Origin of the sequence: Neobacillus niacini (assembly GCF_031456445.1) — a bacterium.
GTDB lineage: Bacteria > Bacillota > Bacilli > Bacillales > Cytobacillaceae > Neobacillus > Neobacillus niacini_I.
In genome coordinates this window covers 1-57007 of the sequence record NZ_JAVDUQ010000037.1, presented here as the reverse complement: position 1 = coordinate 57007, position 57007 = coordinate 1, and the positions used below count along the sequence as shown (strand labels likewise).

The window sequence follows — 57007 nt, the reverse complement described above, 5'->3', positions numbered from 1 at the left end:
ATCCATTTACCCTCCACTTTTACAGAATTATCTTCCAGTTCGAGCAATTTATCGTCCAGTTCGGGGGTTTTATCTTCCACTTTTGCCAATTTACCTTCCACTTCGAATTTACACCAAGCAAAATTCATGAAAAAGGTAACTTCAACCCCATTATCAGAAGAAAAAAGAGAGATTTACCGATTAAAGCTTCTAAAAATCCACCAAACTACTAGCCCCAATCCATTTACCCTCCACTTTTCTCGATTTATCTTCCAGTTTGAGCAATTTATCTTCCAGTTCGGGGGTTATATCTTCCACTTTTCCGACTTTACCCTCCACTTCGATTTCCACCAACCCCTGTTCTATTTACCCACGTTATCCGTATGATATTTATAAATATAACGATTTGGAGGCGGGAAATTGAAAGCAATTGTGTACACCAAGTACGGTCCCCCCGACGTTCTTCAACTGAAAGAGGTAGAAAAGCCTATTCCTAAAGAAAATGAAATTCTGGTAAAAATAAAAGCAACAACCGTCACTGTGGCAGATATACGGGCTCGGAGTTTTACCGTTCCTCCTGCTTTCTGGCTGCCTGCCCGAATAACACTTGGTTTCAAACAACCCAAAAAAGAGATATTAGGAATGGAGCTAGCCGGAGAAGTGGAGTCAGTCGGGAAAAGTGTCAAAAAGTTTAAGGAAGGAGATCAGGTTTTTGCCGCGACTCTTTCAGGTTTTGGCGCGTATGCCGAGTATAAGTGTCTGCCAGAAGATGGCCCTGTATCGATTAAACCTTCCAATATAACGTATGCAGAAGCCGCTGCCATTCCAATTGGAGCACGCACAGCACTGTATTTTCTTAGAAAAGCTAAAATTCAGAGCGGCCAAAAGGTTCTCGTTTATGGTGCTTCAGGAAGTGTTGGAAGTTATGCTGTTCAGCTTGCCAAGTATTTCGGGGCACACGTTACAGGGGTTTGCAGTACAACGAATTTGGAAATGGTAAAATCTCTGGGAGCCGACAAGGTAATGGACTACACTGCAGAAGATTTTTCTAATACAGATAAGACTTATGATGTAATTTTTGAAGCAGTAAATAAGAGTTCTTTTTCAGAATGTATCAAATGGTTAAAGAAGGATGGTACCTATATAAATATCACGGAACCCCTGCCAAGTGTTCGAATGCTATGGACGAAAATGACAAGCAGCAAGAATTTATTATTGAGTCGAAATTCACCAGAAACCCCCGAAGCACTAAACTTCCTGAAGGAACTTGTTGAGATGGGGAAGCTAAAAGTAGTCATTGACCGATCCTATGCGTTTGAAGAGATTGTGGAAGCTCATAGATATGTCGAAAAAGGACACAAAAAGGGAAATGTCGTCATACATGTGGAATAACTCTAACACATGTTGAGCAAGGTGCACGGAATCTCCATTTTGCACGATCTATGTTCCGTTTCCCCCTGTTTATGTTCCAAGTTCGGTATGATATGTTCCGTTTGGGTCAATATAAGTAAATAAAGCTAGGAGGGATTATTTTAATGACTTCTTCTGGAGTTCCAATCACATCGTCAGAATTAGCAAATTTATGGATGACGTATCAAGAAAAAACCATGATGATTCGAATGCTGGAGCATTTTATCGAACACGCTGATGATGAAGAAAAACAACTGTTACAGACTCATTATAATAATGCTTCTAAAGCCATAAATACCATTACGGGAATTTTCCAAACTGAGGGAGCCGTCATTCCGCTTGGTTTTACAGAAAATGATGTACATAAAGGTGTTCCCAAGCTGTTTGATTTCCTGTATGATATCATGTATTTGCATTTGATGACGAAAGTGGAAATGAGCCTTTTTTCACTTTATTGCGGAATGTCTTATCGGAAAGATATGAATGATTTTTTTATCAATTTGACAGCGGAAGCTCAAGAGATGAATAGCAAAGCAACTCAACTCCTGTTAGAAAAAGGGGTCTTGGTACGCCCGCCATTTGTATCCATGCCGACAGAGGTGCATTTTGTACAGGATAAAAAATATAGGGGAGCTTTCAATCCATTCCGTGAAACGAGATCGCTAAATACGATTGAAGTTTCGCTTATTCATCATGCCATTGAAACAAACCTTGTAGGGATGCAATTAATGATTGGATTTGCCCAAGTTGCTGATCATAAGGAAGTACAAGAATATCTTGCCAAGGGGATGAAATTGTCCAAAGAAATCGAAATCGATTTAGGTGAGTATTTACGTCAAAGTTACATTGAACCGCCAGCTACACACGCCGGGAAAGCAACTCCGTCAAAAATCGCACCATTTTCTGAAAAAATGATGTTATATAACACCGGTTTGTTAGCTACATTTGGGCTCGGAAGCAATGCATTAGGAGGCGCATTTAGTTTGCGAAATGACTTGCCGGCAAAGATGGCTCTTCTTGCAAAAGATATTTTCACTTTTGCTCAAGATGGAGGAAAGATCATGATTAAAAATGGCTGGATGGAAGAACCTCCACAAATGGAGGATCGAATTCAACTAACTAAATAATCTTTTTGAACAGATAATCATCCTAATATCTTTAAGGATGATTTTTTTTTGGTTTAATTTTCCTTAATGATCTGTTAAAATTTGGATGGAAAATAAAAAAACAAAGGGGGAGTATTTGTGAAGGTACTAAAAACAATGAAGCTTTCACTGGTGTTAGCGGTCATTTTGTCGATGTTTTCTGCATTTGTTTGGAACAACGAACCAGTCCAAGCCGCCATAACCAAAACGGCTACAGTTGCGGTGGACCAATTAAATGTGAGAAGCGGGGCGGGAATCAATTATAAAAAGGTTGGATCTTTGAATAAAGGCACAAAAGTGACTGTTTATGCTCAAAAATCAAGTGGCTGGTCGGAAATACGCTATAAAAGCAAAAAAGCCTATGTTGCAACCAAATATCTAAAATTTGGAGTTACGGTGAAGAAATACAAATATAAAAATATCAGCGACCTCAAGTATCCGCAGGTGACCGGGCTTAAAAGCAAAACAGCTGAAAAGAAAATAAACCAGGCCTTATTAACCTATGCAAAGAGCGCTTATAAGAATTACCTCAAGATGTTGGCAGATGAAAAGCAAATCAAACAAGACGAGCCAGATTTGTGCAAGGAATCTCCATACGCTTGTGATTATGGTTACGCCACTTCTTATAGTGTTAAATTCAATGATGGAAAGCACTTAAGTATTCTACTCTATGATTCTTTGTATCAAGGCGGTGCACATGGATTAGAAACGGCAACCTCCTATAATTTCACCATCAGTAATGGAAATCAAATCAAGCTTATGAACATCCTTACTTCAAAATCGAAAATCAGCAAAGTGCAAAAATACGCCTACAACTACATGATGAAGCATCAGGAGACTTTCTATATAACAAAACTTAGCGATGTTGTCATTAATAAAAATACCCAGTTTTATTATACCGATGGCGGGATTAAATTGGTCTTCCAAGAATACGAAGTAGGTCCATATGCCGTAGGTTTCCCAACTGTAAAAATACCGAGCTCGGTTTATAAGTAATTGCCAAAAAGGACCTTTCCGAGATCTTTGGAAGGTCCTTTTTCTATCCAGGGGATAATATTTTATGTGGATAGGTATATTCCTATTTCTCTTCAATTTCTCGATAAATCTCTTCAACTTCCTCTTTGCTGAAACTTCCCTTTTTTATTAAACGCTCTATCGATTTCTGTGAATCTCCCTCTTGAATCGCTTCTTTTAGAAGTTCCTTCATTACTTCTTTTCGCCATTATCTAAATTGCTCTTGTATTTCTTCCTTCACAATATCCATTTGTTTCAACTCCCCTCATATTCACATAAAAATTTCCCCAATTTTTGTCGAATTTCCAAACAATCGGAAATTGTCATGGTTTGTACATGGGATTTTGAAGGATTTGGTCATATGATAGAAACGAGATGGCAATAGGGGGGGAGTTCTAGTAGATGAATAGGGAAGAGCGATTAGAACGAATCACCCAATTGGTTTCTGAACGGGAAATCCATACGCAGGAGGAACTGCAAGAGCTGCTGATCGAGCAGGGATTGAATGTGACGCAGGCTACAATTTCGAGGGATATTCACAGTTTGAAGCTGGTGAAGGTACCTTCGAAGGGGGGCAAGCTTAAATATGGTTTTCAGGTGGACACCGAGCATCTAAGCTATGAAAAGCTCCGTCACAAATTAGTGGATGCCCTAGTTAGCCTGGAGGCTATTCAATGCTTTGTCATGGTGAAAACACTTCCCGGGCACGCCCATTCCTTCGGGGCATTGCTAGATTCAATGGAAATCCCGGGCAAGGCAGGCACCATTTGCGGAAACGATACATGCCTGATTATTTGCCGTTCTCCTGAAATGGCGAGCAAAATCAAACATCAATTGGAGGTCTACAGTGAATAAACTCGAGTGAAAGGAGCGAACGAAATGCCGGCTGTCGGAGTCATTTGTATGGACACATTAGCGGATTTACGCCAATTTGATCTTTTTAAGAAATTATCAGATAAAACCCTTAACCAATACCTGCCGCATTTTTATTTTCGCAGCTATAAGAAAAACCAATGTCTGTTTATGCAAGGAGACCCGCGCGATAAGATTTTCTTTTTGCTCAATGGCTATGTCATGTATGAACGGAGCAACGAGGAAGGGGATATGGTAAGCATTGACTTTATCAAAAAAAATCAAATGTTCCCCTACGTTGGATTATTTCAGGATGGTGTCTATCAGGATACCGCAACCGCGGCCACAGATGTTGATTTATATTTTATCCAAACCCATGTCCTGGAGGAGTGGATGAAAACTCATCCAAGGCAGCTGCTGAATGTCATTCACAAGTTGTCCGATATTCTCGACCTCTATCAAAATCGTGTACAAAAAATTATGACCCCCAATGCCCATGATCGGGTACTGCACTCCTTGCAGTTTTTGATGGAGGACCTCGGGGAAAAAAGCAAAGAGGGAATTGTCATTCCTTGCCCGCTTACCGCGGCCAATATTGCAAAAATCTCCGGAACCACAAGGGAAACGGTAAGTCTATTGATGAACCAATTGAAACGGGATCAAGTGATCTCGATAGACGCTAAGAAAATTACCTTCCTTCAACCTCAATATTTTCAGGAAACCTACCATTAACATAATTTTTAGAAAAATTAAGCAAAATTATTTATTTCCTTTCACCTTTTTCCTATACTAATAGTAAATGGAAGGGGGTGTCCTCGATTACCAAGGTTTCCTATCATATTCTCGGACCACTGGTTTTTGGAATCGGCCTGATTCTTGTAGTAAAAATGCCCGCAAGCGGCGAATTAGTGGGGGCTTCCTTCTTCGGTCTGCCCCCTGATGGGAATCAAATCATCCTAAGAATGGGCTCCGGACTGATGCAGATCACGGGAATTCTCCTCTTTTTAAAATGGTTCGGAGAACATGGGCGGGAAAAGCATGTCCGACTCTACAAAAAATATGAACCAATGATTCTCCTTTTTTTGGTCATTCTTACTCCGATCCTTTTAAATGCCACCATCAGTTCTACCGCCAAGGCCTATGTCTATGCGGGAAAAAGCGGAACCGAAGCAGTAGAATATTTGCCGACCGATCACCCATGCACAGTGAATCCAAAACAAAAGGCGATTCATTGCGTCATCACGTTAAAAAACTACAATCATTCTTCCCAGAAGGTAACCATGCAACTGAACTGGAAAACGCTTGACCGAAAAAGCTTGATGCCTGTTTTCTTGATTCAAAGACAGGAGAAAAAGACAGCGATCAAAATTCCGTTAAGCGATTCAGAACTGCGGAAACTTGCGTCCGCTCCTGAAGAGACACAGCCGGAAATTCTCATTCAATAACCCAATTGGGGTTATTTTTTTTGCCCAAAGCCAAACAACCTTATTTTTCAAAATCTTGCAACATTAGTTATGAATGAAATGTGAAATTCAGTCATTATTCATGGGATGGCCCCAAAATAAGCCGGAATTGGTGGAGATATACATAAATATGCAGGCGACTTTATCTCGTAGACAAATTTTCGTTAGGATTTTAACGGTTGAAATGTAAGGGTGCTAACAAAATCAAATAAATGCATCCCTTAAAATAAGGGTGTAGCAAGGAAAGCTTAGATAAAGGAGGAAGAAGAAATGAGCTTAGTAATCGAACTGAATTCTGAAAAAAGAAACCTGAGTCAACTTAAGCATCCCATTCATGTTACTTCCGAAATCGGTACACTAAGAACGGTGTTACTCAAGCGTCCCGGAGGAGAGGTGGAGAATTTAGTACCGGAATACCTGCAGCGTCTGCTGTTTGATGATATTCCCTATTTACCTATTATCCAGAGGGAACACGACTATTTTGCCGAAACATTAAAAAATAGAGGCATAGAAGTCCTATACCTCGAGAAATTAGCTGCCGAGGCATTAGCGAACCCCGAGCTAAAAAAACAATTTGTTAATGATATTTTAAGAGAAAGCCGGGCAAATGTCAATGGAGCGGCAAACGTTTTAAGAGAATACTTGTTATCGTTCCCGACGGCAGAAATGGTCAACAAAATCATGAGCGGAATACTTAAAAATGAAATTGAAGCCAGCAAAAAGACTCACTTATATGAATTTATGGATGATCACTATCCATTCTACCTGGATCCAATGCCGAACCTCTATTTCACCCGCGACCCTGCGGCATGCATTGGCAACGGTTTATCCATTAACAGCATGCGCGAACCGGCCCGCTGCCGCGAGTCGTTATTCATGCAATATATCATTCAGCATCATCCACGCTTTGCCGGTCATGATATTCCGGTTTGGCTCGATCGTGACTATGAATTTCCGATTGAAGGCGGAGACGAGCTTGTCCTAAGTGACGAAGTGATCGCGATTGGGGTGTCGGCCCGCACATCTGCCAAAGCCATTGAACGGTTGGCCTTGAATTTGTTCAACCGGAACAGCTCGTTTAAAAAGGTGCTTGCCGTTGAAATTCCAAAATGCCGCGCATTCATGCATCTTGATACGGTCTTTACGATGGTAGACTACGATAAATTTACCATCCATCCTGCCATCCAAGGCCCTCAAGGAAATATGAATGTTTACATCCTTGAAAAAGGGGAGGACGAGAAGCATGTCTCGATTTCCCATCGGACAAACCTTCAAGAGGCATTAAAAGAAGCGTTGCAATTGAGTGACCTGGTCTTAATTCCATGCGGCGGCGGTGATGAAATTGCCGCATCCCGCGAGCAGTGGAATGATGGTTCCAATACGTTGGCGATCGCCCCAGGCGTCGTGGTCACCTATGACCGAAACTATATTTCCAATGAATTGTTACGCCAGCACGGCATTGAGGTAGTCGAAATCTTAAGCTCAGAATTATCCCGCGGCCGTGGTGGCCCACGCTGCATGAGCATGCCGATCGTTCGTGAAGATATTTAAAAAAATAACCCTAAAAGGAGCGAAATAACATGTTAGCAACCATTCCATCATTACAAGGCAGAAGCTTTTTATCTGAAAAGGATTTTACAAAAGAAGAATTCCTATATTTTATCGAACTTGCTATGAAATTAAAGGATGAGAAAAAATATGGCATTCCGCATCGTCATTTGGCAGGCAAAAACATTGCCCTTCTTTTTGAAAAGCCATCCACTCGTACGCGCTGTGCCTTTACAGTAGCTTGTATCGATCTTGGCGCACATCCCGAGTATTTGGGAAAAGATGATATCCAATTAGGCAAAAAAGAATCGATTGAAGATACAGCGAATGTATTGGGACATATGTTTGACGGAATCGAATTCCGCGGTTTTGAGCACAAAAAAGTAGAAATGCTGGCAAAACATTCAGGTGTACCGGTTTGGAACGGTTTGACCGACCAATGGCATCCAACTCAAACATTGGCAGACTTTTTAACTGTAAAAGAAAACTTTGGTTATTTGCAAGGAATCAAATTCGTTTATGTGGGGGATGGCCGGAACAATGTGGCGAACAGCCTGCTTGTCGGCGGTGCACTCGTCGGGATGGACGTGCGGATTTGTTCTCCAGAATCACTGTTCCCGGCTGAAGAAGTCGTAGAAACAGCCCAATCTTTAGCAGCCCAATCAGGCGGTAAAGTAACCATCACCTCCAATGTAGAAGAAGGCGTTGCCGGCGCGGACGTTATTTATACAGATGTTTGGGTTTCCATGGGGGAAGAAGATAAATTTGCCGAAAGAATTGAACTGCTTTCTCCATACCAAGTAAACATGGATATGGTGAGAAAGACAGGCAATAAAAACATGATTTTCTTACACTGTCTGCCTGCTTTCCATGACCTTGAAACCAAGTACGGCAAAGACATCTATGAAAAATACGGCCTTGGTGAAATGGAAGTCACCGATGAAGTCTTCCGCAGTGCGCATTCAAAAGTGTTTGATCAAGCAGAAAACAGAATGCACACCATTAAAGCCGTCATGGCAGCAACACTTGGCAACATGAAATAATCACTTACTTGCTGGAGAAGGAGTTTTTCTCCCTTCTCCTTCTTTCCTTAAGGCTCTTTTCGTAACGTTGTTGTTTTTTATCCATTAGAGTGACCCTCCAATATTCTGCGAAAAGATGCCGGAAGTAATCGGTGGTTACGGATAGCAGCAATCGAAGCGAAAACAGTCTTTTAAAAAAGTTTGAGGAGTGGAGAAAAATGGCGGACGGAAAAAAACTTGGCTTGCTGTCGTTAATTGCGATTGTCATTGGCTCAATGATTGGCGGCGGTGCCTTTAACCTTGTATCGGATATGGCCGGCGGAGCTTCTGCCGGGGCAGTTGTGATTGGCTGGGTGATTACCGGAATTGGAATGATTGCACTTGCCTTTTGCTTTCAAAATCTTACGAACAAACGTCCCGATTTGGAGGGAGGAATCTTTAGTTATGCGAGAGCCGGCTTTGGCGATTATTGGGGATTCAACTCCGCATGGGGCTATTGGTTGTCAGCCTGGCTTGGCAACATTGCTTTCTTGACCTTGCTTTTCAGTGGAATCGGCTACTTTATTCCGATTTTTGACGGAGCCAATCTGGCTTCCATCATCGGTGCGTCGGTCCTGCTTTGGTTATTGCATTTCTTGATTTTAAGAGGGGTTCATTCCGCTGCGTTGGTGAACCTGGTGGTCACCATCGGCAAGCTCGTTCCAATTTTCTTATTTATTATTCTTGCAATCTTTGCCTTTAAAATTGATACCTTTTCCATTGACTTCTGGGGGAAAAATGGTTTCAGCTTTGCTGATTTGATGGGTCAAACCAAGAGCACTATGCTGGTAACGCTTTGGGTATTTATCGGGATTGAAGGAGCAGTCGTTCTCTCCAGCCGGGCAAAAAACATGAAGGATGTCGGGAAAGCAACCGTGATCGGCTTAATTTCCACGTTAATCATCTATATTTTGATTACGGTCTTATCTTTTGGGATCATGTCGCAATCCGAGCTTGCCGGGTTAAAGAGTCCTTCCATGGCTTATGTATTAAAAGAAGTTGTCGGCCCTTGGGGGGCGGCAGTTGTCAACTTGGGATTAATCGTTTCCTTATTAGGCGCCTTACTGGGCTGGACCCTGCTCGCGGCTGAACTTCCTTATTTGGCTGCCAAGGATGGTATTTTGCCAAAAATGTTTGCCAAAGAAAATAAAAATAAAGCGCCTGTTAATGCTTTAATTGTCACCAACGTACTGGTGCAAATTTTCTTGCTCACCTTATTAATTTCGGATAAACCATATAACTTTGCCTTCTCATTAGCGAGCTCTGCTATTTTAATTCCGTATTTGTTTTCGGCTCTGTACCAGGTGAAATACAGTCTTCAGCACAAGGAACGGAAGCAATTGGCGCTTGGGATTGTGGCAACGGTCTATTCGGTATGGCTTTTGTATGCAGCCGGCATCAGCTATCTGCTGCTAACGGCCGTACTGTACGCCCTTGGAATCTTCGTCTTCAGAATTGCCCAAAAAGAGCGCGGCGAAAATACCTTTAAGCCTTTTGAACGGATTTGGGCATTGATGTTTGATCTTTTAGCCGTACTGGCGATCATCATGCTAATCATTGGAAAAATCAGTTTCTAAAAAAGATTCCTGCACAAGAACTTCATAGTGGACGAACGGAAAGGTTCCGGTGCGGGAACGTGATCTTATTTTTGAAAACGTAAAGGAGGATTCACCCTATGTCTAAGAAAGTCGTGATTGCTTTAGGTGGGAACGCTATTCAGTCAGGAGATGCATCAGCAGCAGCTCAACAATTTGCACTCGAAACCACTGCCCGGCAGCTTGTGGATTTGATTGAACAAGGAATGGATATTATTATTTCACACGGAAACGGTCCGCAGGTCGGCAATATTCTACTACAGCAGACAGCCACCGATTCCGTAAAAAATCCAGCCATGCCGCTTGATACATGCGGTGCGATGAGCCAGGGAATGATTGGCTACTGGTTGGAAAACGCATTGGATAAAGTCCTTAAGGAGCGCGGCATTCATAAAAATGTGGTCACGGTAATCACGCGTGTTGTGGTTGATCCCTATGATCCTGCGTTCATCAACCCGACGAAGCCGATTGGACCTTTTTATAGTGAAGAGGAAGCCAGACGAATCATGGAGGAAACCAATGCTTGCTTGAAAGAGGATGCAGGGCGCGGCTGGAGACGAGTGGTCGCTTCACCGAAACCTGTCAGCATTATGGAGCATGAAGTGATTCAATCACTGGTAGAACAAGGAAACATCGTCATTTCAACAGGTGGCGGCGGAATTCCCGTGATGGAGACCGAAAACGGGATTGTCGGTGTGGAAGCGGTGATTGATAAAGACTTCGCTTCGGAAAAACTGGCTGAATTAATCGATGCCGATGCGCTTGTGGTTTTAACCGGGGTAGACAATGTCTATATTGACTTCAACCAACCAACCCAAAGGAAACTGGAGGAGGTAACGATTGCAGAGTTGAATGAATATACGGAAGCGGGGCAATTCGCAGCCGGAAGCATGCTTCCTAAAATAGAAGCAGCCATTCAATTTGCCAAAACCAACCCGGAACGGAAAACCGTCATTACCTCCTTGGAAAAAGCCTGCGACGCCATAAAAGGCAAAGCAGGAACCATTGTCTCCTTATATGGTTCTCCAGTCCTTGCTTAAAAAAAATCGGGTGGTGCCTGCTCACCACCCGATCTTTATCGAATCACACGAAAAGCTTCTCCGCCGCAAACAAGGCTTTCTCATCCTTCAAAATATCCCCAGGCCTACTCCCTTCGCCAAGGACATACCCGGCAAACTCCATACCCATAAAATCAAAGATATGCTTAAACTGCTGGATCATCGGCAATGCCTTCACATAAGGATGATCACCGCCGACAGCAACTACATAGGCTTTCTTCCCCGCCATTTGCTGCTTGAAGTCAGGATACTTCGCATCCCGCATCGAATGCGACCAGCGATCGATGAAGTTCTTCATCGTCCCGGACATACTGTACCAGTAAACCGGCGTAGCAAAAATTAACGTGTCATGCTGCAAAATCCGGTCGATCACAGAATGATAATCATCCGCCACATCCTTAAAGCCACCCTCCGCATGCCGTGCATCCTCAATCGGCAAAATCGAAAAATCACTTAAGTGTATTCTCTCAACATCCAACCCTCGAATCCCATGCTCCGTTAGGGTTTCCGTGTTTCCATTTGGACGGGTTCCCCCGTAAATAACCGCAATCGACATCCGTTCCATCTCCTTTATAAATGGATTTCCCCTTCATCATACCAAAAATCAACCGAAACCAACTGAACCGTGCTCATCCGACATAAATATACACAAAAATACCATTAACTCCAATTTTATCTTAAATGATATAATTTAGGAAAAAGACGAATCTTAAGAGGTTAAGCCCATGAGGAAATCAGGACAAATCACGCTCGTAAGTATTTCGCTAGTATTTACTGCTTTTCAAAAAATGTATGATCAACATAATTTTTTCACGATTGACTTTTTTATTTTTACCATTATTGCTTGGATCGTGGGCTATCAATATGACAAGGTCCACCATTTCGAAAAAAAAGTCCGAGCCAGTGAGCGCAGCTATAAAAAACTCATCGATTCCCTACCGGACCCCGTTTACATCCTAAAAGATTACAAATTTCTTTATGTCAATCACGCGGCTGTCAGCTTAACAGGGGCAAAAAACAAGGAGGAACTGATTGGTAGGCATATCCTGGATTTCCTCGTACCAGAATATCATGACCGTGCCCTTGAACGCTTCAAACAAATCAATAAAGAGAAACGGCCGGTGAACACCATCGAATACAAGGCAAAACGTCTTGATGGCTCGACCTTTTTCTTTGAGGTCTCTTCGATGTACATCGTTATTGGCGGGCAAGAAGCCGTGCTTTCGATTGGAAAGGACATCTCAGAACGCAAAGAACAAACAGAGCAGCTCCTGCAAAAATCAGAAAAGCTCGCCCTGCTCGGGCAGATGGCGGCAGGGATTGCCCACGAAATCCGCAACCCGCTCACATCGATCCGCGGCTTTATCCAGCTGTTCAAGTCAGGACAAAATTACCCGGAGTACTATGATATCGTCCTTTCAGAGCTCGACCGGATTAACAGCATCGTCAGTGAATTCCTCGTCCTTGCCAAGCCAACCGCTGCCGTTTTTATCGAAAAAGATGTGAAAAATTTAGTCAATGACGTCATCACCCTCTTTAATACCCAGTCGATTTTGAATAATGTCCAGATTTTTGTGGAGTTCGACAGTGATCTGCCTATGGTGATGTGTGAGGAGAATCAGCTGAAGCAAGTGTTTCTCAACCTCCTGAAGAATGCAATTGAGGCGATGCCAAAAGGCGGCAATATTGATGTGAAGGTGAAGCAAAAGGAAGAGGGCAAAATTTCCATTCAGATCATCGACCAGGGCATGGGGATTCCAGAAAACCGGATTTCAACGCTCGGTGAGCCGTTTTACACTACAAAGGAAAAAGGTACCGGCCTCGGCCTGATGACGTGTTATAAAATTATCGATAGCCATAACGGCGAAATTAAGATTACGAGTGTAGTAGAAGAGGGTACCACGGTCGAAATCACACTGCCGACGATCACGCAGTCGTTGTTGGGGGTGTCTTAGGGGGATCAGATACCTCGGTTTCTGGTAGATTGAATGAAAAGTGGTCGGTAAAAGGGCAAAAGTGGTGGGTAAGAAGGGAGAACCGGTGTGTAAACTCTCCAAAGTGGTGGGTAAAGAGCCAAAACCGATGGGTCAACGAAATGAGGTTGGAAAAGGGTACTGGTCTGGTGATTGGAACTTACTGAAAAAGGTAATTTTTCTTTTAAAAAGGTAATTTCCAGAGAAGGATACCTGGTTTTTAGTAGCTTAAATGAAAAGTGGTCGGTAAAAGGGCAAAAGTGGTGGGTAAAAAGGGAGAACCGGTGTGTAGACTCTCAAAAGTGGTGGGTAAGAAGGGAGAACCGGTGTGTAGACTCCCCAAAGTGGTGGGTAAAGAGCCAAAACCGGTGGGTAAACGAAATGAGGTAGGAAAAGGGGACTTGTCTAGGGATTGAAACTTACTGAAAATGGTAATTTTTCATTTGAAAAGGTAATATCCAGAGAAGGATACCTAGTTTTTAGTAGCTTAAATGAAAAGTGGAGGGTAAAAGGGGGGAGGTGGAAGGTAAACTCCCCAAAGTGGTCGGTAAAGTGTTAAAACTGGTGGGTAAACGAAATGGGTTCACAATGCCTGGATCAGGTCATTTTCCCTCCCGAGAACTCCGAAAACTAATGGCAATGTTAGCGATAGGTAGTAGTGCTTTAACTATATCCTTAACTATAGAATTACCGCAGGTTGTAGAATGGCTCTTCATTATTGTTGCTGTTGTTTTTAATATGTGGGGTGCAATTGGGTTGATCCAACACGTTAACATACAAAAACTAAGTAAGAATTGAGCATTTTAGGGAGTTTTTTATGTCAGTAATTCTTGTTATGTTGATCGTCTTTGGTTTACTTGTTTTAGCGGTTAAAGTATGGAAAAAAAGTAAAATCCTATCACTTGGATTAACAGCTCCTGTCTTTTTAGGTTTATTCTTTATTGGATACGTTGTTTATAACTCCTGGTATCAAACTACTCCTGAATCCCTTAAGGTGACTGTTCAAAAAGAAAAGCAACGATATACCCTTTCAGGAGTCTGGGTGAAACCACTAGATGCATATAGATTCGTCACTGATTATATTGTCATCTATGTCCCATATAATACAGAGGTGTCAAATGTAAAACGAAACAGGTATAAAAACTATAATGAAATGGATGATGAAGGATTGGAGGCAGCTGCTCGGTATTCCATAAAAGATGAAATTTCTTCAGATTTGCACCCGTACATATTTGATATTGAGGCAACTAAAGAGTTCACTGTTTCTTTCGACCTCTCAGAAAACTTAAACCCAAAAGATATGAAAGCTTATTATGTTCATATTCGAGAAGAACCAATGAGTTCATTGGAGTTTTGGTTTAAAAAAATCAGAATAAATTAAATTGCATTTTTTCCAACCGTTATTGTTCTAACCGAGCATTGTTGAAGAAGAAAAATAAGAAAAACGTATCCCAATCCTTATCCGATACTCGATTGATTTGAGAAAAAAATATCCTCTCTTTTAAACCTTCAAACTCTAAAACTTTTTGACCTATTTGTTGTGCTAACTTTTCAACAGTTGAAGCATTTGTCTCTTAAAAAACAATTGGAGCAAATGCTTATTTCAGCTTGTCAAAAACGCTGTTCAAATGTTTAGAAGAACATAAAAAAGAACCCAATTCTATTAAGGGGTTCTACTATTGCTAGTTAAAAATATTGAAGATAATCGGTAACGATAAAATACAAAGTTAATAGGATCAATATTAAATTGGATTTTAACACATCTATCAACTTTTCCCCCTTTTTTAAGCCATTTACAATCGATACAGTAATCGTCACGATTATAATGAATGTAACGATAGCATCTATTATGGTCCCAGATATTATTAAACACGATAAAACATCTCCAATTCTCGTAAACTAATTTTTCAATGGTCTTAACCATAGGAGCATCACTAAAATAAGGTTCTCGTTCAAGAAATTATTATATTATTTTCAATATTAATCAAGTAGTTCCTTCAAAAACTTTAAGAAAACTGCGTATGAAAAAGAATCCATATCATTCCCACAAACTGTTCAAGTTTTAAAACTCAATCTCAGACCTGAAGGTAGCTAGAGGTGGGGACCCAAAACTACGGCACCACCCAGACAAAGCAATAATAAACGAAGACAGCGAAAATCTCACGATTTTCATCAAAAAAGCCAGCCCCATTTAAATGGGGACTGGCTATTTAAATCAATAGAATCTCTTAAAACTAGCAAAATGTTCTTTGAAGTAAGAGTTGCTTAGGCTGGCGATCGTGATGCCGCGAGCCTCATCGGCGTGGATAAATTGGTTGTTGCCAATATAGAAGCCGACGTGGGAGATGCCGTTTTTATAGGTGTTTTCAAAGAAAACAAGATCGCCAGCTTTAGGCTTGTCCACATAGTAAGAGCGGTTGTAGTAGCCATCGGCTGAATAGCGACCGATATCAATGCCGGCTTGGTTCGCGACATGATAAATGAAGCCGCTGCAATCAAAGCCGGACGGTGTACTGCCGCCCCAGACGTACGGGATACCAATTAAGCTCTTCGCCGTATTAACAATTTGGGTGGAAACATCGTTACCGGAAGCTGGTGGCTGTGGTTGTGTCGACTCTGGTACAGACACAGAATTCGCCTTAATCTTCAGCTTTTTGCCCACATAAATCCGATCGGAAGTCATGTTATTCAGTGCTTTCAATTCTCCAATCGTCATCCCGGCCTTCATGGCGATTCCACTTAAAGTGTCACCGCTTTTAACGATATAATCAGTTGTATTGGCAGGCGGTGTCTGTGGTTTAGTAGTCTGCACAGGTGGCTTTGCTGCTTGAGCCGGTGGTTTAGCGGCAACCGGCGGTTTGCCGGTCACCTTCAGCCTTTGTCCAGCATAAATAAAATCTGATTTCAAACCATTTAGCGCTTTCAAATCAGCCATGTTCAATCCAAATTGCTTGGCAATCTTGCCTAGTGTATCACCGGCTTTGACGATGTAGGTGGTCACGTTTTTAGCAGGAGTCGTCGTTGTCGTCTTCGCAGTACCAGGAACCTTCAACTTCTGCCCAACCTTGATCCGGTCAGACTTCAATTGATTCAGTTTTTTTAAATCCGACACAGTCAACTTATATTTTATGGCAATTTTACTCAAACTGTCGCCTTTTGTAACGACATAGGTATTCGTCGTTGTTTTAGAAGAAGGGGATGGCTTCTTTACAACCGCTTCCTTCGTAAATGTCGTCCCCGACGTTCCTGTAACCTTTAGCACCTGACCAGGATAAATGATCGTGCGATTAAGCGTATTCCACAGCTTTAAATCGCCAACGCTTACATGATATTTGTTGGCAATCTTAATTAAGGAATCACCCTTTTGGACGGTATAGGTCTTGGCCGGTGAGGATGTCTTCGTGACGGTCGCCTTTTTTGCCTTTGTATCTGGGAGCTTGAGTTTCTGATTGATCTGAAGAAAATCTGATTTTAATCCATTCAATGCCATTAATGTATGAACACTGGTGTGATTTTTCGAGGCAATATGTGATAGGTTGTCACCCTTTTTGACCATATATGTACTGGCATGTGCCGTCCCTGCGTAAACAGCCGAAAGAACCGCTGCTGTCGAAACCGCACGGACTATCGTTTTCTTCATGGAGTCCATTCACCTCTCTATTTTTTCATTTTTTAAATATTTTATCATAGTTTGCCAGTCTTTCGGGGCACAAAATTGAAAAAGGTGACAAATGATCCAGTATTTTGTGGAAAAAGGGGGTTGTTAGCAGAGATTCATAGGGAAACTACGGTAAATATGGAAAAGACACTTCCGTCAAATGACAATTTCCATAAAATTCAGCCAAATTGCGACTGGTAATCTATTTACATTTTAAATGGTTAGCTATAAAATTAGGAATTAGGATGACGGTAGGAGGCGGAAGAAGGACGTGGAAGTCAAGGAGAAGAATAGTTACTCTGAGGAGCAACATGTGTTTTCAGAAATCATCAAGAAGGCTTATGAAAAAGGCCTACATGATAGAAATCTCACCGTACATAAGTTATTAGAAGATTTAGAGGCTGAACTGAAGAATATGATGGTAAGTTAAATAATGATAATAGGATCGTTTATAAACGACATCCTGTTATCTTTTTTTATTATTAAGGCATCAAAATCGAAAATCTACGAAATTCATCGATTGATGGGGGCTTAAGGAAGGTCTTTTCCGTGGGGAAAAGACCTTCTTAATTTGGAAATTTCCCGTTATCTTCCCGTGAAATATAGTAATAAATGCCTACCATCGTTGAAAATTCCTGCCAATTTCCTATTTCCTCTTCAATTTTCTTACAATAAGATGTTAAATAGGAATGTAAAAGTTTTGTAACATAGCGGGGAAGAATGTCAAAATAGGAGTTTTGGGGGAAACCTATTCGGCACGATTCGCCAACTTTGAAAAAACAGCTTATATTTCAAAATGAGATTCATCGATTGATGGGTATGCGGGAAAGATGATCCCTTCTGCTATCACTTTTTTTTTGCGAAAAAAAAACCGAATCATTACGATTCGCTCTCACTGTTCATCAAATAGTGTAATAAATATCCGCTCCAAACGTGAATCCCCTTTTCATTTGGGCCGCTTTCATCTGGAAGCAAGTAATCATTAAGTTCTTTTTTATGATAATCCGGCCAGGCGGACCAATGATCAAGGAAAGGAATCTCATTCTCTTTCGCGTAATTCTTTAATTCAGCCACTTGATTCGGATAAAAATTTGCTTGATAAATGGGATAGGATGGTTGGAGAACAAAGCTGGTGTCTCGATTCTCCTTTTTCACCTGTTCAATAAAATGTGTCACGTTGTCCAGCGTATCCTCAATCGCTACTACACCATTATCCTTTAATAAAAAGGGTTCGAGTACGATAAGATCGGGCTTTTTATTTGCAAGTTCCTTTAGATTATCTTGGCTGATATAGTCGGTAGAACTTCCTTTAAAGGGTAGAACACTCACTTTAATGTGTTCTCCAAAAGCTTCATCAAGCTTCTTTTTAACTTCTTGGTATGTACCTTTGGAATCAGCCTCAGAACCAATCAAGAATAGTTTAAAAGGTTTTTTCTGATCAAGGCGATGTTTGAATTGCTTAGCCGCCTGATCGGGCCAATTTTTTGTTAAATGATCAAAATCTTGAAGATTACTAGGCTCCGTTTTTTCATTTACAGCTAAAGCTTTTTTACTAGCAGCTTCTATTTTTTGTTGATAGTTTGAATAGCCAAAAAACAGCACAGCAACACAGATAATCCCTAATAGGATTGTTAAAAAATTCTTCATAAGAACGACTAACCTCCAAAGTTATTGCTCTACTATTATAACAGACGGAGAAAGAAGTAGTTTATTCCAATTTAAAAAAAGACCTACAAAAATTTACATTTAACTAGTAGAATAGGTTAGGGAATTGGAAGAAGTTTGGGAGAAATTGTCGAATCTAAAAAAAACAGGCAATATTTTATGATATAATATTGGATGTTTTGAATCCGAAATATAATCAGGAGGACCCCATGGAAGAAACAATCAGTTTACAGGAATTATTGCAAACACTCAAAAAACGGCTGAGATTAATCCTCTCGATTACCTTTATAGCTGTTTTAATTAGCGGTGTGGTTAGTTATTTCTTCTTAACACCCATCTATCAAGCTTCAACCCAGTTACTTGTCAATCAATCAAAAAATGAGCAGAATTTATATAATTATAATGAAGTTCAGACCAATCTTCAGTTAATTAACACCTACAATGTTATCATTAAAAGCCCGGCGATTCTTGAGCTGGTCATTAAAGATTTAAATCTTCATATGACAGTGAAGGAACTAAATGAAAAAATTACAGTGCAAAATGAAACAAACTCCCAGGTAGTCAATTTGTCCGTTCAAGATACAAATCCAGCTAAGGCTGTAAAGATTGCAAACAAAACAGCGGCTATTTTCCAAAAAGAAATTGTGAAAATTATGAGTGTAGATAATGTAAGTGTACTTGCGAAAGCAACGATTGCTGAAAATCCGGCCCCGATTAAACCGCGACCATTATTGAACATTGCCATCGCATTAGTAGTAGGGTTAATGGTTGGTGTAGGCATATCCTTCCTCTTAGAGTATTTTGACAATACAGTGAAAACCGAACAGGATATTGAAAAATTAGTTGGATTACCTGTGCTTGGAGTGATCACCACGATAGATGATTCACGTATGAAGGAATTGGCGAATAAGCGGTTCAACCGAAAAGCAAAAGTAAGAGGTGAGACCATTGGCTCTTAAAAAAGATAAAAAATCAAATAATAGAAGAAATTTAGTTGCAATGATTGATCCTAAATCAACGATTGCAGAACAATACCGTACGATTCGAACGAATATTCAATTTTCCTCTGTTGATCAGGAAGCAAGGACGTTAATGGTTACCTCTGCCGGACCTGGTGAGGGGAAATCGACAACGGTTGCGAATTTAGCCGTCGTTTTAGCCCAGCAGGGAAAAAAAGTGCTGCTAGTAGATGCTGATTTACGCAAACCAACGGTTCATTACACTTTTAATAAAACGAATACGTTTGGATTGACGAGTGTTCTTACCAAACAGGTGAAGTTAGAAGAAGCAGTGGTAGAGTCTGCTGAAAGAAATCTTTTCGTTTTATCCAGTGGGCCGATTCCTCCGAATCCGGCTGAATTACTCAGTTCTATGGCAATGGAGGTTTTCCTCGAAAACGCATTAGAAGAATATGAAATGGTCTTATTTGATGCTCCGCCAGTACTAGCGGTCACAGATGCCCAAATCCTTGCTAATAAATGTGATGGAACCATTTTGGTCGTATCGAGCGGAAAAACAGAAAAAGATAAATTAGAAAAAGCAAAAGAGTTGTTAGAGGCTGCCCAAAGTAAAATCGTAGGAGTCGTTTTGAACAACAAAAAGATAGATTCAAAATCGAATTATTACTATTATTATGGAACGAACTAATTTCAAAGATTAATTACTATTAAACTATAGGATGAAAGGGTGGTAGTCAAAATGATTGATATACACTGTCACATATTGCCAGGCATCGATGATGGCGCACAAAGCTTTGAAGATAGCATTGCAATGGCAAAGGAAGCTTCGAAAGAAGGGATTCATACAATCATTGCTACCCCCCATTTAAATAGCCAATATGATAATCGCAGACCACAAATTCTTACTAAGGTAGAAGAGCTTAACCGAGTTCTTCAAGAAAAAGAGATTGATGTTAAAATCCTGCCTGGACAAGAGCCAAGAATTTATGGTGAAATCCTCGAAGATTTTCAACAAAATCAAATTCAAACACTGAATGACAGCTCATATTTACTTATTGAGTTCCCATCCAACCATGTTCCAAGGTATACAGAGAGGCTTCTATTTGATGTACAAATACAAGGGTTAATACCGATCATCGTTCATCCGGAACGAAACTCGGAATTAATGGAACGCCCGGAATTGTTGTATCAGTTTGTTGAAAAAGGGGCACTTACACAGGTTACCGCTTCAAGTGTTGCCGGCTATTTTGGAAAAAAAATCAAGGAATTTTCCCATCAATTAATTGAGACAAATTTAACTCATTTCATTGCATCAGATGCTCATAACATCACAAGTCGTTCCTTTAAAATGCAGGAAGCGTTTGATTTGATTCAATCGAAATTTGGAATCGATTATGTTTACCTATTTAAAGAGAATGCTGAGCTAGTGGTTAATGGAGAAAATGTGATGAGGGAAGTTCCAGAGCCAATAAAAAAGAAGAAAAAGTTTATATTTTTTTAGCAGAAGGAACTGAATGGTTTTTACAATCTATTCAGGTAAAAGTACACCTGAACGGCGAGGCTTACCTGTCCGATATCCATGGAGGCACTCGATTACACTATGGAGTGTAATGTGAGGACGGGTTTGATGCCCAATACATAAAAGTAATAAATATCTAATGAAAGAACAGGTGTTACCACACATGCATTTCCATTAGGTATTTATTTTTTTGTGAACTCACTTAGAAAAAGGAACTAGAGAGATAAAAGGGGGAAGTAACCATTGTCCTATCGACAGAGATTGACCACACTTGCTTTATTGGATTCAGTGATTGTGTTAACAGCGATTTACATAAGCTATTTCACACTGGTTCCAGAAATCCCGATTTTTAAACTAGAAATGCTGCCGATAACCGCGATTACGTTGTTATGCAGTCATCATTTATTTGCATTCATTTATAAGCTTTATAATAAGGCCTGGCAATATGCCAGTGTTGGTGAACTGGTAGCGATTGTGAAGGCCGTGACCTTTTCCATAGCCGTTACAGCCATCATGCAAGAAATCGTATTCCATAATATTTATGTTCGAGCATTAATGATTACTTGGATGCTTCATGTAATCTTCATCGGTGGTTCACGGTTTTCATGGAGGATGTTCCGCGACAACATCATGAACAAACGGCAAAATATCAAAAAAACGCTCATCATTGGGGCAGGTTCTGCTGGAACAATGGTGGGGCGTCAATTACAACATAACCAGGATGTTGATTTAAAGCCGGTAGCGTTCATTGATGATGATCCAGCGAAATACAAGTTGGATATTCTTGGAATACCGGTTGTCGGAAATTCTGATTGTATTGTACAAGTAGTTCAAAAGTACCAAATTGAAAACATAGTTATTGCCATTCCCTCATTAAAACAGAAAGAGCTAACCCGGATTTTCGATGAATGTTCCAAAACTAAAGTAAAAACCCAAATTATTCCGAAGTTAGAGGATTTAATGGTAGGCAAAATTTCCGTTAATCAGTTCCGCGATGTTCAAGTGGAGGACTTACTTGGCAGAGAACCAGTCGAATTGGATATTGCTGGAATTTCAGAGAAGGTTGCCGGTAAAACCGTCCTTGTGACAGGTGCAGGTGGTTCGATTGGATCCGAAATCTGCAGACAAATCTGTAAATTCAGCCCTAGTAAAATTGTATTGGTTGGACATGGCGAAAACAGTATCTATCAAATTGATATGGAGCTTCGGAATAAATACCATAATCAAATAGAAATTGTTCCGGTAATTGGTGATATCCAAGATCGGACAAGAATCTTTGAGATTATGGAAGAGCATAAGCCATTTGTTGTTTACCATGCAGCAGCACATAAGCATGTACCGTTAATGGAATACAATCCAAGAGAAGCAGTTAAAAATAATATTTTTGGTACCAAAAATGTGGCAGAAGCGGCGGAAACATTTGGCGTTCATACATTTGTGATGATTTCTTCAGATAAAGCTGTAAACCCTCCAAATGTGATGGGGGCAACAAAACGTTTTGCGGAAATGATTATTCAGAGTCTAGCCCAACATAGTAATACGAAATTTGTTGCCGTTCGGTTTGGAAACGTACTTGGCAGCCGCGGCAGTGTGATTCCATTATTTAAAAGACAAATCCAAGCCGGGGGACCGGTAACCGTTACTCATCCGGATATGACCAGATACTTTATGACAATCCCCGAAGCGTCACGTCTAGTAATCCAAGCTGGATCATTAGCAAGAGGTGGAGAAGTATTTGTTCTTGATATGGGAGAGCCGGTTAAAATAGTTGATTTAGCTAAAAACTTAATAAAACTCTCCGGTTATCAAGAAGAGGAAATTGGAATTCACTTTACCGGGCTTCGTCCAGGAGAGAAGATGTACGAAGAACTTCTCAATAAAAATGAAGTACATCCAGAAAGTATCTTCCCGAAAATTCATATTGGAAAAGCACATGTATTGAATGGCGAAATACTTAGCGAATTAATCAATCAACTCTTAAATATGAGTGAAACGGAAATGCATGATACATTGATAGCTGTTGCTAACAATAGGTTTGAACATACACCAATTTTAACAGCTGTAAATTAATAAATAATTACAACTATTTATCGAAATCATTATCTTTTTTATGTCATACAAGGGTGGAATGAAAATGAAAAAAGTACGAAAAGCGATAATACCGGCAGCTGGACTAGGAACAAGATTTCTTCCAGCTACAAAGGCAATGCCAAAAGAAATGTTGCCAATTGTCGATAAACCGACCATCCAATACATCGTCGAGGAGGCCATTGCATCGGGAATCGAGGATATCATTATCGTTACGGGTAAAGGGAAACGTGCGATTGAAGATCATTTCGATTTTGCCCATGAACTCGAACAGAACTTATTAGAAAAAGGAAAAAACGATTTACTCGACAAGGTCCGTTATTCTACGAATTTAGCTGATATACATTATATTCGGCAAAAAGAGCCAAAAGGTTTAGGGCATGCAGTATGGTGTGCGAGAAATTTTATTGGCGATGAGCCATTTGCGGTTCTGCTTGGTGACGATATTGTCCAAAGCGATACTCCATGCTTAAAACAATTAATCAATATATATGAAGAAACTCGTTCATCTGTGATTGGAGTTCAAACGGTACCTGACGAAGAAACGCATCGTTACGGAATCATTGATCCATCGACTCAAGATGGACGACGTTATCAAGTTAATAACTTTGTAGAAAAGCCAAAATCGGGTACAGCTCCTTCAAATCTGGCTATTATGGGACGATATATTTTGACACCAGAAATTTTTATGTCTTTAGAGCAGCAGGAAACTGGGGCTGGTGGCGAGATTCAGTTGACAGATGCGATTCAGAAGTTGAATCAGTTTCAGCGTGTATTTGCATATGATTTTGAAGGTACAAGATATGATGTTTGGGAGAAACTAGGTTTTATAAAAACAACAATAGATTTTGCACTGAAGCAAACAGAATTAAAAAAGGACTTATTAGAGTATCTATCTTCTATCTTGAGTGAAGAACTCGTTAAATAAACACTATAAAATAATGGAGGTTATCACATGAGAACATCCGCTTTTTCTGAAAAAAGTAAAATGAACATTTCTTTTTCCCCACCGGACATTACAGATATTGAAATACAAGAAGTTGTTGATACACTTAAATCCGGCTGGATTACAACTGGTCCGAAAACAAAATTGCTAGAAAGTAAAATTGCAGCATACACGAATACATCTAAAGCTGTGTGTTTAAATTCCGCAACTGCAGGTATGGAGCTTACATTAAGGCTTTTAGGAGTAGGAGAAGGTGATGAGGTTATTACCTCAGCATATACCTATTCTGCATCAGCAAGTGTGATCGATCATGTTGGTGCAAAGATTGTTCTTGTAGATACCGCAAAAAATTCCTTTGAAATGGACTATAACCTTTTAGAAAAGGCTATAACAGCAAGAACAAAAGTTATTATTCCAGTCGATATAGCTGGGGTAATGTGTGATTATGATAAGATATTTGAAATCGTTGAAAGAAAAAGAGAAGTTTTTGATCCTACAAACGAAATACAAGAGGCATTTGGCAGAATAATAGTTTTGGCTGATGCGGCTCATTCTTTTGGTGCGACATATAAAGGGAAACATAGTGGTGAAGTGGCGGATTTTAGCAGTTTTTCATTTCATGCAGTGAAGAATTTTACAACTGGAGAGGGCGGAGCCGTTACCTGGAGACAAATCCCTGGGATTGATAATGAATACATTTATAAACAATATATGCTTCTATCACTCCATGGCCAATCAAAAGATGCGTTGGCAAAAACAAACCTTGGAGCATGGGAATACGATATTGTTTCTACTGCTTATAAATGTAATATGACGGATATTATGGCTTCGATAGGATTAGCTCAGATGAAAAGATATCCATTACTGTTGGAAAGAAGAAGACAAATTGTTAGAAAATATGAAGCTTCTTTACTAGAGTCAAATGTTGATACATTAAAACATTATGGTCAAGACTATTCCTCAAGCGGCCACTTATATCTTGTTAGACTATTAGGCAAAGATGAACAATCCCGGAATACTGTTATTGAAAAAATGGCAGAGAATAATATTGCAACTAATGTGCATTATAAACCATTGCCAATGCACACGGCATATAAAAATTTAGGATTTTCTATTAATGATTATCCAAATGCATATGAAATGTACAAAAATGAAATTACACTTCCGCTTCATACCGGTTTAACAGATGAACAAGTAGATTATATAGTTGAAACTTTTAATAGAATTATTAGTGAATAGACAAGGAGAAATTTAATTATGAAACAAAAGGTATTAATTTTAGGGGTTGCCTCTGTCCAAATGGATGCTATCTTAGAATTAAAAAAAATGGGCTATGAAACATATGCGTGTGCAATGGCAAATGATGGACCAGGTGCCGAGGTTGCAGATCATTTTGACCAAATCAATATTCTGGATAAAGAAGCCCTTATCAACCATATAGAGAAAAATGGAATTTCCTTGGTCTATTCTGTAGGTTCAGATTTAGCGATGCCTGTAGCAAGTTTTATAAGTGAACAACTGCAAATGCCTCACTTCGTTTCAGAAAAAACTGCACGTATTTGTAATAACAAAAATTTAATGAGAACAACTTTAGGAAATAACTTTAAAGGTAATGTTAAATTTCAAGTAATTTCCAGTGAGGTGGATAAACTTGATTTAAGTTTCCCTTTCATCGTAAAACCTGCTGATTCTCAGGGACAGCGGGGAGTAAAGTTAGTTAATTCACCAGACGAATATATAGAAAGCTACAAAGCTGCTAAAAAGTATTCCCGTTCAGGTTTAGTAATTATTGAACAATATATTTCCGGACCAGAATTATCTGTAAATGGGTATCTTATTGATGGTAAAGTGAAATTTTTAATTGCATCAGATCGTGATACTTGGCCTGGATATACGGGACTTATTCATAAACATATTGTGCCAACAGATAACCTTACTTCTGAGGCATCGAATATCTTAGTGGGTATAATCGAATCTGCTTGTAAGAAGATGGAAATCATGAATGGGCCTGTATATACGCAAATGAAGTTAGAAAAGGGGATTCCTTATATTATAGAAATAACTCCACGTTTGGACGGATGTCATATGTGGAGTATTTTACAGTATTACACGGGAGTAAATTTATTAAAGCTTACCTTTGAGCACTTATTAAATAATGATTGTTCGGAATTGAAAAAGCAGTATAAAGAATTTAGTGAAGGCTATGTTCTTGAATTTATTTGTCAAGAGCCTAACACAAACGCTGATTATTCGGCTTTCCAGGAAAAAATCAAAAATTCTTTAACCAGCTTTAATTACTATGAACAAGGTCAGATGATCCGTCCTGTAAATGGAATTTATGATAAAATCGGTTATTTCATTTATAACAACAAAAAGAACATAGATTCATTAAATAATGATAATTATATTTCAAATTCTAATCTAGTATAAATAAAGCCAGGAAAGAGGTTTTAAATGAAAATAGCTGTGACAGGTGGTACCGGTTTTTTAGGTAAATATGCTGTTGAATCTATTAAAGAAGAAGGGCATATCCCGGTTATACTTACCAGAAACCCAATTGACACAACAATTATTAGAGATGAATATCGCCAAACGGATTATACGAAATTAGATTTAATAGGTAAGTTACATGATATAGATGCAGTAGTGCATCTAGCTGCAAAGCGCGGCAGCCAAGGGTTAATTTCTGAATTTCATGATAATGAGGAAATGACACAAAACCTATATGAAGCTTGTTCTAAAAGAAATATTACCAATATCGTCTTTGCTTCTACCATATCTGTTTATTCGAACGAAAGTTTGCTTCCTTGGACTGAAGAACAAGTTCCTGAACCGAAACTTATGTATGGTGTCTGTAAATTGTCGTGTGAATATATAGGCAACATCTATACAGAAAAAAAAGGATTGCATATTAAAAACTTAAGGCTTGCACACCTATATGGCTTTAATGAAAAAAATAATTATATGATTAATCGCTTTTTTCGCCAGGCATTTCACCGTGAACAGCTGATTTTAAATGCCAAAAGTATTGCCAAAAGAGAATTCCTTTATGCGAAAGATGCGGCCAAAGCGATTATTCGTGCTTTAAAGCAAGAAACACTTTCTGGAACTTTTAATGTTGGCAGCGGGGAAGCTCTCACTAACTATGAAGTAGCAGATACAATTAATACGATATTTCATAATGAAGAAAACCTTTTGGTAAAAGATCCTAAAGCAGATGAAGGCATCCATTCTTCATTTATGGACAGCAGCAAGGCAAAAGATGTGTTGATGTTTAGTCCAGCTTATACATTTACTACTGCAGTAGATGAAATATACACATTAATGCGGGGGTTGGATGATGTACCGTTATGGTATTAAACGTTTGATCGATGTGACAGTATCGTTATTGGTATTGCCAATTTTCTTGATTATCATGATACCTGTTTCCATTTTGATTAAACTGGAAGATAAGGGTCCTATTTTTTATAATGCTCCAAGGGTTGGAAAAGATATGAGAGAGTTCCCAATGTATAAATTCCGCTCAATGAAGGTAAATGCACCGGACATACGAAATACAGACGGCAGTACCTTTAATTCGGAAAATGACCCAAGAGTAACTAAGATCGGAAGGATCTTAAGAAAGACAAGTATTGATGAAATTCCCCAGATACTTAATGTATTAACAGGGGATATGAGTTTGGTAGGACCAAGGCCAAGCCCGATGGGCAACAAGGATCGGTATCCAAAAGAGTACTTTAGAAAATTTGATGTCAGGCCGGGAATTACCGGATATAACCAGGCGGTATTAAGAAATAAATCGACAATGGAACAAAGAATTCAAAACGATTTATTCTATGTGGAGAATATTTCATTTTCATTGGATGTCAAAATAATATTTTTAACAGCTGCTTCTGTTGTGAAATCTAAAAATATTAATAGAAATGATAATGGAAATAAACAAAGGATGGGGCTATAGTGAATAACTGCTTAATATTATTGACCAACTATTATCCCTTTCATAAAGGTGAGGAGTATTTAGAGTCAGAAATCAAGTATTTAGCTGCAAATTTTAAGCATATTTATATTGTATCTACAATGGTTTCTAATGAAATGAAACAAACAAGAAGTGTTCCCGAAAATGTAACACTTTTACCTATAGGAATTAAACATTCTATTACGGGAAAGGTAAAAATGGTTTCCCGGCAATTCAAAACAATTTGGACAAACAATGATAAAAGAGTGATGCTGACGGAAGATTCTAAAGGAAAACCTCTCCCGACATTATATAGTTACTATTTTGAATCTCGTGCAATGGATGTCTATGACCGTGCAGAAAAGAAATTAAATGAGTTTGATTTTCAACAGTATGACTCAATTACATTGTACAGCTATTGGCTTTATATTACTGCAAGGGTAGCAGTAGAATTAAAAAATAAGTATTTTAAAGATAGAAAGCCATATACCATTTCTCGTGCACATCGATATGATTTATATGAGTATGCTGCACCGTTAAAGTATTTACCTGAACGGGAGTATTTGTTAGAATCTCTTGATTCCATCTACCCTTGTTCACAAGATGGAGTGGATTTTCTAAATCAAACCTATCCTCATTACAAGGACAAGATCAATGTTGAAAGGCTCGGAACGGTATCCTCAAATGTCCATAGCCATACAATAAATGATAAACTGTATATCGTAAGTTGTTCGGTAATGCGTAAGGTAAAACGTCTTGATTTACTAATCGATGCACTGGTTGAGTTAGAGAAAAAGAAAATTCCATATTTGTGGACCCATATTGGCGGGGGACCTGAATTTAAAAATATAGAGAAATTAGCTCAAAAAAAATTGAATATAGAACATGTTCAATTTACAGGGTTTATGAAAAATCAGGATGTTTTAAACTGGTATAAAGAGAACCCTGCAACTGTATTCGTTAATCTATCATCCTCAGAGGGTGTACCAGTAGCCATCATGGAGGCATCTTCCATGGGTCTTCCTGTTATTGCAACAGATGTTGGAGGCACTAGAGAGATCGTTGAAAATGAAAGTAATGGCTATTTGCTGGATAAAAACTGTACTGTAGAACAAATTGTTGATTGTTTTCTAAAGTTTTATAAAAGTAACGAAAATGATTATAACAAAATGTGCGAAAGTGCATTGAAAATATGGAATGAAAGAAGTAATGCGAAGATTCTTTATTCTAATTTTGCTGAAAAATTAGTTAAACAAAGTTTTAAACTTACTAAAGTTTAAAAATAAAATAATTGGAAAGGAGGATCCTATGTTATTTTCTATAATCATTCCAGTTTATAATGCAGAAAAATATTTAGCTAAATGTTTAGATAGTGTAAAAAATCAAACATATGGAGATTTAGAAATTATATTAGTCAATGATGGTTCAACTGATAGAAGCGGGTTGATTTGTGATGAATATTGTAGAAATGATGATCGCTTTATCGTTATTCACAAAGAAAATGGAGGCGTGTCATCTGCAAGAAATATGGGATTAAAAAAAGCTACTGGCCAGTATATCGGTTTTGTTGATCCAGATGATTGGATCGAGCCTAATATGTTTGAAAGGCTTTATCAATTGTTGGCTGATAACCAAGTAGACATATTAATATGTGGGTACTTTAAAGAAAGCTTTAATAGCACATTCCATAATAAAATAATGGAACAATCAATTATTAAATTGGATCGGAAAAAGGCATTAAATAGTATTCTTGATCCCAATGGGTTCAAAGGATTTACCTGTAATAAACTATTTTCTTCAGAATTAATTAGAAGGAACAATATTTCTTTTGATGAGGAAATACATTTTTGTGAAGATTTGTTATTTTGTTGTCAAGCATTCTTGATCTCAAAAAATATCATTTACGATACTACTCCTTATTATCATTATATCATTCATGATGGGAACGTCTCTCAATCGCAATTTAGTCTTAAAAAGATGACATCTCTAATTGCTTTAGAAAATACTATTAATATATTAGGCGAAGAAGATGGAATAACCTTAAACAAGTTTAAAAATTATTATGAGCATATGAATATCAGCTTATTAATGAATGGCATAAAGGAAAAGAAAATAAATAAGGACATTCGAGAAAAATTAAAGGGGAATTTGTTTCGTTATAAGGTTAAGGATTTGACCAATAACTTTGTAAAACTATCTTGTATTCTTTCCAGAATAAATATTAATTTATATTATGTTATTTGGAGAAATTTAAAAAGTATTTCTGCTAGATCCTAGTTAATTTACCGTTAATTAGTGTTTTTGTTTAATAAAAAATAAGGAAATGTTAATAAAGAGGCAACCTACGTGAATAATAAAATTAAAAAATTCATTAAAAATTTTACTTACACATTTAGTGCCAATGCTTTATCTATAATTATTTCCACAGTTTTAATTTTAATAGTGCCAAAATATATTAGTGTTACAAATTATGGTTATTGGCAGCTATACATTTTTTATTCATCATATATTTCATACATGTCTTTAGGGTTAACAGATGGGGCATATTTACGTTTTGGTGGATATGAATATAAAAAACTACCAAAACCAGCATTTGTATCTCAATATTGGTTTCTTGTTTTTTTTGACATTGTGGTTAATTTTTCTATCGCGCTATTTTATGGCTTACAATCAGATGATCCTAGCAAAACTATAGTGGTTATTTTTACTTGCCTAACTGGTATACTAGTTGTTCCAAGGTCTTTATTGACGTTTATGCTGCAAGCAACAAATCGTATTAAAGAATTTTCCATTATTACAATTTTAGAACGCATTATTTACTTTTTTCTGGTTATTGTGTTTTTAATATGTGGAGTAAGAAAATTTGAATTTCTTATTTTTGCAGATGTAATTGGGAAAATCTGTTCAGTTATATATTCATTTTTTGTATGTAAAGAATTAGTGTTAGGAAAATTTGAATCTTTAAAAGTTAGTTTAAAAGAAATCTTGGTGAATATTTCTGTTGGAAGTAAATTATTATTTGCAAACTTTGCAAGTATGCTTATCATAGGAATTGTACGATTTTGTATTGAAAGAAATTGGAGCATTAATACTTTTGGAAAAATATCTTTGGCTTTAAGCATTTCTAATATGTTAATGTTATTTATTAATGCAGTCGCAGTGATTTTGTTTCCAGCCTTACGCCGTACATCAGAAAAAAATTTTCCGGCAATTTATAGAATTATGAGATCCATAATTATGGTTCCCTTACTAGGACTTTTAACTTTTTATTTTCCAGCAAAGATACTACTTTCCGCATGGATTCCGCAATATACCGAAAGTTTAGTTTATATGGCATTATTATTCCCAATGTGTATTTATGAAAGTAAAGTACTTTTGTTGGTTAATACTTATTTAAAAACACTTCGTAAAGAGAAATTGATGCTAGTAATTAATTTAATAACGGTTGGGATAAGTTTAGTGACAACATCAATCATTGTTTTTATTTTTAACAACTTTAATTTAACAATTTTGTCTATTACATTTTTATTGGCACTTCGTTGTGTTGTTGCAGAATTAGCTCTGGCAAGGATACTAAAAATTCAAGTTAAGAAGGACATTATTCTAGAAATATCTATGACTGTAGTTTTTATAGTTGTTTCATGGAATTTAAATAATTCAATAGCAATGATTGTATACTTTATATCTTATTTGTTATATTTATTTATTAAGAAAAATGAAATCCTTTCCTTAATAAAAAATAGTAGGGTACTTCTAAAATCTAAATAACTTGATTCCCAAATTTAGAAGCGTATCATGAATTTTATTTTTGAGGGAAAGGGGAGCCAATTTTATGTCTTTCTTGGATCATAGATATAGTAAGAAAATTATAGTAAGAAACAGCATTCTTTTCATTTCAATTTCATTTTTTGTTATAGGACTGCTTTTTTCAAGTACAAACGTTCTTGTATGGTCATTATGTTTCATGCTTGCTCACAATCTTTGGTATGCTTGTGAGAAGTTTAGTGAGAGAATAATCTTTTTTGCATTTAATTGTACATTTTTTACCTTCCTGGTTGGAAGACTCGTTATTAAAACATTTACAGGTTATGTAGATCCTTGGAATAAAAGTCGGTATGGGTTGGACTTTCAGGGTGATAACATAATTTTAAGTATTTTTATTATTTTATTTTTAGGATTATTATTTCTTTATTTCGGGTATAGAGTTGTTAAAAATGAAAACTTTAATTTTAAAAAATCAAAGCTATACTCAATTAGACGAGTAGAATCTATCGCTTTTGTAAGTAAATACTTATTTTATTTAACTTATATTTTTAATGTTTTAATTCTTCGAGATAAAGCTAATTTTACAGATAATAATGGATATTATGAGTTATACGCTTCTTATACCTCTTCCTATCCAGGGTGGGTAGAAAAGCTTTCTCAAATGTGTCCAACAGCCTTGTTTATATATTTAGGTACACTTCCATCAAAACGAAAAAGTTTCTTCCCATTGGTACTCTATGTAATTTCGGGAGTTCTATCACTTATTGTTGGCCAAAGAAATAATTTTGTCCTTAATTTACTAATAGTTTTGGTCTATTTATGTCTTCGTAATATCACTGATAAAAAACAAAAGTGGTTTGGGAAAAAAGAAATTATTAGTTGTATAGTATCTTTTCCAGTCATTGTGGTTATATTAAATGCTGTTTCTCACATTCGTTTTGAATCATCATCTGCTCCAAAATCTTTTTTAGACGGGATAAGTGAGTTCTTTTATAATCAAGGTGTTAGTGTTAATCTAATTGGTTATGCTCAAACATTAGATCAACAATTTCCAGTTGGAAAAAACTATACATTTGGAAGAATTATTGATTTTTTAAACAATAACTCTATTACCCAATCAATATTTCATGTACCTAAATATAACCCTCAAACTTTAGAATCAGCCTTGTATGGAAATAACTTTGCGGATAGCGTTTCATATATCCTAAGTCCATCTAGGTATTTAAAAGGGTGGGGGTATGGTTCGAGTTATTTAGCTGAATTATTCCATGATGGTGGGTATGCAGGTGTTATTATAGGAAGTTTTATTTTAGGCATAATTCTTGCTTTAATGATAAGAGCCTTTAAACATAGTATATTAGGCATTTGGATGTGCTTATCTATGACAAGATTATTACTTTATGCACCACGTGATACTTCAACATCTTTTTTCGTGTCGACGTTTACTTTAATTAATATATTAACACTATTTATTATCTTTTTAATAGCTAGTTTACTTTGCAAATATAAATCTGAGAGAAGTCCATTATATACACTCGGTGAAATTAGGCAATAGGAGCTTCGATGAACAAATGTTTTAAGAAGTTTTTTCCTTAATCCATAAGTTTTACGTGATTTGACATATATAACATGCTAAATCGTTTTAACCGAATGAATAAAGAGAGAACATGTAATTAAACTTATGAAGAACTAATGACAAATTAAATAGTAAACGTAAAATAATCCTAATATCATTTGTAAAGTGGGGATTATTTGACGCAAACCTTTAAAACTAGCACAATATTTTAGACCCTCCTTTTCACTTTAATTTCGGAAAGATGTCTGAAGTATTGTGCTATTTTTTGTCATATTATATTGGTAGCCAAAGAGAACGGATCTATCTTGGAACTTTATACCGTAAATAAAACTGTTGTATCCCCTACTTGTATTAATAGACATAGATTCCTTTTAACAAGCGTACCATGACGTTATTACTAACAACCGTTAATGTCTTGAAATTAAAATGGTATTAATTGTCCATGTCCTAACAGAAATTTGGACAAAGAAAAGTACTTTTACATCCTCGTAAGCTTTTCCTTTATTCTAAATAATAACTTGATAGGTTTATTGGGTTTTAAATACAATTTAGAATCATTTTGACCAATGACAATATACTATTATCTTCCGAGTTTCGTCTGGTCATGAAAGCTTCCTCCAATCTCCACAGTGCACCTTTTAACTCGTGTTATCTCCCAGAAGACTAACCAACAATCAAGATGCTTATTATATTTCATATCTTTCCATGGGCACTTCAAGATAGTTCATCCTGAATGACTTCTTTATCAAGTTGTTTCCCACAGAGTCGAAGGAGATCATACGCAAGGCATGTATTTGCGCATTTAAATAGAGCCACTTCGGTTACGAAATCGAGAGCCACTCAATTTCCAGTTTGTGCACGTCTTGATTTGGAGTGAGAGGTATGATAGGCGTGTTGCCTTCTCGAAACACCTTGGTGTGCCGCCCTTCGAGCAAAATCATACCTCTGGAGGTCCCATGTGAAGACATTCCAAATTTTCCAATCTCATAGGGACAAGTGGATCACCTTTTGATGATCAGAGTGGCTCAAAGTGCAGTTTGCAAAAACAACGCATAACACTCTTTTGTTCTTTTAGAAAATCGCTAGTCTTTCAAATTTAATCCTTTAATGCTTTGCCATTCTAGCAACAAGGCCTTCTCCAGTAGATTACAATAAGCTGGAATCGCTGCAGGGATTTTTCTGATCTCTCATGATAACAATCCTATTCATATGTTCACGAAGAGTGTAAATCAGCCGTCCAAGAATTAACAGAAAGTATTCAAATTTATAATAAGGTTATCATTTATTTGTGGAATCCGTATTTGGATAGGTTTATAGTTTGTTTTTGGGGAAAATAGTTTCGTTTTTTAATACTTTTATGTTTGTATTGTTATTTGGACTACATGACACTGTTACTTGCATATTATCGGAAAAGTTAGCAAATTGTTGAGTTTGAATAAATTTATTATTTATAATACTAACCTTTTCACAGTTTTGATAAATACAGATAGGTGTTCGACAATCAATAAAATTATTATCCGATATATCTATAACCTCAATATGTTCATTATCAGGATTAAGAATCGCATCAAAAGTCGAACTGAGAAATATGCCATAACCGCCACAATTGACAAAGGTGTTCTGTTTTATTTCCGTATTTTTAACAGTCATTTGAGCATCAAAACGAATTCCATAATCTTCTTTGTCGGAAGTTCCGTGAGTTCCTTTAGGAGCCCTATATTTAAAAGTAATTTTGTTGTTTGTAATTTTCGTTCCTTGAAATTTTCCTGTCTGTACCCCATCGTGTCCTTTGGCTCCGATAATTCCACGATATAAACCAATACCATATTTTTCTCTATTAAAAATATTGGATTCATTTTTTCCGATGATATATATTTTATTATTATCAATTTTGCAATTTTTCATATAAGAACCCTCTTTGACATTCATTCCCCATAAGGTAATTCCTGCAACTAGGGATTCAAAGTAATTTGATTGTATAACATTATCTTTTGCTCCTAGTTCAGTTATTGGGGTCAGAGGGTTATTATATCCAGTGTTTTCACTTGCAATCATTGCAACCTTAAAACCAATAACTTTATTATTGTAAAAGGTGTTTCGGTGTCCTTGAGTCTCGATTCCTGTTTCCGGAACAAAATCATCTCTCCAATTCGCCGTTAAGACGTTATGAATAACTTTATTATTTTCTCCTCCGATCCAAATGGTACTTGTATCAAACGACGCTCCTTTGTAAGTTGGGGGAGTAAATTCAAATTCACAATGTTGTACAATGGCACTTTCACAAAATCCACGTAAAGCCCATATACCATTGCAAATAAATTTTACATTACTAATTAAGACGTTTTTGGCCTCATTCAAGTTTAATAAAACACGATTGCTATTCATCCATCTACCGGTAGTAGTTACTTCATTGTCTAAATTACAATCAAGGGTAAGATTTAATAATTTAAAGTTTTCCAATAAGATATTATTGGCAATAAACATATAACCCCAATCGCCTGTTTTATCTTTAATTTTAATGGTGGTAAGACTTTTACCAGCTCCTTTTAATGTGACATTGGATTTTAAGGAAAGAATGATGTTGCTGCCCGTTACAATATAAGTACCTTTAGGAAAATAAACTGTTCCACCGCCAATAGATGCAACTAAATCAATTGCATTTTGAATAGCTGGGGTATCATTTGTTACTCCATCACCTTTGGCACCAAACCATTTAACGTTTATAGAAATAATTTTAATTATGTATCCAATAAAGAAAGCAAGAAGCAAAAGTAAGAAGCTTATTAAGAAGTTCCTTCGAGTCAAAATGTTCACCTCTGATTAACCATCCATCAATACTAAATACTGAATAAAGTCCAGGTACACTACCTATAAATTACATTGTTAATTGTGGTATAACACATACATTCACATTAATTTGACCAATGTATAAGGGCCCTTATGACGGTAGGATACCCGTTTTAATATAAGCTGAAGAGCTTTATAATATCGAAAACATCTATTCTAGTCTAACATTATTCGAAGCTAGATATGGAAAGAAATCTTTATAGATCTAAAAATTTATGTATCTAAAAGTTGTAGATTTTGTACACTACGAAAATATCAGTTTTTTTTTATACGATCCGGCAGGCTTTGAGTAGACCGGACCACCATACCAAGCTTTGCCTCAAACCGATAAAGCAAATAGAGTGCTACTACTATTGAAAAGCCCGCTTCACTCATGAACAGAATGATCTGCTCGACTCAATTTTATTAAGAGTAAATTTCCAAAGGAAACTGCGTTTATTGGGGCATTGTCATTAGATGGAACAGTTATAAAAGCAGATGGAATGCTGCCAGTTTGATATCAGCGAAAACGCTAGGGATAAAATGTTAGTAGTTGTGTCTAACATTTACGGGGCAGTTCAGAATTATGGAGTTGTTAGGCATCGCTTGACTCGAACTTAAATGGCTATATCTCTAACAATAAAAGATTGCTCCCTATTCCTAGCTATTGCTCCCTCATAAAACACCCCGCTATAGCCGGAAAACCCTTGAATTCCTTCTTCATATCCCGAAATGAAATGACATCATTTCCAGTAGTAAGCTCCAAATCTAGCGGATACTCGTGACAGTTCAATGGAGCGTTATGAAAGGTTTGGATATAGAATTGGATGGCGTCTTCCGGACTGCTCGCATAGATAAAGGCAAATGCCTTTTGGTTCATCTTTAAGGAGTAGATACCCACCTTATGAATACCTAATACATTGTGTTGAATCATTCCTGATACTTTCTGATGATCCGCTTGGTTAAAGTCTATTTTGGATATTTCGTCATTTAATGAAACTTTCTTCTCCAACAGTAAATGGTGGATGTAATGGGCCAATGAGGATTCTTGATAAAGCAAACAATCTTGGTATAGATCCTTCACAAGCATGTGACAACACCCTCTTTTTCATCGATGGGCTTACGTTTAAAAGGGCTAAGGATAGGTTATTCAATATTAAGACTCTGTTCCTTTTGGTCCTCTAGTCTTCCTGTATGCTTGTTGTAATTCACCCGGATGGTTCCAACCGGACCAATTCGGTTTTTCGAGACAATGATTTCAAGGGAATGGTCCTCGGAGTCCTTGTCATAATACGCTTCACGGTACAAGAACAAAATGACATCTGCATCCTGTTCAACACTGCCCGATTCCCGTATATCCGACATCATCGGCCGTTTATTCGCTCTTGACTCCACCGATCGATTGAGCTGTGCCAAACAAATGACGGGGCAATCAAAATCCTTCGCCATCGTTTTCAGGGATTTAGATATTTCCGTTACCTGTAAATGGGAATTACCGCCGTAAAATTGACTGGAATGGATCAGGGTCCCCTTTCTTTTTGATGAAGTACCCAAAAAAGAAAGCAAGTATCCAAAATATAAAGTTTATTAAGAATTTCCTTCGATTCAAAATACTCACCTCTATTACTATAATACTTCAATCCTAGCTTTATAATAAAATAAGTTATTGCTTATATATGATTACGGCCATAGGAATTTAACACTTATGCAATCTTTTGTACCACTCATTGACAAAGATTTTACCAAGCTTTTCTATCCCCTTACCAATGAAAAAACTCCTCTACATTACTAGATAGTAATTAAAGGAGTTATGTTATGATTCAAAGGATTATGTTAACCCTTGAAGAACTTAATTATGATTTTCCAACATACGTAAAATCGTTGCCAAACGTAAGAAAGAGATTCAGGAAGTCTTCATTCCACTTGACTTTCAACTCGGCCACCAATTCCAATTCGACGGGGAGATGTGGATATAATTCTACAGGGTAGTACACAATTTATTTTCCTCTTCTGCGTTCTGTTCTATTGCAAGCCGTATGCGATTTGTACGAGCGTATTTTCATGAAAAACAGGAAGCATTTCTTGATGGGTTTGTCCATGTGTTTGAGTTCTTGGGAGGAGTTCCAACAGAGAGGGATTACTAGATAATTTAAAACAGCTGTAGAAAAAATCCTCCAAGGGAGAGATTACTCTTTTAGTAACCAACCTTTTCACCCCTTGGAAATAATTATCGGCTATCATTCGTAAATATCAATACACATTAATGTATCTTGTTCTCCAAGTGCGAAACATTATTGTAACTTGATTTCCGTAACTCTTAGACCTGGAGCCATTATCTCATTACCTGAAATAACATAGTTTACGTTTCTTGGATAAGTGTTAGTAGTTTTGTAAATACAATAGGTCATATCGCTTGTTCCACCATAAGTTGTAAACTGTGTGAAAAGGTTATTCTTACAGATAACTTCGGATAGATTTCTCCCTAATCGTATAGGCATTAATACATCTTTAAAACGATTCCCAGTGATAAACACTTGGTGTATCCAGTTAGTTGAACCTGTATCCATATGAAGGGCGATACCATTAGCACCACAATTTACAATCGTATTATTCTTTATTTCTAATCCAGTTAAATTGACATTTGCATAAAACTTAATTCCTGCATCTCCTGAATAAAGATTGGTAGAAACTGTTCTTGTTTTATATTCGATATAGTTATCATAGATTCGTACATTTTTAACAGGTGTTTTTTGATCCCATTTAGGAGTTTTTAATTTAAACGTAATCCCTGCCCTCGGATCTGGCGCCCCTTGAACGTCATCTGTGATAACAATTGTATTGTTATACACACTTAAATCCTCTAAATAACCTTTTGTCAAATTCATTGGCCAAATAAATACACCTTTTGAAGCTACTTGAATAGAATTGTTATACACCTTTATTCCTCTTCCGCCGGGGTCTAATGTAATAACACCACTGGTCGTATCCGTATATGGAGTTGGTAAAATACCGTTTGCGTAGCCTAAACATTTGTTATCATGAACATGGAAATTATGACCTTGAAATTCAATTGCTGTTTCGGGAACGAATCCGCAGTTTCCAGATGACCAAATAATATTATTGCTAATATCGTTATTTTTACCTCCCCACCAAACAGCTGAAACATCCCACCATGTAGCAGGAACATTCGTTGTATTATATTCAACTTCATTATTGATAAATCGACTGTTCATTACATTCCCATGCATAGCCCAAACACCGTTACAAATGAAATGCACATTTTGAATTAAATAGTTATAGGTATATCCTCCGTTTATCCACATTCTGTGCTTATCCCACATGGTAGGTACTCCGACAGTATTGTTAATATTACAGTCGAACGTTAAATCTGCAAATTTAACATTATACATAACAGCAGCTGGAGTAGGATATGAAAATAATTCTCCCCAATCTCCAGTAGTCTTATGGATTTTAATAATAGAGGTATTTCTAGAAACCCCTTTAATCGTAATGTTGGACTTTAAGATTATGTTATTTGCTTTTCCTGATTTCGGTTTTACATAAAATGTTCCATCAGGGATAAGAACCGTTCCTCCACCTAACGAATCAACATAATTAATTGTTTGCTGAATGGCGGATATATTGTCAGTTAAAGATGTACTGGCACCAAAATTTGTAATTGGTACTTCGAGCGTATCTAATCGTTTTGCATTATCCGCCAGTTGCGAATTTATCTCTTTTAGTTTGCTTGAAACTGAATTACCATTATCGTCAATAACCATTGCTGCGTGTGCTCGTTGTATTCCTATAGTTCCATCTTCTTTTTTAAAGGGAAAAATGAAAAAAAAGCCAAGTATCCAGAAAATTAGTGCAGATAAAAAGTTTCTTCTATCTTCGTTATCATTATCATTTGGTATTTTAATAAAAGATGAAGAAATTTTTGTTTTCATAAATTACCTCCAAAGGTGTTTGTTCTTAATAAGATGCTAATTATTTATACATAAAGAAGAAAATTTTTTTCTTAAATAAATCAAACCTCTGGTTCCTAAGAACATAATTTTTACAGTCATGAAGATCTTTTTAGAGACCATCATTATGTAAGATCATTTAATTTAAAAGTATGATAGTTTATTTTTTTCTGTAATTTCATTCTTAACATACTATCGAGACAGGAGTCTTGTAATAATTGATAGTAATTTCTCCTTGCAGCATGCCAAGTAATTTTTAACTTTAAAAAAATTACTCTAATCCTCAAAAATTTTCTCCCCTTTATATTTATCATTAATCGTAATTCCCTATTCTGAAACTGGCTATCATAGGCATTAGCATGACTTTAGCCTCTAAAGTTTTGGAATCAACATTTTGTCAATAGGTTTTCCATTATTGTATGATTTATGGAATATAAGATAATTATAGGATAAATTATCGCGCTTCGATAGTTCTTTTGTCATATACACGTTGAAATTTTTGAGAAATATTAATGAAAAAGGTCGTGGGTGAATGTGAAAAAAGACTTAGATCACGGTTCTGTCATCTTTTTTGGTTTTAGAAATAAATAAAATAGATTGAGAGAACCGTTCCTATGGAACCTGGTTTCTTGAAATTTGTCATTTAGGAATTACATGATGAAGTTCATGTACAGGAGGGGAAGAATAAAGAGCTAAATAAAAAATTATTGATACAGTTTTTCGAAGTACTATGTCAGTGTAAAGGAGTCATGAATTTTAAAAACTATAAAAGAAAATCACGAATCACTGCCTTATCTGTAAACGTCAAGTAGAATTCAGCAGTTTTCATCAATTAAGATTCAACACTTTGATTATAAAATAATGCTTTTCTGTATTTCACACTGATACCTGTATTTGTCAATTCAAAATTCCCCTACCAAAATGGGGAATTTTATTTTATCTTTTAAAACGGAAAAATATCCAGCTTAGAAATTAGCTTGGGATTTTCAATGCGTAATTCCTCATTTTCCTTCTCTAAATAAGCAATCTCTTCGAATAATCTTGCGATTTCAGTTTTATCATCAATTCCTTCCTCGTATGCAGTTCCGTACACTCTTAACCAATCACTAAAACTATACATATCCCATTCGTCAATTTCATCCTTTTAATCTCTTAGGGCGTGTCCTGCTGGGCATTTGTCCATCCATTCACCAACTAGCTGCTCATCACATTTCACCTCGTAGGATCGGAAGAAAAGAGTTGCTTCTTTTACTGTTATCATTCTGTTAATCTCATTATTCTTCAATTCTTGGATTATTAAATAATGCTTTTCTGTATTTCATCTTGATACTGTCTTGCTCTTCACTAAAGGTCAAAATTTCACTTCGATGAGGAAGGCGGTCTAAGATTGCTGTAGTAAGCGTTGGGTCTCCGAGAAATTTACCCCATTCTCCAGGTCCTTTATTAGATGTAAGGATGAACGCTGCTTTATCATACATTTCATAAATAAACTGAAAGAACAAGTGTGCATCTTGTGGTTCATACGCCATATACATAACATCATCAAAGGAGAGTCGTCCCGTATACTCACTTGTTTCTAAAATGTTGGACAAAGCCTTTAATGTTTTGTTAAAGGAGAAACTTTTTATTAAATCCTCTATTAGGAAAAATGATGGATAAAACAGTAAGCAGAATCGCATGATTTGATTTCCTCAACAGAAGAATCTCGACAATCTTTTTACTAAAGTGGAGGAAGAAACCCCTAATTTACAATGTTTTGTCAGGTTCTAATCAAACGCTTGATTGGATGGGTGATTTGTAAATATCATTAAAATTTTGTGAGTAATGCTATTTTTTGACAACTTGTGGGATCATTAAGGAAAATAGAACGATTTCATCGACAAAAAATTTCCCCGGAAACTGGACAATTTTCTTTTTTCAAAAGGCTTTGTAGCGGTTTTAATCAAACGATTGATTAAAAAGATAAGTGTCGGAACAGGTCGAATGGAAAAGAGTATTGGAAGGTATTTTGATAGAAGAATGCCAATTCCATCATTTCACAGTATCAAATGAATAGCATTTAATGAGGAAAGAGTGAAGCATTGAAAGCCGGGTTGGGTGTTTTTGATTTTTCAATAATCGTAAAGTTATCTTAAATGGATTTTTCAATCAAGGGGGTTAATGAAAATGAAAAAGTTGATCGTTGGTTTAGTAGTTCTTCTTGGGATAGCCCTTTCTGGGGTGCGGAAAAACGAACGATGAATCAACCAAAACTTCCTCAAAAAGCTCGGAACTAAAAATGGAAACGGCAAAAACAACATCACCATCTTCAGAAGACCATGGGGACGGTTCCACTGGCATTCTTCTAGTATTTAGTAGTGTAGGGCTATGCATATTGTCACCATTCGAATTTTGTCATATCTTGATAGGTTAGTTTGAAAGCAAGGTACAGTTCAATTTCTTCTTTTTTTCCTAAGGACCATCATAAATGATACTTCTTATCTCGAAGGGGAGTGGAAAAGTAGTGTCTAAAGTTCCCTCAAGTTGATAAAATAGAAGAAAAATAAATATAGGTGATAATATGAATATGTGTGAGCAATGCGGTTCTGGTAAGGTGAAAGTATTTTTAGACATGGAAGCGGGTACCATGCAGTTATGTCTGAATTGTTATAACGAACGCATGTCAGAAGAGCTTGAGGTAAATTTAGAACAGATGGTAGATTCTTTTTCTTTGAAGGATTATGAAGGGACTACTCGTACCTTTTTTGTGGAAATACATTTATATCCAACGGGGATTTGCCTGGAAGCTGTGGAAAACATAGAATTTGGCTATAAATTTGCTGTACATGGTGAATTAAACAGCAATCAGCAGGATTTACTTAAAAAATTAATGGATAAAACACGAAAGGGTATTGGAGAGAAACAAGTTGAAACTAAAGTTTTTCCTAATGGACTATCTTACTATACATTGATGAATGACCAATTTACAGGCCTTATAGAATGTGATGAAGCTTCTGACGGAGTTCCACTATCATTGATAGAAATAGTTCACTCCTTTTTTTGCTTAGAATTCCCCCTTGTAATTACCCACCAAACGAATTAATTGTCCTTTCCATCTTTTTTCAATCAATTTAACCAATTCTATTCATTTTTCCAATTTTAAAAATTTGACTCTATGAAACAGAGAATATTAAAGACCTTTTTTAAAGAGTCTCTAAAAGGACGTAGAGCCTTAGACAGGAAGCCTAAGAAAAGAGGGGGAAGAGATAAAAAGAGGGGTATTAGTAATCTTAAAATAGCTGTTGTAGTTGCACAGGACCGAAACGGTCAAGTCATCGCTCAAAAAGCAGGAACTGGACGGGTACGTGCAGAGGAAATTGACGCGGTTATCGGGTATTATATTGACCCGTCTTCTTTGCTATGTACAGATACTGCTACCAACTACAAAAAGTTTGCCCTCATCAAGGCATTGAAGCACGAAACCATTAACCTAAGCAAAGAGGGCTACGTTAAAAAAGGCATCTATCATCTACAAAACGTCAACAACTACCATAAACGGTTAAAGGATTGGCTTGATAGGTTTCAAGGTGTTGCAACCTAGTATTTGGATAATTACCTGTATTGGTTTAGTTTTCTTCAGCAAAGTAAGAAAATGGCGGATAAAGAACAGATAAATCAGATGCTTTTATGTGCCTGTCAAAACTCAAATAACTTTACGGTCAACTTTCTACGGGAGGTATAAAAAAACAGCCATTCAATTGAAGAACGGCTGTGGTTCTTGATTCCATTATCGACTCCGTTATGAAATAAGTAACGCCTATATTCTTATTTCTTCCTTATTGATGTGACAACAATGGATAAACCGATTAAACCTAATAGGATGGACAGTATTATTGGTAGTGTTCCTACCTCTCTTAAAGCAGTTCCAAAAATTCCGTACCGTCTATCCCATCCTCGACCATCATTACCTGCTAACCCTTGAGAATAAACCGATGCTGAAATCAATGCAGAACCATAGATAATTGAACTCAACAATAAAAATGTTAAACCAATATTTATATATTTAATACAAATCGCCCCCTAAGCTGCCCTTTAGCAGAACAAGTTCTTGTTTTTATAATAGCATAAAAGGTAAATTATTCCTTTCTTTTTTCAAAAGCCACAATCTTTACGAAAAGAGCCAATTAAAAAAATCGCAAAATGGCAGTGATTTATATCTTTCAATTTGCGATTTTTCATTTAGGAATTTCGGGGTCAGCCCCCACTCAGCCCCCATTACTAACTTTTACCCCCTCACAAAACATCCCGCTATAGTCGGAAAACTTCCGAATTCCTTTTTCATGTCCCGAAACGAAATAACCCCATTTCCTCTAGTAAGCTCGCATTCTAGCGGATATTCGTGACAGTTCAATGGAGCTTTATGAAAGGATTGTTTATAGAATTGGATTGCCTCTTCTTGACTGCTCGCATAGATAAAGGCAAATGCCTTCTGGTTCATTTTCAGGGAGTAGATGCCAACCTTATGAAAACCTAGTACATTGTTTTGAATCATTTCCGTTACTTTGTGATGGTTCACTTGGCTTAAGTCGATTTTGGAAGAGTCGTCCTCTAATGAAATTTTCCTCTCCGCCAGTAAATGGTAGATGTAATGGGCCAATGAGGATTCTTCATAAAGCAAACAATCTAGGTATAGATCCTTCACAAGCATGTGCCAACACCTCGTTATTCGATTCCTTTTTCAGCCGTGGGCTTGCGTTCATAATGGCTAAAATAGGTTATACAAGGGTAAGGTTCCTTTAGGTCCTCAATCCTTCCCGTATGCTCGTTGTAGTTCACCCTGATGGTTCCAACTGGTCCATTACGATTTTTCGAGACGATGATTTCAAGAGAATGATCCTCGGAGTCCTTGTCATAATACGCTTCACGGTACAAGAACAAAATGACATCGGCATCCTGTTCCACACTGCCTGATTCCCGAATATCAGACATCATTGGCCGTTTATCGGCCCTGGATTCTACCGATCGATTGAGCTGCGCCAAACAAATGACGGGGCAATCGAAATCCTTCGCCATCGTTTTCAGGGATTTGGATATTTCCGTTACCTGTAAGTGGGAATTCCCGCCGTAAAATTGACTTGGATGGATCAGGGTTAAGTAATCAATAAAAAGGATCGGTTTCTTGTAGGGAAATTGATGCATCAGCTTTCTCGTTTTCGCTCTCATTTCGGCAATCGTTTGTCCGGCCCCATCAAAAATTTGCATATGGGTTTCCGTGAGATCCCCAATCACATCCGACCATTTATTCTTTTGATTTTGCGTAAGCATTCTTTTCGGATCCCGCATTTTTGCCCGGTTAAAGCCGCCAGTCGAAGCAATTAATCGAGACGTAATCTGCTTTTCAGGCATTTCTAAGGAAAATACGAGGGGCAGAAATCCTGCCCAACCCGTCATTTTGGCAAAATGGAGCATCACGTCGGTTTTTCCCATCGACGGTCTTGCCGCTAGAATGGTTACTTCTCCACCCTGAAAGCCTCCCGTCACTTCGTCGAGCTTTTTGATTCCTGTTGACGCACTTCTCAAGGCTGCTTGATCTTCCCAGGGTGCCTCATAGATATTGGCCAACGCCAGTTGTAAGGACGTATGATCCTCTAGCTTCATTTGGTTAATTTTGTCCAATTCGGCAATGACTTTCGCAATCTCCCAATCATTCATGGCGGCAACATTCAAGATGTTTCTCTTTTCCCGCTCCTTCCACAGTTCAAGAATAAGCTTCTCCGTTCCGTCAAATTTCTCCACATCTGCAAACGATAACACTTCCGTTAGGTAAGACATTCCACCGAATGATTCGAGGTCGGGTAAGGTAGTAAAGGTGATCAAATCAATATTCTTACCAGCCTGTTTTAACTCCACCATTTTTCGCATTAATTCTTGATGCCGTGTGCTTTCAAGCTGTTCCGGTTGAATGACGGTCTCCTTGAGTAAGTACTCCGCCTTCATTAAGCTTCCTAAGAACGTTTTTTCTGCGATACTCATCACGCTTCACCTGCCGTAAGGTCGAGTTCAAATTCCCTTGGAATGGATCTTCCAGCAGGAGGTGATTTGGTGAATGGCCTAGACTTATGGGGAGGCTTTTGGTTCTCACCATACGAATCCACTTCTTCTACAGTCAGTAAAGATTCATTTTCCCAGTTTTTGAGAATCCCCACAATATAGTTCAGCCTTCGCTTGTTAGTGGCACAGGCAATCTTCATGGCTTTTAAAATCATCTCTTTTGGCTGTAAAAAGCTTGAATCATCTAGCCAAGATAACAGCTGCTGTTTCGCATTCACGTTCGTAAACCCAAATCCATTCGTGTCCCAAAACTCGATAATTTCTTTCACATCTTCTTTTTTGGGGGGATTTTTTATATTTGGGTAAAAAGCTTTTAGTTGTTTTTCATTTTCATTTTCTTTTTTATTTTCTTTTTGTCCACGTATCGTAGGACGATACGGGTACGGATCGTCCATTTCTTTACATTCCGTACGATATGTATTATTTTCATTTTGATCTCTTTCTTTGTTGCTGAAAAACCTCTCATAGAGGCTGCGAAAGTACTCTTTCGGAATGGATTCCGCAACATAACGGATAAGTGAATGATCCTCTACCTTTTTTAATTCAGAAAGAATACAATCCACAACCGGTTTCCCGCCTTTATCCAGGTTATCCTTCCCCCAGTTTTTAATCGCGAGTTCTCTCGTTTCCGGATTGTAACGAATCAATTTGTGATGGTTGATGAAGCGATCCATTAAGGAATGGACACTCTCCATCGAATAACCCAAATCAAAAGCCATTACTTTTTTGGTAATTTTATAGATTCCAATTTGAGTTGTATGTGGATTCGTAAGCAGATAAAGATAAAAGTATTTGTCCTCCGGAGTCATCTCTTCTGAAACGATGGGAATCTTCCAAAATTCAGTTTGTACCATACGATATTTTGCCATTATCGACCACTGTCCTTTCGCTGGCCATGGGTGGCCATGGGGACGGTTCTCGCGGCTTTTTTGGGCCAACAGAACCGTCCCTGTGGAATCTTCTATTGTCTTTTCCGACCAAGTTCCATCCGTTTCCTTTTCGGCTCTAGCATAAAACAAAGTGGATCTCTTGCTATCCCACAAGTAATCCTTCTAAACTGTTCAGCCGTCTGCAGTTTTGTGTTAAAGGAAGACAACCTGCAAGGAACAATAAGGGTATGTCCATTCTTAAATTCTATTTTTGTCTTGTTGTAATAGCTGCTCGTCCTCAGGATTTGGTCCGGGTTCAGCCAGATGGAGTCCTCATTTTTGATTGATTTCGTGGGGAACACGACAATTCTCAGAATCGGATTCACCATGATGGGACACATATACGAATCCCCCATGATCCATTTGGAGGTTTCCAAGGCGCCTTTAAAATTAAAACCAATGCATCGAATGCTGTCATCGAGAATTTGGACAGGGGATTTGTCGACAAGAATGATTCCATCTGTTTGGGTTACCTTTGTACAAAGCTTCGCGTTTCGGTCCACATGACCTTCCATATACATAATCGATGGCTTAATAATATGAAATTTTTCCATAAACGCTCCTCAACTCCTTCATTTAATTAAACTAGGCATGACAGAAAAAAGGGAGAGCTGTTCCATTTAAACGGTTACAAAAGTTAGGGATTTCATTTTGGCAAATGGTTTTATTGCCTGAGGATGGAGTACTAACATTATGGGGTTGAATGTTGAGGTGCCGAGGCTGAATGTTAAAGAAACGCTGGAATATCCAATTCTCTTAAACAATATCATTTGTTTCCATTCACCAAGATAGAAGGGCGGCAAAGGACATTTGTGTGATTAAAGATTAGCCGCCCCAATTAAGATCATTACAACGATTTGGTATGTATGTCTTCCAGGTCAATTATTTCGCGAATATCATTGACGTTAAAGACGTCGGCAATCCGCAAAATATGGGGTAAATGAATATTTTGCATTTTTTGATTCATTAATTTACTTAAAGAAGGACGAGGAATATCCGTTAATCTGGACATTTCTCTTACGGACAAATCATGTTTCTGTACCAAGCTTTGCAATTTGAAAATCACTTTCTTCTCCATCTCTCTGCCTCCACTTTTTGAATTGCCTCTCTAGTAAAAAAGTAACATAAAAAAATAATTCGAGTGGTATACCTTCATATACCTTTTGGAAGTTTTTATACAGTTGTTCAGGATTTTGTCAAATTTTGCGGTTTCAATATTCGACATCTTTCTTATTTATTTAAATAGAAAAAGCCCTTCTTACGAAGGGGTGTTACCGGAGGACCATGGGGACGGTTCTTATGGCACTCTCATAGTAGCGTCACAGTGAGAACCGTCCATAGATGTGCTGTCAGACCCCAGCTCACTTCGAATTTTGTCGAAGATTAGTAGGTATTTGGTTAGGTATAAAATGATAGAATGGAGTTGCAACTGAATATTGTGAGGGTGGCCGGATTGTCGATCTTCTTTTCCTTGCTTTAGGAAAGGAGGTGATAATCATGGAAACTTTTCTTGAAATCGTGAAAGAAATTCTTAAAGGAATTTTGCGTGAAGTCAGCGCTTATTTCTTTCGGAAAAACGTTCTAGAAAACAAGAAAACCACCCTACGCCGTAGCAAGCCTAAGGGTGGTTCTCATAAAGAATAATACTTAGACAACCACCACCCTAACGGTAGAGGTTGCAGGGAGAAGTGTTAGCCGCACTTCTCTTTTTTATTATATATCCATTATATACAAAAAAATTCTATTATAAAAGTAAAAACAAGTTCTCGTATGTGTCAGGTTTTTCTCCGAGACCATGCGGGCGGGTTCTGTCGGCTTTTTTGGACCATGAGAACCGTCCCTGGAAAGACCATCAGATAACACCATTATGATGGTAATTATGTTATCACTTACATCGGCTGGATTAAATGGATTTTCTGGGTGCTTCTTTGCTTATATGACATTCTTCTTCACAGAATCAACTGCACCTATTGGGATCGCCTTAGTCAATTCACTTGCAGCATTAGGTGGATTTGTGGGACCGATGGTTCTTGGGGTGGTGGAGTTCACACAAGGTATGCTGATCTTGGCCGGATTACTTACATTCGGTTTAAGCGTTTTATTAACATTAAAACTATCAGCTAAAAATGATATACATATTGATATCTCTGAATCTCAAAAGGTATTAATTAATACTACTAAAATCGATACGTAATCAGGCATAAACGATATTTGGGTCAAGCAATTCCATTTTTGGTTCTTGGAAAGCTATGACCCAAAGAGGCCATGGGGACGGTTCCAATGGCATTCTCATAGTAGCGGAACCATGAGAAGCATCCCTAGATGGGTCAGAATCACATTCACTACATTTGCCCTTTCATAAAACACTTTTATTGTTTCAAAATAGAAAGATTAAGTGCAGCATTACGGACAAAAAACTGAAACAACCCCTCGAATTGTTTATTAGCTTTCTTTTTTCATTTCGGTCATTCTCCCTTTATGAGATGACCGCTTTTTTTATAGATAAAACTACAACACCACTATATGAGTAGGTGTATTTGGTATAGGTGGTGATGATTAATGGAACCTAAATGGCTGGATTAACTTATTCTTAAGATGTTATGACTTGGAAAGTATATAGCTAAAAACAGCATTTTTTAACATCGTAACGCAGATAAACGAGTTCAGGCTTTGCAATAACATAATGAGGGGATTATAACGTAGATTCTAATGCATAAACGAAGTGAATACGAAGAAAATATGGAAAGAAAGGAGGGGAAATTAGCATAAAGAGTCAACGAATCCAAGAACATGAACTAAATCAAACGACTACTGCCGGCCAAGTAATTGAAAATAACGCGAATAAAAAGTCTTCCATGACTTCCTTATCAGGAACCATTGAAACAAAAGAAGCCAATACAAATGAAGCAAAGTAACAGGCGGGGGCATGGCCTCCTGCTCCTTAATCCGTTCCCCTGGGTAGAAGTTCTTCTTATCATTCTCCGTTCAACTTTATTGTTATTCCTTTGTATTTGTGTAGTAAGTAGATTAGATTCGCAGATAAAACACCTCGGAACGCAGATAAAGGCTGCATTTGCGCAGATAAATTCCTTAGAATCGCAGATAAATTCCAATTTAACGCAGATAAATCTGTATTTTTGCTGCTTCTACATATCCTTCATGCGTCGAGGGATGCCCAAAATTGTGTTTGCTCGGTTTCTAATCAACGGTGATTGGATTGGAGAAAAGAGTTTTGGCGGAAAATTAGTCTAATAAGGCAATTATTTGAGAAGAGAAGTCGGCCGATTTTTGTGATATCAACATATTTTAGCGGGATATCAACACATTTTTATGGGATATCGACATAGATTCCAATTATATCAACACATATTGGTAAGATATCAACACAGTTTTCGGTTTTATCGACAATGATAATGGAAATCTACTATTTAGTCGGTGTCTGCCCTAATCCGAAACGGATGTAAAAAAACTGTCGAAAATGAAACAATTCCACAGCTCTTTATTAATATTATTCAATAATAAGGCGTAGCCTGTTTTTTAAAAACTTATTGGCTAGGTCGTCCAGAATCAGAAAATAAACCGTATAAGAGTACAAACCGATTAAAGTTGAAACCATTTTAGCCTACCATTCATCATGGAATCTTTGAATATTTTGTGGAAACCCGTGAATTTTACCAGGATGGTGTGTATCAAGCGAAAAAGTTTATGAGGATCGTCTTTTAAGTAGACACAGAAGGTGATAAGGAAGTATGGCAGGGTGTATTGTCTCTCTGCCACTTCCTTACTAGGCAATTCTCGACAATCTTTTTACCTGCTATTAATTGATGAAGAATGAAATAGACATGTAACGGCAATTTAATCAGACTATATTTATTCATTATTATTAAATTTTTCAAGAAACTGTCATGTTAGTAAAAAAGCGTCTCCACTGTTGTAGAAACGCACCCTTTAGCCTAATAAAATGACGGAAACAGTTGGTCAGTTGCCGTTTCGTATTCTTACTAGAATAATAGTATAGTATTAAATTTATTAAAAGGAGGTGATTATGTGTCTGATTTACACGAACACCATCACCATCACCATCATTGTTTTCAATATACAGCTCTTGGAAATTCCATTGCATTTGGAGAGGGTGCTTCATTTCACGTCAATGATACGGAAAACCACGGATACGGATACGTTTATTACTTTCGGGACTTCCTTTCGACGATTTTCCCATGTGTGAATTTGAGTAATCTTGCCCATCCTGGTGACACTAGTACTAATTTACTTCAGAAGCTACAAACCGAAGTGTTTAGGGAAGCAGTAAAAAAAGCAGATTTAATTACCATTAGTATTGGTGCCAACGATTTATTGATTTGCCTTCGTCAGCCCGACCCTACCATTCCTGCCTGTTTGTCAAATGCCGTTGCAACTTTTGCCCAAAACTGGCCGCTGATTATGCGTGAAATTCGAAAAAGCATTCGATCCCATGCTGAAATATTAGTCATGACCGTTTACAACCCTTTTATAGGTGGCACGCCATTTTTTATGTTGGCAGAGCCCTTTATTCAGGGAATTAATGATGTGATTAAAGCAAACCGTTTCACTTTTCATTATAAAGTGGTTGATGTTCATGCAGATTTTCTAGGGCAATTCACTAACACCACACAACCGAAGGTTTGTATTTGGACACATAGCTGTGAAAACCCCGTACCACCTAATTTTTTACCTAATCCACATCCTACTGATTGCGGTCATTTAGAGATTGCTCGCTTGCATGAATTCATATACCTTAAAAATCATCCAGACAAGCTATGCTATTGATATGGCAACTGCTATGGGCATTGAACTTTTAACGGAAGAACAATATCGAGCGTTGCAGAAACTTGGAAAATTCGATATGAAAACGTCGAGTTGGGTGCAAACACCCTCTGATATTAGAGAACTCGGCGGTTCCCTTTTTTGCGATTGTCGCTACGGGCACGTCTTCGTGTACCAATGGAGCAGAATCCTACTATGCTGCCAGGGGTTTCCGTGGCTCGCTAAGGGTCTAAATTTTGCACAGACAGCTAAATTTGAATTTGAGAACGAATCACCTGGGAAAGTATAAAAAGAATCTTCGGTGAAGCTCCTTTTTTCGTTCTATTGAAAATTCTTTTGTTGCGATTTAGCTGTAGCTTGCTGAACTTCTTGTTGTGCTTGTTGAATCTGCTGTTGAGCTTGTTGAAGTTGTTGTGTAGTTGCACTTGCTTGAGCAGATTGAACAGCTTGTTGCGCTTGTTGAGCAGCTTGTTGTGCTTGCTGAGCAGATTGAACGGCTTGTTGCATTTGTTGTTGCTGTTGATTTTGTTGTGTCATAAATATAACCTCCCGGGTGTATGTATTTTGTTTGGGAATTGAAATAAAACTTCAACAATAATTAAACTTTGCTAGGTTGGAGTGGTTTATACAAAAATTTTTTATTCCCACCTTTTTCTAATTTGGAGATAGAACAACTTAATTGTCTAAAATCTTTTGTTCCGTGTTGAGGATATGCCTTCAAGGACAAGTTCGTAAAACACATATTATTTCAGGTTATCAAGACCTAAATTGTAAAAATTATAAAAAAAAGGCGATGCATATTAGACATAGTTATATGTATCGCTCTTTTATTGCTCATCAATCGCGCCCGTTTCTTGAATAAAAAATATAAAATATACATTGAAAAAGCCCGTTTTATGATAAAACGAGCTTTTCTGGATTCAGATGCTAATTGCCTCTTATTCCAGAACCATAGGGATATTATAAGTTACTCGTTTGAACGTCACGTTCATTCAGAGGTTGTACAGGACGATGATTATCTGGGAAGATTTTACGGTAAGCATCGATTTGTGCTTTGGACATCTCAATTGGTTGCTCCAATACCACCCACTTGACTTTTTCAGAACAAGGAGGTGTTGTCAGCGAGCCATTATATCGAAACGATTTCTGACTCTTCGGCAGCAGACTTGTCAAATCAATCGGTTGAATTAACTTGATACCCTCTTTAGTTTCTTCTTTTGGCAGCTTGCCCCAAATCTCTGCCAAAGATTTGTTCTTGCTTCCTTCTTTGATCATAATGCCCAGTACCGCTAGCCTATTATTTTTATCTTGATGTACTAGATGGATCTCCATTTCAAAGTTTTTCCTATTAAACTGGTGTTCACTTGGCTGGTGGAAATGGAATTGGGCAAGTTTGTATTCTGTTCCTTCCACTACTATGCTATTATTTAGTTCAATGGTATTGGCTTGTACAGTATGACCGTTATTCTCGAAAGTAAATACCGTTGGCTGGTAAGTGATTTTGACATCATCCAATGCTTGATTGGGTTGAACCTTGGATATTTCAATATTAATAGGTGATTGTTCCTTGCCATTGACACATTGAGAGTTTAACGTATCTATTTTTCCCCAGTTCTTTGGACTTGTTTCTCCTTCATATGACCACTGAGTAGAGTGTTTGTTTTCTTCCCTTGAAGCTTTCTCTTCTTTTGGTTCAGTTGTGTCCTGCGTTTGAACTGAGCAAGCGCACAGTGGAATGCTTAAAGATACCGCTAAAAATTTATAAAAGAGTTTATTTTTCATATTTTAGTAATATCTCCTTTTTTCATCTATTCCTTTTTTTAATAAACTTTTTTTGCATTATGTAGATTTAGCTTTTACTACTTTGCAAATAAGTGGTTCCCTATTCTGATTACTGTTTCCCTAGTAAAAATCCAATCATTGGTTGCTAAGGTTGGATTATAATAATAAACCGAACCGTATGTAGGGTCCCATCCTTTTAAAGCATCAATCACTGCTCGATAAGAGTAACTGTCAGGTGTCAAATAATATTGACCATCATGTACAGCTGTAAAAGCATTCGTCTGGAAAATAACATCGTAAATATTTTTAGGAAAACCTGGCGTGGACAATCGATTTATAATAACAGCAGCCACCGCTACTTGTCCTTCATACGACTCACCGCGAGCTTCTCCATAAACAACCCTTGCCATCATTTCTATACCATTTAATTTTTGTTGCGTTTGAAAATCTAAAACTCCATTTGGGGATAGTCCAGTATCTAGCTGAAATTGTCTAACTGCATGATCTGTAATCGAACCATAATACCCTGTTGGTTGGGTGGTGAAATAACCCATTTTCTTTAATTTCTCTTGCAAGTTATACACCATTTTTCCCTGACTTCCTTTATGCAAAACTTCTTCTGCAAAAATGGAGCGGGGGGTAAAAAACAGAAAACAAATAAAAAAAACAAACGAAATTTTTACATTTAACTTCAAAATTCCACATCCTTTGATATTTTCCTAATATTTTACTATAAAGGTAAAATATATTTATCTATCAATAGCTCTATCTTTAACTAGTCTAATTTTCCCAAAAATGAAAGCTATACACATTTAGTTTATCGGAGCGGACAAGCCAATGAGGTAGTACACTTTCCCAAAGTTCTCCCCATTAGTAAAATTAGGTGGTATTAAAACTGCCCTCTAGAGGGGGGTTTTTCCTAATAAAAATGAAAAGAACTCCCAATAAGGAGTTCTTTTCGATGCAATTTATCTATAACATCAGGGGTATTTTGATTATACCAATATTAACCAACGTAAAAAAGAGGAAAAATCCTAGACTTTCCTAGGTAAAATGAACTTTAAATTTGATCCTCCGGCCTTTTTAAGGAATAATAAACTTTTCTCATCTATAATGTACCCCTTTTTCATTTCAAAAAATCCCGGCTGATTCTCCCAGCCGGGTCTTTCTTTTAATTATTGGAAGATGATTCATTTGTGGATGGTGTTCTACTTGAAGTCGTTTTTCCAAGAAGATGATTTTTCAGGATTAACTTTGTTTCGTTCAATGATGCTTGATCTAATTGGTAATAATAAACCCCATTAATATATGAGTCGGAACCTTTCAGTGTTAGGGATTCGGTATTTAAGCCGCTACCCGCTTTTAAATAATTAATAAACGATAACATTTGATCAAAAGTTAAATCTGTTGTCATATTCTTAGCAACCGCTTCGATTACTTTTGAATAGTTGGATACTGATTTTACGGAAGTAGCTTTGGCTAGAATAGCTTTCATAATTTCTTGTTGTCGTTTTCCACGATAAATATCGCTGTCATAATGTCTTGTTCTTGCAAAAGCCAGTGCTTGTTCTCCGTTCACATGCTGCATTCCTTTTTGTAAGGTAATCGCTCCCTGGTGGTCCTGAGAATCCTGTTCCGTAAAGGTATATGGAACATTGACATCAATTCCGCCAAGGGCGTTAATGACATCCATAAAAGCATTGAAATTCATTTCTACATAATAATTAATCGGGATATCGAGCAATCCTTCGACAGTATCAAGGGTAAGCCTTACGCCGCCATATTCATGTGCATGTGTGATTTTCGTATAAATATTCTTTTCAGGGATTTGAACATAGGAATCACGCGGGATGCTTAGAAGTTTAATTGATTTATCTTTTTTATTAAATGTAGCGAGCATCAAAGCGTCTGACCGCGAATTTCCTTCTTTCCGTTTTTTACTGTCATCGATTCCAATGAAAAGAATCGATGTGTTTTCAACGGTAACATTTTTAAATACCCGTTTGGATCCCCGGTCAATCGGTTTGTATGAACTATTCATAACCGATTCTGCCTTGCTATAAAGGAAAGTGGCATAGGCTGCACTGCTTAATCCAATGATTAGGGCAGGCAAGAGGATCCAGGACAAAGATCTCTTTTTTTCTTTCTTAGATTTATTATTTATACGGTCTTGTCTATTTGCAGACACAGATGATCTCCTTTTCATTGTAAAGTTTTGTATGAGTTACTTAAATGTTGTTGATTCCCCTTAATGAACTCGTTTGATTCAGAACGTAAACGAGGGGGACCCTCCTGCTGCTGGTGTTCTGCCTTCCTACAAATACGGACGGCCAAGATACCCACTCAATTTGTTTTATTCGGTGTACTGTTCTGGCTGCTAAGGGAATTAAAAAGCCGGCTTTCCTCATATCACAGGAAGTCCGGCTTTTATTAGGGAAAATTGCTACCCTTGGAATTGATCGTATTTACTATATCATAGCTTGTTTACAGTTTAGTTAATGAAAAATAACAGTTTAACAACATGGGACTTAAACCAAAAAATACTCCTTATAACCAAGACCTAATAATATCGTAGCTGTTATGGACTGCAATAAAGTTTAAGGGATACGGAAACGATTCGAAGAATGAGAAGAATTAATAGCTGAAAAACGTCCGCAAAAAGCATTATCTGAATATGAAAATGTATTTGGTCAACAGGAATTAAAAGAACGTCTTAAAGAATATAGAATCAATGAAAAGGAGTTTAAATAATAAGTCTTTCTCGCTTTTCTTTTTGTCTGTTAATGGATCAATAGGTGAGACACCTTTAAATTCAAATCGGAAACGATGTGAACGCTGTACAGATGATTGTTGTAGAATTGAAAAAAATTTCTGTTGCAAGTGAACGCCGACGGTGTTAAACTGATAAAGTTGCTCTTTAAAAGAGTGGATAAGCAAACAATTGGGAAAAACTTTCTCTTGCTTTAATGCACACTACGTGATATTATATAAAAGTATCTCTAAAAAAGAGCGCGAAAGTCAATCGCAATTGGAAAAAAATTATGATTGATAGAATCTAAGGAATGTGATAAAGTAATATTCCTGTCACTTTTTATTAAATGACATTGTTCTTTGAAAACTAAACAAACAAAAACGTCAACAAACAATAATAATCGTGTTTCTTCTATTATATAGAGAACACGAGCCAACGTAAATTTTCGAGCTACATCAACTTTCTTGGAGAGTTTGATCCTGGCTCAGGACGAACGCTGGCGGCGTGCCTAATACATGCAAGTCGAGCGAATTTTTTGGGGCTTGCCCCAGAAGGTTAGCGGCGGACGGGTGAGTAACACGTGGGCAACCTGCCTGTAAGACTGGGATAACTTCGGGAAACCGGAGCT

Annotated in this window: 53 protein-coding genes, 1 rRNA gene and 3 pseudogenes; 35 read left to right on the top strand and 22 right to left on the bottom strand. The window is 37.4% G+C overall.

Features of this window, described 5'->3' with window-relative positions:
- Positions 1-189: 189 nt before the first annotated feature.
- Positions 190-318: a hypothetical protein gene (locus J2Y67_RS23015; RefSeq protein ID WP_310177763.1), complete on the bottom strand. Its 129-nt coding sequence runs from the start codon at positions 316-318 to the stop codon at positions 190-192.
- A gap of 81 nt (positions 319-399) precedes the next feature.
- Here J2Y67_RS23015 and J2Y67_RS23010 point away from each other — a divergent pair, with 81 nt between their 5' ends.
- From J2Y67_RS23010 to J2Y67_RS23000, 3 genes are all read left to right on the top strand, one after another.
- Positions 400-1371, top strand: coding sequence for an NAD(P)-dependent alcohol dehydrogenase (locus J2Y67_RS23010; protein ID WP_310177762.1), 972 nt, complete (start codon positions 400-402; stop codon positions 1369-1371).
- A 143-nt stretch (positions 1372-1514) separates the two neighbouring features.
- On the top strand, positions 1515-2516 hold the full coding sequence (locus J2Y67_RS23005) for a DUF3231 family protein (RefSeq protein WP_310177761.1): 1002 nt from the start codon (positions 1515-1517) through the stop codon (positions 2514-2516).
- Between the two features lie 117 nt (positions 2517-2633).
- Positions 2634-3530: a PdaC/SigV domain-containing protein gene (locus tag J2Y67_RS23000; protein ID WP_310177760.1), complete on the top strand. Its 897-nt coding sequence runs from the start codon at positions 2634-2636 to the stop codon at positions 3528-3530.
- 82 nt (positions 3531-3612) lie between these two features.
- Here J2Y67_RS23000 and J2Y67_RS22995 read toward each other — a convergent pair whose 3' ends face one another.
- Entirely contained in the window at positions 3613-3741 is a 129-nt protein-coding gene (locus J2Y67_RS22995) for a hypothetical protein (RefSeq protein ID WP_310177759.1), read from the bottom strand.
- A gap of 209 nt (positions 3742-3950) precedes the next feature.
- Here J2Y67_RS22995 and J2Y67_RS22990 point away from each other — a divergent pair, with 209 nt between their 5' ends.
- The 7 genes from J2Y67_RS22990 (at position 3951) to arcC (ending at position 11107) form a co-directional block, all read left to right on the top strand.
- On the top strand, positions 3951-4403 hold the full coding sequence (locus J2Y67_RS22990; protein ID WP_310177758.1) for an arginine repressor: 453 nt from the start codon (positions 3951-3953) through the stop codon (positions 4401-4403).
- A 24-nt stretch (positions 4404-4427) separates the two neighbouring features.
- Entirely contained in the window at positions 4428-5132 is a 705-nt protein-coding gene (locus J2Y67_RS22985; protein WP_310177756.1) for a Crp/Fnr family transcriptional regulator, read from the top strand.
- Between the two features lie 77 nt (positions 5133-5209).
- On the top strand, positions 5210-5845 hold the full coding sequence (locus J2Y67_RS22980) for a hypothetical protein (protein ID WP_310177754.1): 636 nt from the start codon (positions 5210-5212) through the stop codon (positions 5843-5845).
- Positions 5846-6133: 288 nt separating this feature from the next.
- Positions 6134-7414 (top strand): arginine deiminase, encoded by a 1281-nt coding sequence (gene arcA, locus J2Y67_RS22975; protein ID WP_310177753.1) that lies wholly within the window; start codon positions 6134-6136, stop codon positions 7412-7414.
- A gap of 29 nt (positions 7415-7443) precedes the next feature.
- Positions 7444-8454: an ornithine carbamoyltransferase gene (gene argF / locus J2Y67_RS22970; protein WP_310177752.1), complete on the top strand. Its 1011-nt coding sequence runs from the start codon at positions 7444-7446 to the stop codon at positions 8452-8454.
- 197 nt (positions 8455-8651) lie between these two features.
- A complete protein-coding gene (gene arcD, locus J2Y67_RS22965; protein WP_310177751.1) occupies positions 8652-10049 on the top strand; it encodes an arginine-ornithine antiporter in 1398 nt (465 codons plus the stop codon).
- A gap of 98 nt (positions 10050-10147) precedes the next feature.
- Positions 10148-11107 (top strand): carbamate kinase, encoded by a 960-nt coding sequence (arcC, locus tag J2Y67_RS22960; RefSeq protein ID WP_310177750.1) that lies wholly within the window; start codon positions 10148-10150, stop codon positions 11105-11107.
- Between the two features lie 43 nt (positions 11108-11150).
- Here the strand turns inward: arcC and J2Y67_RS22955 are convergent, their stop codons facing one another.
- Entirely contained in the window at positions 11151-11681 is a 531-nt protein-coding gene (locus tag J2Y67_RS22955; protein ID WP_310177749.1) for a flavodoxin family protein, read from the bottom strand.
- A gap of 169 nt (positions 11682-11850) precedes the next feature.
- On the opposite strand from J2Y67_RS22955, the gene J2Y67_RS22950 reads away from it, so the two are divergent.
- A complete protein-coding gene (locus J2Y67_RS22950; RefSeq protein ID WP_310177748.1) occupies positions 11851-13080 on the top strand; it encodes an ATP-binding protein in 1230 nt (409 codons plus the stop codon).
- Between the two features lie 835 nt (positions 13081-13915).
- Complete coding sequence (locus J2Y67_RS22945; RefSeq protein WP_310177747.1) at positions 13916-14479, top strand: hypothetical protein; 564 nt, start codon at positions 13916-13918, stop codon at positions 14477-14479.
- A gap of 834 nt (positions 14480-15313) precedes the next feature.
- Here the strand turns inward: J2Y67_RS22945 and J2Y67_RS22935 are convergent.
- Entirely contained in the window at positions 15314-16738 is a 1425-nt protein-coding gene (locus J2Y67_RS22935; protein WP_310177746.1) for a C40 family peptidase, read from the bottom strand.
- 289 nt (positions 16739-17027) lie between these two features.
- Between J2Y67_RS22935 and J2Y67_RS22930 the strand changes: the two genes are divergently transcribed.
- Positions 17028-17186 carry a hypothetical protein gene (locus J2Y67_RS22930; protein ID WP_310177744.1) on the top strand — a complete coding sequence of 53 codons (159 nt, stop codon included), beginning with the start codon at positions 17028-17030 and terminating at the stop codon, positions 17184-17186.
- Positions 17187-17635: 449 nt separating this feature from the next.
- Here the strand turns inward: J2Y67_RS22930 and J2Y67_RS22925 are convergent, their stop codons facing one another.
- Positions 17636-18403 (bottom strand): SGNH/GDSL hydrolase family protein, encoded by a 768-nt coding sequence (locus J2Y67_RS22925; protein WP_310177743.1) that lies wholly within the window; start codon positions 18401-18403, stop codon positions 17636-17638.
- Between the two features lie 227 nt (positions 18404-18630).
- Between J2Y67_RS22925 and J2Y67_RS22920 the strand changes: the two genes are divergently transcribed.
- The 13 genes from J2Y67_RS22920 to J2Y67_RS22860 all read left to right on the top strand — a co-directional run bounded on the left by J2Y67_RS22920 (position 18631) and on the right by J2Y67_RS22860 (position 33208).
- Positions 18631-19380, top strand: coding sequence for a YveK family protein (locus J2Y67_RS22920; RefSeq protein ID WP_310177742.1), 750 nt, complete (start codon positions 18631-18633; stop codon positions 19378-19380).
- On the top strand, positions 19370-20068 hold the full coding sequence (locus J2Y67_RS22915) for a CpsD/CapB family tyrosine-protein kinase (protein WP_310177740.1): 699 nt from the start codon (positions 19370-19372) through the stop codon (positions 20066-20068). Before J2Y67_RS22920 ends, J2Y67_RS22915 begins: the two co-directional genes overlap by 11 nt.
- A 51-nt stretch (positions 20069-20119) precedes the next feature.
- A complete protein-coding gene (locus J2Y67_RS22910) occupies positions 20120-20881 on the top strand; it encodes a tyrosine-protein phosphatase (protein WP_310177739.1) in 762 nt (253 codons plus the stop codon).
- A gap of 261 nt (positions 20882-21142) precedes the next feature.
- Complete coding sequence (locus tag J2Y67_RS22905) at positions 21143-22969, top strand: polysaccharide biosynthesis protein (protein ID WP_310177737.1); 1827 nt, start codon at positions 21143-21145, stop codon at positions 22967-22969.
- Between the two features lie 64 nt (positions 22970-23033).
- Positions 23034-23915: a UTP--glucose-1-phosphate uridylyltransferase GalU gene (gene galU, locus J2Y67_RS22900; protein WP_310177735.1), complete on the top strand. Its 882-nt coding sequence runs from the start codon at positions 23034-23036 to the stop codon at positions 23913-23915.
- A 27-nt stretch (positions 23916-23942) separates the two neighbouring features.
- Positions 23943-25172 (top strand): DegT/DnrJ/EryC1/StrS family aminotransferase, encoded by a 1230-nt coding sequence (locus tag J2Y67_RS22895; protein ID WP_310177734.1) that lies wholly within the window; start codon positions 23943-23945, stop codon positions 25170-25172.
- Positions 25173-25190: 18 nt separating this feature from the next.
- Positions 25191-26363: an ATP-grasp domain-containing protein gene (locus tag J2Y67_RS22890; protein WP_310177733.1), complete on the top strand. Its 1173-nt coding sequence runs from the start codon at positions 25191-25193 to the stop codon at positions 26361-26363.
- A 24-nt stretch (positions 26364-26387) separates the two neighbouring features.
- The gene (locus J2Y67_RS22885; protein ID WP_310177732.1) at positions 26388-27293 is read left to right on the top strand and encodes an NAD-dependent epimerase/dehydratase family protein; all 906 of its coding nucleotides are present in this window, start codon (positions 26388-26390) and stop codon (positions 27291-27293) included.
- Positions 27274-27891, top strand: coding sequence for a sugar transferase (locus J2Y67_RS22880; RefSeq protein WP_310177731.1), 618 nt, complete (start codon positions 27274-27276; stop codon positions 27889-27891). Before J2Y67_RS22885 ends, J2Y67_RS22880 begins: the two co-directional genes overlap by 20 nt.
- A complete protein-coding gene (locus J2Y67_RS22875; RefSeq protein WP_310177729.1) occupies positions 27891-29168 on the top strand; it encodes a glycosyltransferase in 1278 nt (425 codons plus the stop codon). The genes J2Y67_RS22880 and J2Y67_RS22875 overlap by 1 nt, the downstream gene beginning before the upstream one ends.
- Before the next feature lie 28 nt (positions 29169-29196).
- Complete coding sequence (locus J2Y67_RS22870) at positions 29197-30165, top strand: glycosyltransferase (RefSeq protein WP_310177728.1); 969 nt, start codon at positions 29197-29199, stop codon at positions 30163-30165.
- Positions 30166-30234: 69 nt separating this feature from the next.
- Positions 30235-31656 carry an MATE family efflux transporter gene (locus J2Y67_RS22865; protein WP_310177727.1) on the top strand — a complete coding sequence of 474 codons (1422 nt, stop codon included), beginning with the start codon at positions 30235-30237 and terminating at the stop codon, positions 31654-31656.
- Positions 31657-31720: 64 nt separating this feature from the next.
- Entirely contained in the window at positions 31721-33208 is a 1488-nt protein-coding gene (locus J2Y67_RS22860; protein ID WP_310177726.1) for an O-antigen polysaccharide polymerase Wzy family protein, read from the top strand.
- Between the two features lie 1332 nt (positions 33209-34540).
- Here J2Y67_RS22860 and J2Y67_RS22855 read toward each other — a convergent pair.
- From J2Y67_RS22855 to J2Y67_RS22840, 4 genes are all read right to left on the bottom strand, one after another.
- Positions 34541-36043 carry a glycosyl hydrolase family 28-related protein gene (locus J2Y67_RS22855; RefSeq protein WP_310177725.1) on the bottom strand — a complete coding sequence of 501 codons (1503 nt, stop codon included), beginning with the start codon at positions 36041-36043 and terminating at the stop codon, positions 34541-34543.
- Between the two features lie 288 nt (positions 36044-36331).
- Entirely contained in the window at positions 36332-36451 is a 120-nt protein-coding gene (locus tag J2Y67_RS22850; RefSeq protein ID WP_310177724.1) for a YvrJ family protein, read from the bottom strand.
- Positions 36452-36719: 268 nt separating this feature from the next.
- A complete protein-coding gene (locus J2Y67_RS22845) occupies positions 36720-37145 on the bottom strand; it encodes a hypothetical protein (RefSeq protein ID WP_310177723.1) in 426 nt (141 codons plus the stop codon).
- 56 nt (positions 37146-37201) lie between these two features.
- On the bottom strand, positions 37202-37609 hold the full coding sequence (locus tag J2Y67_RS22840) for a DnaB-like helicase C-terminal domain-containing protein (RefSeq protein ID WP_310177721.1): 408 nt from the start codon (positions 37607-37609) through the stop codon (positions 37202-37204).
- Positions 37610-38094: 485 nt separating this feature from the next.
- Here J2Y67_RS22840 and J2Y67_RS28110 point away from each other — a divergent pair.
- Positions 38095-38236, top strand: a pseudogene (locus J2Y67_RS28110) (IS21 family transposase); the annotation flags it as partial.
- Between the two features lie 110 nt (positions 38237-38346).
- Here the strand turns inward: J2Y67_RS28110 and J2Y67_RS22835 are convergent.
- From J2Y67_RS22835 to J2Y67_RS22825, 3 genes are all read right to left on the bottom strand, one after another.
- Positions 38347-40005: a hypothetical protein gene (locus J2Y67_RS22835; protein ID WP_310177719.1), complete on the bottom strand. Its 1659-nt coding sequence runs from the start codon at positions 40003-40005 to the stop codon at positions 38347-38349.
- Positions 40006-40966: 961 nt separating this feature from the next.
- Positions 40967-41143 carry a hypothetical protein gene (locus J2Y67_RS22830; protein ID WP_310177716.1) on the bottom strand — a complete coding sequence of 59 codons (177 nt, stop codon included), beginning with the start codon at positions 41141-41143 and terminating at the stop codon, positions 40967-40969.
- Positions 41144-41297: 154 nt separating this feature from the next.
- Positions 41298-41702 (bottom strand): ATP-binding protein, encoded by a 405-nt coding sequence (locus J2Y67_RS22825; RefSeq protein ID WP_310177714.1) that lies wholly within the window; start codon positions 41700-41702, stop codon positions 41298-41300.
- 456 nt (positions 41703-42158) lie between these two features.
- Between J2Y67_RS22825 and J2Y67_RS22820 the strand changes: the two genes are divergently transcribed.
- The 3 genes and pseudogenes from J2Y67_RS22820 to J2Y67_RS22810 all read left to right on the top strand — a co-directional run.
- Complete coding sequence (locus tag J2Y67_RS22820; protein ID WP_310177712.1) at positions 42159-42299, top strand: hypothetical protein; 141 nt, start codon at positions 42159-42161, stop codon at positions 42297-42299.
- Between the two features lie 290 nt (positions 42300-42589).
- The gene (locus J2Y67_RS22815) at positions 42590-43105 is read left to right on the top strand and encodes a DUF7686 domain-containing protein (protein ID WP_310177711.1); all 516 of its coding nucleotides are present in this window, start codon (positions 42590-42592) and stop codon (positions 43103-43105) included.
- 90 nt (positions 43106-43195) lie between these two features.
- Positions 43196-43744: pseudogene (locus J2Y67_RS22810) on the top strand (IS1595 family transposase); the annotation flags it as partial.
- 83 nt (positions 43745-43827) lie between these two features.
- On the opposite strand, the gene J2Y67_RS22805 reads toward J2Y67_RS22810, so the two are convergent.
- The 6 genes from J2Y67_RS22805 to J2Y67_RS22780 form a co-directional block, all read right to left on the bottom strand.
- Positions 43828-44034 carry a phosphatase gene (locus tag J2Y67_RS22805; protein WP_310177710.1) on the bottom strand — a complete coding sequence of 69 codons (207 nt, stop codon included), beginning with the start codon at positions 44032-44034 and terminating at the stop codon, positions 43828-43830.
- Positions 44035-44287: 253 nt separating this feature from the next.
- Complete coding sequence (locus tag J2Y67_RS22800) at positions 44288-44710, bottom strand: hypothetical protein (RefSeq protein WP_310177708.1); 423 nt, start codon at positions 44708-44710, stop codon at positions 44288-44290.
- A gap of 14 nt (positions 44711-44724) precedes the next feature.
- Complete coding sequence (locus J2Y67_RS22795) at positions 44725-46035, bottom strand: replicative DNA helicase (RefSeq protein WP_310177706.1); 1311 nt, start codon at positions 46033-46035, stop codon at positions 44725-44727.
- Positions 46035-46982: a DnaD domain-containing protein gene (locus J2Y67_RS22790; RefSeq protein ID WP_463675871.1), complete on the bottom strand. Its 948-nt coding sequence runs from the start codon at positions 46980-46982 to the stop codon at positions 46035-46037. The genes J2Y67_RS22795 and J2Y67_RS22790 overlap by 1 nt, the downstream gene beginning before the upstream one ends.
- A 92-nt stretch (positions 46983-47074) precedes the next feature.
- Positions 47075-47596: a competence protein ComK gene (locus J2Y67_RS22785; protein WP_310177704.1), complete on the bottom strand. Its 522-nt coding sequence runs from the start codon at positions 47594-47596 to the stop codon at positions 47075-47077.
- Between the two features lie 293 nt (positions 47597-47889).
- Positions 47890-48120 carry a helix-turn-helix domain-containing protein gene (locus tag J2Y67_RS22780; RefSeq protein ID WP_310177702.1) on the bottom strand — a complete coding sequence of 77 codons (231 nt, stop codon included), beginning with the start codon at positions 48118-48120 and terminating at the stop codon, positions 47890-47892.
- Between the two features lie 419 nt (positions 48121-48539).
- Between J2Y67_RS22780 and J2Y67_RS22775 the strand changes: the two genes are divergently transcribed.
- The 4 genes and pseudogenes from J2Y67_RS22775 to J2Y67_RS22760 all read left to right on the top strand — a co-directional run.
- Positions 48540-48686, top strand: coding sequence for a hypothetical protein (locus tag J2Y67_RS22775; RefSeq protein ID WP_310177701.1), 147 nt, complete (start codon positions 48540-48542; stop codon positions 48684-48686).
- Between the two features lie 235 nt (positions 48687-48921).
- Positions 48922-49236, top strand: coding sequence for an MFS transporter (locus J2Y67_RS22770; RefSeq protein ID WP_310177700.1), 315 nt, complete (start codon positions 48922-48924; stop codon positions 49234-49236).
- A 1853-nt stretch (positions 49237-51089) separates the two neighbouring features.
- A complete protein-coding gene (locus J2Y67_RS22765; protein ID WP_310177698.1) occupies positions 51090-51848 on the top strand; it encodes a GDSL-type esterase/lipase family protein in 759 nt (252 codons plus the stop codon).
- Positions 51844-52078: pseudogene (locus J2Y67_RS22760) on the top strand (DUF4256 domain-containing protein); the annotation flags it as partial. The gene J2Y67_RS22765 and the pseudogene J2Y67_RS22760, both read left to right, overlap by 5 nt.
- A gap of 88 nt (positions 52079-52166) precedes the next feature.
- Here the strand turns inward: J2Y67_RS22760 and J2Y67_RS22755 are convergent.
- From J2Y67_RS22755 to J2Y67_RS22740, 4 genes are all read right to left on the bottom strand, one after another.
- Positions 52167-52382 carry a hypothetical protein gene (locus J2Y67_RS22755; RefSeq protein WP_310177697.1) on the bottom strand — a complete coding sequence of 72 codons (216 nt, stop codon included), beginning with the start codon at positions 52380-52382 and terminating at the stop codon, positions 52167-52169.
- A gap of 423 nt (positions 52383-52805) precedes the next feature.
- Complete coding sequence (locus tag J2Y67_RS22750; protein ID WP_310177696.1) at positions 52806-53627, bottom strand: carbonic anhydrase; 822 nt, start codon at positions 53625-53627, stop codon at positions 52806-52808.
- A 77-nt stretch (positions 53628-53704) separates the two neighbouring features.
- Positions 53705-54322, bottom strand: coding sequence for a cell wall hydrolase (locus J2Y67_RS22745; RefSeq protein ID WP_310177695.1), 618 nt, complete (start codon positions 54320-54322; stop codon positions 53705-53707).
- A 476-nt stretch (positions 54323-54798) separates the two neighbouring features.
- Positions 54799-55833, bottom strand: a complete 1035-nt coding sequence (locus J2Y67_RS22740) for an LCP family protein (protein WP_310177694.1) — start codon at positions 55831-55833, stop codon at positions 54799-54801.
- Between the two features lie 1007 nt (positions 55834-56840).
- Here J2Y67_RS22740 and J2Y67_RS22735 point away from each other — a divergent pair.
- Positions 56841-57007 (top strand): 16S ribosomal RNA (locus J2Y67_RS22735); the annotation flags it as partial.

Coding starts and splice junctions, on each gene's coding strand:
- J2Y67_RS23005 (WP_310177761.1), top strand. CDS start 1,515: ATGACTTCTTCTGGAGTTCCAATCACATCGTCAGAATTAGCAAATTTA.
- J2Y67_RS22995 (WP_310177759.1), bottom strand. CDS start 3,741: ATGAAGGAACTTCTAAAAGAAGCGATTCAAGAGGGAGATTCACAGAAA.
- J2Y67_RS22990 (WP_310177758.1), top strand. CDS start 3,951: ATGAATAGGGAAGAGCGATTAGAACGAATCACCCAATTGGTTTCTGAA.
- J2Y67_RS22985 (WP_310177756.1), top strand. CDS start 4,428: ATGCCGGCTGTCGGAGTCATTTGTATGGACACATTAGCGGATTTACGC.
- arcA (WP_310177753.1), top strand. CDS start 6,134: ATGAGCTTAGTAATCGAACTGAATTCTGAAAAAAGAAACCTGAGTCAA.
- argF (WP_310177752.1), top strand. CDS start 7,444: ATGTTAGCAACCATTCCATCATTACAAGGCAGAAGCTTTTTATCTGAA.
- arcD (WP_310177751.1), top strand. CDS start 8,652: ATGGCGGACGGAAAAAAACTTGGCTTGCTGTCGTTAATTGCGATTGTC.
- arcC (WP_310177750.1), top strand. CDS start 10,148: ATGTCTAAGAAAGTCGTGATTGCTTTAGGTGGGAACGCTATTCAGTCA.
- J2Y67_RS22955 (WP_310177749.1), bottom strand. CDS start 11,681: ATGTCGATTGCGGTTATTTACGGGGGAACCCGTCCAAATGGAAACACG.
- J2Y67_RS22950 (WP_310177748.1), top strand. CDS start 11,851: ATGAGGAAATCAGGACAAATCACGCTCGTAAGTATTTCGCTAGTATTT.
- J2Y67_RS22945 (WP_310177747.1), top strand. CDS start 13,916: ATGTCAGTAATTCTTGTTATGTTGATCGTCTTTGGTTTACTTGTTTTA.
- J2Y67_RS22935 (WP_310177746.1), bottom strand. CDS start 16,738: ATGAAGAAAACGATAGTCCGTGCGGTTTCGACAGCAGCGGTTCTTTCG.
- J2Y67_RS22925 (WP_310177743.1), bottom strand. CDS start 18,403: ATGAAGAATTTTTTAACAATCCTATTAGGGATTATCTGTGTTGCTGTG.
- J2Y67_RS22920 (WP_310177742.1), top strand. CDS start 18,631: ATGGAAGAAACAATCAGTTTACAGGAATTATTGCAAACACTCAAAAAA.
- J2Y67_RS22910 (WP_310177739.1), top strand. CDS start 20,120: ATGATTGATATACACTGTCACATATTGCCAGGCATCGATGATGGCGCA.
- galU (WP_310177735.1), top strand. CDS start 23,034: ATGAAAAAAGTACGAAAAGCGATAATACCGGCAGCTGGACTAGGAACA.
- J2Y67_RS22895 (WP_310177734.1), top strand. CDS start 23,943: ATGAGAACATCCGCTTTTTCTGAAAAAAGTAAAATGAACATTTCTTTT.
- J2Y67_RS22890 (WP_310177733.1), top strand. CDS start 25,191: ATGAAACAAAAGGTATTAATTTTAGGGGTTGCCTCTGTCCAAATGGAT.
- J2Y67_RS22885 (WP_310177732.1), top strand. CDS start 26,388: ATGAAAATAGCTGTGACAGGTGGTACCGGTTTTTTAGGTAAATATGCT.
- J2Y67_RS22880 (WP_310177731.1), top strand. CDS start 27,274: ATGTACCGTTATGGTATTAAACGTTTGATCGATGTGACAGTATCGTTA.
- J2Y67_RS22870 (WP_310177728.1), top strand. CDS start 29,197: ATGTTATTTTCTATAATCATTCCAGTTTATAATGCAGAAAAATATTTA.
- J2Y67_RS22860 (WP_310177726.1), top strand. CDS start 31,721: ATGTCTTTCTTGGATCATAGATATAGTAAGAAAATTATAGTAAGAAAC.
- J2Y67_RS22850 (WP_310177724.1), bottom strand. CDS start 36,451: ATGAGTGAAGCGGGCTTTTCAATAGTAGTAGCACTCTATTTGCTTTAT.
- J2Y67_RS22845 (WP_310177723.1), bottom strand. CDS start 37,145: ATGCTTGTGAAGGATCTATACCAAGATTGTTTGCTTTATCAAGAATCC.
- J2Y67_RS22835 (WP_310177719.1), bottom strand. CDS start 40,005: ATGAAAACAAAAATTTCTTCATCTTTTATTAAAATACCAAATGATAAT.
- J2Y67_RS22830 (WP_310177716.1), bottom strand. CDS start 41,143: ATGTATAGTTTTAGTGATTGGTTAAGAGTGTACGGAACTGCATACGAG.
- J2Y67_RS22825 (WP_310177714.1), bottom strand. CDS start 41,702: ATGCGATTCTGCTTACTGTTTTATCCATCATTTTTCCTAATAGAGGAT.
- J2Y67_RS22820 (WP_310177712.1), top strand. CDS start 42,159: ATGGATTTTTCAATCAAGGGGGTTAATGAAAATGAAAAAGTTGATCGT.
- J2Y67_RS22815 (WP_310177711.1), top strand. CDS start 42,590: ATGTGTGAGCAATGCGGTTCTGGTAAGGTGAAAGTATTTTTAGACATG.
- J2Y67_RS22800 (WP_310177708.1), bottom strand. CDS start 44,710: ATGCTTGTGAAGGATCTATACCTAGATTGTTTGCTTTATGAAGAATCC.
- J2Y67_RS22795 (WP_310177706.1), bottom strand. CDS start 46,035: ATGAGTATCGCAGAAAAAACGTTCTTAGGAAGCTTAATGAAGGCGGAG.
- J2Y67_RS22790 (WP_463675871.1), bottom strand. CDS start 46,982: ATGGCAAAATATCGTATGGTACAAACTGAATTTTGGAAGATTCCCATC.
- J2Y67_RS22785 (WP_310177704.1), bottom strand. CDS start 47,596: ATGGAAAAATTTCATATTATTAAGCCATCGATTATGTATATGGAAGGT.
- J2Y67_RS22780 (WP_310177702.1), bottom strand. CDS start 48,120: ATGGAGAAGAAAGTGATTTTCAAATTGCAAAGCTTGGTACAGAAACAT.
- J2Y67_RS22775 (WP_310177701.1), top strand. CDS start 48,540: ATGGAAACTTTTCTTGAAATCGTGAAAGAAATTCTTAAAGGAATTTTG.
- J2Y67_RS22770 (WP_310177700.1), top strand. CDS start 48,922: ATGTTATCACTTACATCGGCTGGATTAAATGGATTTTCTGGGTGCTTC.
- J2Y67_RS22755 (WP_310177697.1), bottom strand. CDS start 52,382: ATGACACAACAAAATCAACAGCAACAACAAATGCAACAAGCCGTTCAA.
- J2Y67_RS22750 (WP_310177696.1), bottom strand. CDS start 53,627: ATGAAAAATAAACTCTTTTATAAATTTTTAGCGGTATCTTTAAGCATT.
- J2Y67_RS22740 (WP_310177694.1), bottom strand. CDS start 55,833: ATGAAAAGGAGATCATCTGTGTCTGCAAATAGACAAGACCGTATAAAT.